This window comes from Plantactinospora sp. KLBMP9567 (assembly GCF_033446045.1).
Lineage (GTDB): Bacteria > Actinomycetota > Actinomycetes > Mycobacteriales > Micromonosporaceae > Plantactinospora.
In genome coordinates, this window is sequence record NZ_JAWQRR010000027.1 from 1 (window position 1) to 57671 (window position 57671).

The following is a 57671-nucleotide window of genomic DNA, read 5'->3' on the forward strand; positions in this document are numbered from 1 at the left end:
CCAGGGAGCGGCGGTAGAGTTTCCGGCACTGGCCACGGACGGGACAGCGCTGTCTACCCAAGACGGAGCGAGGAGTGTGTCAGTGGTGGACCGTGTCGATCCGCAGCCGAACCTCCCGCACCATCGCCTGCCCCGGGAACACCTCGACGCGCTCTGCACCGGCGACGGCGGGCCCGACCTGGTCCGGGCGCTCTGGCACACCCAGCGCAGCCGACGACTCCTGCTGCTGCACGCGGTGGTCGAGGCAGCCCGGGCCGAGCCACGGCTGCTCGGCCCGCTGCCTCCGGCCGACGCCGCCCGGGAGGTGCTGATCCGGGCCGAGCGGGCGGCACCGGCCGAGTTCACGGAATTGCTGCTGCATCCCCAGATCGGCAACTGGGCCGCGTACGCGCTGCGGCGCCATCGCGGCGGTACACAGGCGCGGGCCCCGATCTGGGTCGACTTCGGCGCTCTGCACGCGGTGGCGCTGGTGGCCGCCGCCCGGGCCGGCCTGTCCTGGCGTACCCGGCTGCCGGCGCGCTCCGGCCGGGTCATGCTGCCCTCGCTCGGGATGGCGGTACTCGCCGACTCGACCGGATGGCAGCAGGTGCCGGCGGAATGCGCCGACGGCGTACTCCGGATCGGTGCCCCCGGCGACGGGCCGACGGTCCGGCTCGGCTCGCCCGAGGAGGAGGTCCCGGGCTGGTGGAGCCTGCGGCGGCTGACGGTCGGCCCCGATCCCCGGCTACGCGTCCTGCTCGACGACGTCGACCCGTACCGCGAACTCGCCGACCCGGTCGAGCCGGACCGGCTCGACGCGGCGGCCGTGGCGCGCTGGACCGAGTTGCTGGCCGGGGCCTGGCAGCTGCTCCACGACCAGTGGCCGGACGGCGCCGAGGCGATCGCGGCGGCCGTGGTCTCCCTGGTGCCGTTGCCCAGCAGCGACGATTCGGAGACGCGCAGCGCGTCGACCGGCGAGGCGTTCGGCAGCGTGATGGTCTCGACGCCGCCGGACGAGGTGACCCTGGCGGTCGCGCTGGTGCACGAGTTCCAACACATCAAGCTCGGCGGCATGATGCACCTGGTGCCGCTCACCGCCGGCCCCGACGAGCAGGTGAGGTACGCGCCCTGGCGCGACGACCCACGCCCGGTGAGCGGCCTGGTGCAGGGGATCTACGCCTTCGTCGGCATCGCCGGGTTCTGGCGTGACTACCGGCTCAGCCGTACCGGGCCGCAACGGCGCAGCGCGGACCTGGAGTACGCGTACGCGCGGGCGCAGGTCCGCGAGGCGCTCCGGGACGTCCGGCAGCCGGGCTCCGGCCTGACCGGCTGGGGCGAGCGACTCGTCGCCGGGCTGACCGAGCGGGTCGAGCCCTGGCTGGCGGATCCGCTGCCCACCGGGGTGGTACGCGCCGCCGAACTGATCGCCGCCGGGCACCGTGCCGGATGGCGGATCCGGCACCTGCACCCGCCGCCGACGGACGTCCGCCGGCTCACCCGGGCCTGGGCCCGCGACCAGCGGGTGGAGTTCGACTCGTACCGGCCCGGGCTCATGGCGCACCCGCAGCGGCGCTGGTCACCCGGGATGCTGCTGCTCGTCCGCCGGCACATCGCCGGACACCCGCTCCCGCCCGGGCCCCGGATGCGCTCGCTCGACCTCACCGAGGCGGACGTCGCGCTGGTCCGGGACGATCTCGACGCCGCCCGGGCCGGCTACCGCGCGCGCCTCGGGGCGAACCCCCACGACCTGAACGCCTGGGTCGGGCTCGGCCTCAGCACGTTCGACCCCGACCCGCACTCCGGTTCCGCGCTGCTGCACCGCCCGGAACTCGTCCGCGCGGTGTACGTGCGCGCCGTCGAGGAGGGCTACCGCCCCGACCCGGTCCGGCTCACCGCCTGGCTGGACGAGGCGACCGCGGCGCTAACCGCCTGACCAGTGCCGCTCGACGATCCCGTTGATCCGCCGATAGTCCGGATCGTCCGCACCGAAGGTCAGCCGGAGCGCGTCGAGCAGGGCCTCCCGCCCGCCGGGATAGTGCTCGCAGGTCCGCACCAGCCCGACGACGTGCAACCTGCCGACCACGCTGTCCGGAACCGCCGTCCGGATGTGCTCGGGCAGCATGTTGATGACCGTCCGCCGCTGGTAGTCGTCCCGCATGGCGGGGACGCCCAGCAGCGCATCGACGATCACCTGGAGGCCGTTCGGCTGAAGGGTGTTCGGTTGGAGACCGTTCGCCTGGAGGCCCTTCGGCTGGAGTGCGTTCGACGCCGGTCCGGCCGGTCGCCCGTCCTCCGGCCCGAACGGCGCGGCCTCGGCCAGCAGCGCGCGGACGTACGCCGCCGCGACCAGTGCCGCGTACGGATGCCAGACGTCGCTCTTCGTCCGGTTGTCGCAGTAGTCCGCGACGCCACGGACCATGAACCACTGCCGCTCGTGCAGGTCGGCGGCGACCGCCACCCCGGAGCCTTCCATCTCGACGGCCCGGATCTGGTGGCGGCCCGCCAACGCGTCCCGGCGGGCCGCGTCGCGCAGCAACCGGTCCGCACTGCCGACCGCGGCGCGGTGTACCCGGGGCGAGCTGACCGGCCACTCCGGTCGGGTGTCCGGCCGGCCCTCGACGGGTCCCTGCGGAGCCGGCGGATCCGTCTCCTCGGCCGGCCGGCGGAACCACGCCGCCCTGGCCTGCGCCGTGCCGAGCAGCGCGTCCCAGGGCAGCTCGCCGGCGAGCTCCTTCATCTCCAGTTCCCGGTCCGCCCGGAGCAGCGCCTTCGACGGCTGTTGCACCGACCGGCGGAGCGTGTCGGTGCCGTCCACCGTCCAGACGTGGTCGTAGTCGACGACACCCTTCGTCGCCACCACGATGTCGCCGAGCCGTACGTGCCGGTCGGGCTGGTGCGGCGCGGGTACGCCGCCGGCTATCCCGCACATCACGAACGTCCCCAGCCCGGGAAAGCTGCGCGCCATGTCCGCACAGATCGCGGCGGCGTTACGGGTACCGTCCTCGGTCTGCACCGCGATGACGACCCGGTGCGGGCGGGCCGGATCCCGGCTCGGCAGTGTCCCGCCGCGGTAGTGATTGGGGTCGCCGGGAACTCGAAGGTCCTCCAGCTCGTCGACCATCATCCGCATCGCCACGCATTCCACCGGTAATGCGGTGACGATGCCGACTTTGACGTCGGAGGATGCACCAAAGGATCTCGACATTGGATGCCTCCAGACATTCAGCATCCCACCGGCCACCGCGAAAAAACAGAGATGAATCAGGACCGAGTTGCCCGAGGCGTGTGGGAAACTGGTGAAACCGCAGGGCCAACGGACCGGACACTCCCCCGCCACCGATGTCGGCCGGGTCAGTGCATGCTCGCGGGTGATGAGACGGCGTCCCCCAGAGGAAGGAACCGGCGAGTGGAAAACTCCTTCTCCCGAGACGTCGAGACGGAACTGGTCGACCTCAGCAACGACTCCCTCGCCACGCTGGCCGGATACGACCAGGACCTGCTGACGCGGCCACTCCGACGGGTTATGGCCCAGGTCGAGCGGCCACGCAGCAACATCGGCCAGACCGGGCCGCCGGGGCGGGTGGACTGAACCGGGCATCATCTCCGGATGTCACAACGGCATCGGATCCACGTCACAGTCCGCCCGGACACTCTGGATGGCGTTCAGGGTCGCCGGGTGTCGTTCGCCCAGCACCTTCCGAAGCCGCGCCATGGTGTCGGCCAGGATCTTGTCAGCCTCGTTGACCCGTCCCAAGGCCCGCAGATCGAGTGCGAGGTTCACGCTGACGGCCAGGGTCGACGGGTGCTCCACCCCGAGCACCCGCTCCGAGCGGGCCAGGGTGTCGGTGTCACGCTCGTACGCCGGCTGCGTCCTGGCGAGCGCGTACAGGTCGCTGGCGAGGTTCGTGGCACAGGCCAGCGTGACGGGATGATCGCTGCCCAGCGTGGCGTCGAGTAGTTCCAGCGCCTCACTGTTGTGTCGGTACGCAGCCTCGGTGCTGTTCAGGAGCCGAAGCACGATCGCCAGGTTCGTCCGCGCGGACAGCGTGTACGAGTGACGCGGGCCGAACATCCGACCGTAGCGCTGCAGTGTCGCTTCGCCGAGTTCGATCGCCCCGGTCAGATCACCCGCGTGCCGGAGATCGATCGCCACGTTCAGCGCGGTCGCGATCGTGTCGGGAAAGTCGTCGCCGTACCGGCGGCGGTACTTCTCCAGAGTCTCGTCCGCGAGGCTCCGCGCGCCGGAGTGATCTCCGGCCTTACGCCTGGCGACCGCAAGGGTACGGGCGGCCCGCAGCGTGGCCGGAGCGTCCGGACCGAACGCGGCCAGATGCCGGGCGTAGAGGTCCTCCTGCTGCCGGTGGGCCTCGACGTAGCCGCCCAACTCGCGGATGTCGATGAGAAGGCCGTTGAGGGTGTTGAGAGTTGCCTCGTCGTCGGGCCCCAGGATGACCGCCCTACGGTCTGCGGTTTCCCGGTCGAGTTCGGCGGCGCGTTTGAACTCGCCGGTGAGCCGCAGGCTTACCCCGAGGCCGTGCGCGCAGATCAGCGTCGCCGGATCGTCCTCGCCGAACTCGCGGCGGGCGGCACCGAGCGCACGCTCGTCGAGGTCGCGGGCGGCGACGAAATCCCCACTCGTCCGCAGGTCCATCGAGACCATGTACATCGCGTCGATAGTGCCCTCGTCGTTGTCGCCGAACGTCGCACGGTACAGCTCCAGGGTGCGCCGGTTCAGTTCCCGAGCCTCCGGGTACTTGCCGTTGACCCACCGCGTCCAGCCGAGCCACTTGGTCAGCCGGAGCGTCTCCGGATCCGTCTCGCCCCGGTTCCGCACCCACAGCGCGTACGCCTCCTCGGCCAGTTCCTCGCTGCCGGTGTGGTCGCCCCAGTGGTAGAGGAACCGCACCAGCCCGAAGACGAGTTCCTGGACCCGTGGATCGGTGGACTCGACTGCCCGGGACACCGTGATGTGCGGGCGGAGTGCCTGGTAGTTCTCCCACTGGTCGCGCCGGCTCGGATTGTTGGGGTTCCCGTTCGCCAGCAGCGTGTGCGCGCCCCGCCGCATCAGCAGTCGCTCGTCGTCGTCCATCTCGCCGACCAGCACGGCCTGGATCAGCCGGTGGATCTGCAGAGTGTTCCGCCGGTGGTCGATCCGGGCGAGTGCGTACCGCTGGATGTCGCGGATCGCGCGGCTGAGCCGGAACTTGTCGCTCAGGGTCGCATCCAGCTCAGGGGTGATCGGCGCCGTGGGCGAGCCTGCGAACAGATCACGCAAGATCGGCTCCGGTGCGAAGAACGAACAGATCTGCAGCAGTTGGAAGGCGGATTCGTTGACCTCCTTCAGCCGTTCGAGTGAGAGCTTCCACGCCGCCGCCACCGATCGCTTGTAATCCGGGGACGGGGAAGCGTCGAGCAACTCGATGCGCTTGTCCTCCAACAGCGCGAGGTATTCGTCCACCGGCATTCCGGTGGCCGCCCGCCAGGCCGCGGCCTGCTCGATGGCGAGCGGCAGATCACCCAACGCCTCGGCGAGCCGGTCGGTGTCGGCATCCGACAACTCCGGGTTGCGCTTCTGGAGGAAGGTCCGGCTCTCCTCACGGGTGAAGACGTCGACCTCGATCGACTGGCTGACCCGCGCCCAGTCCAGGTCGCGGGACGTGACCAGGATCTTCCCGGCGCCGCCGGTGGGAAAATACCGCTGTACCTCGTCCGGCGTCTCGGCGTTGTCGAATACGAGCAGCCAGCTCTCGTACGGCACCTGCCCGGTGCTCAACGCCTCCCGTACGGCGGGAACCGCACTGTTCGCCTCGGGGCTGACGTCCAGATCCAGTCGCTGGGCGAGTTTGGTGAGGGACGCGAGGATCTGACCGTCCTGTTCGGAGGGAACCCACCAGATCAGGTCGTAGTCGCCGCTGTGCTGGTGGACGTACTCGATGGCGACCTGCGACTTGCCGACACCACCCATTCCGTGCAGCGCCTGCGGAAGCACCGCGGTCTCCCGGGAGGTCTGTAGCTCGTTGTGCAGATGCTCGAGCAGCGCCTTGCGGCCCGTGAAGTTCGGATTTCGCTGTGGAACGTCGCCCCAGACCTGTGGCAGTTTGGCGGTGGACCGCTGGGTGGGTGCGACGGGAGGCATCGGTTCTCCTCGCAGTAGGCCCGCGTCGCTCTTGGGTAGCACCGGCGGGTCGGCGACGTCGGTCGGTCCAATCCGTACAAGCCCATCCGAGTCGTCTGGACCGCTCACGGCAATCGTACCAATTTGTCCTGGGTCGGCCGGGCTCTCGTTGTCGTTGTCGTTGTCGCCGGCCTCGATCGGTGGACCCTCCGTCTGGCGGGGGATCGACGGGCCGTCCCCGGCACCGGCCGCCGCCTCCGCCGCCGCCGCCGCATCGCCCACAGGATCTCCGGCGGGGCGACGAAGGGCCCGGAACTCCTCCAGCACCTCGAGGCGTTCGGCCTGACCCTCGGCCCAGTGCGCCAACTCGACCGCGATCGGGCCGTCGAGCTGGGCCGCGACATCGTTGAGCAGGACCAGGGCCGCCGGCAGCCGGTGTTGGCCGTGCGGTTGAGTGGCGAGATGGTCGAACGCCAGTGTCAGGTTCCTGACCGTGCTCGGCAGTTGCGGAACGCCAGCGCTCACCGCGGCACGCCACCAGCCCGGGTCGGACCGTCCGTCCTCCGCGCGACGGAGCAACTCGTGCACCCGCTTGACCTCACTGTCCGGGAGCAGGCTGAGCAACGCCGCCGACTCGATCAGTTGGGTCGCGCGTTTGGTGCCGGGCGCGTCCGGGGCCATCGTCGACAACGCGGCCACCAGCGCCCGCAGGCCGCCCGGGTTACCGAGACACGCCAACACGATGTCCACGACGTGCAAACGGGCTTCCGAGCGCTCCTGAACATCCGGGAAGTTGACGACATCCCGCCGGACGAGGTTTATGAGTAGGCGCCTGTCTGGAAGCGCATTCATAAATTGCACGTCGATCAGCGCAGAAATGAGCGCGTCCCGCAGCTCGGCAGCGGGGTCTTTCTTGATCGAACCCTGCGCCACGCTCTCCCCCACCACCTGCTCGATACGCCGGGACCGGTTAGCCCATGATGCACCGCCCGAAGAGCCGAGGGCAATTGACCGAGTGTTCGCATGCACAACCTGCGCCTATGGAGCCTATGGGCCGAGGCTCCGAAGGTCCAGACATCGACGTCGCGATCTCATATGCCGGAGCGATCACACACTTTGCCCACGCCGACTGTTCACATACCGCCAGGCCAAACCGCGGGCCAGCAGTCGGGCGCCTGACTTTCGCCCCGGGCCGCTCGCCGACCGGTCCCAGGCAGAGGATGAAGCCCTTGCGGAACCGCCGTCCGTCCTCGAAGAACGACGCCTCGGTCTCCGGGTGGGCCGCACACGCGGCATCGTTGTGGTCGGCCTCGGTCTTGCCCTCCAACCGGGCGAGCACCGTCCACTGGGCACCGCTGTCGGCACAGTCGACCGTACGCAGCTCGGAGACCGTCTGGCCCGCCATGCAGTCGCCCGCCTCGGCCTGGTTCGGCTCGTCCAGCCCGAGATAGATCGCGAACGGCGCCACCAGGACCGCGATGCCGAAGAGGACGACCCGGAACTTGCTGATCGGCCGAAGGCCACGGAACCAGGTGGCTATCGACCGTTTCGACCGCTGTTCCGGCCCCGTGGAGTTGGACATGGTCCCGTTGTTCCTTTACTCATGATCGGTTGGACCGGCAGAGAATAGCCAGCCCGACGGACCTTCGGAAGCCGTCGGGCAACGAATTCCGGGAGAAGTGCGGCAGCGATTTTCGGGCCGTTTCCGTTACACGGCTACCGGGGCGGCTCGTGCCGGTTGGCGAAGGCGATGTCCCGCCAGGTGGCGAACCGGCCGGCGGGGTCGCTGCCGCTGGAGTAGTACCACGGCCACTCGGTCACGTTCTCGCCGATCGCGTCGAAGACGGCGGCCGCCGCCGGATAGTCCTCGGCGAAGGAGAAGGCGAGCGCGAATGAGTTGAACGGACTGGGCCAGCCCGGCCGGCGACGGTACTCCGGGTGCCAGATCGACTGCTCGGCCGCCGCTCGCAGTTCGGCGCGTACCTGCGGACTCATGATGTACGGGTCCTTCTCCTCGCTGGGCAGGTCCAGCCAGTGCTCGATGTGCGCCACCACGACCAGCTCCGGCAGCAGGCTTCCGGCCGGCGCCCTGGCCGCCGCCGTACGCGCGAAGTCGAACATCTCCTCGGTGCTGCCGAACCACTTCCGGCAGAGGAACTGGAGCATCTGCTGGTGTGCCACGAGGTGCGTGGGATGCCGGCGGACCACCTGCGCGAAGCGGTGCATCGCCTCCTCCCGGCCGACCTGACGGCCTCGCGCGGCGGTCACCAGGAAGGTCCACGCGGTCGTGTCGTCGGGGTCGCGGTCCACCACCTCGTCGAGGCAGTTCTCGGCCATCCGCAACCGGTCGAAGAAGCCCGTGAACTGACTCTGGCTGGTGTGGTCGGCGGTGGCGCCGCCGCGTGCCTCCCAGGCCCAGTAGACGGCGTGGCAGCCGCGTACCAGCGCCGGGAGGGTGGAGTGCGGCTCGGCGGCGATCCACTCCTCGATCCAGTCCTGCACCCCGTCGACGTCCGCGCAGACGCCCAGATAGAACGCCCGGTCGTCGGGGTGCTCCACGGAGGTGAGGAAGTCTCGGGCGGCCATCCAGTTCCGCTGCTCCAGCGCGGCGCGCAGCCACGCCGCCCCCCGGTCGCCCTTGGCCTTGTCGACCGGCGGCGCGGCACTGGCCGGACGCCCCGGCGACACCGCGATCTCCTTCTTACGGAACGGCCACATCACCGTTTCCCCTTCCCCGTCGTCGACGCGCCTCCCGCGCCTTCCCCACCAGGTCCGGCCCGTACCGCGGGCGTCGCGGACGCCCCGGCGGTCCGTTGTCGAAACGCAGAGGCTACCGAGCGTCGTGCCGGGCGGTAGCCGGGGCCGCCCCGGAATTCACGGGACACGCTGCCGAGCGCGACCGGCGACGAACGCTCCGTCACCGTCGGGCGGGAACTCGGCGTCGCGGCCGCGGAACGAAGCCTTTCAACCTGAACCGCGGGGCGCTCACGCACCGCGTCTGACCTTACGGTCCACAGCACCGCAAGGGGGAGGTGGAAAGGTTCGATGGTCGGCGGCAGCGCCGGACGACGGAATCGCGTTACCGGGACGCACCGTGCCGGCGGGCGGAGATATCTCACTCGTTCCGGCACAGCCACGACTTGCCTACGGCGTCGGCCCGCACCTAGCGTGGGACGGCGATCACGTGGACGGGGGACGACCGGTGCGGATCGGGATCCGACGACAACGCACGGTACGACGAGACGCTGCGGAAAGCGCTCCGGTATCCCGTCATCACGTCCGGACGGCACCCCGGGCGGACGGGGCCGGGGCGACCCGTACCGGAGCTGAGCCGTGCCGGCCGAGCTGACCGCCCTGGTCCGGTCGGCACAGCAGGGCGACGAGTACGCGTTCCGGATGCTCTACCGGGAACTCCAGCCCGGACTGCTGCGGTACCTGGCGGTGCTGGTCGGGCCGGACGCCGAGGACGTGGCATCGGAGACCTGGTTGCAGATCGCCCGCGACCTGACGACGTTCGCCGGCGGGCCGGGCTTCCGGGCCTGGGCCATCCGGGTCGCCCGCAACCGGGCGCTGGACCACCTGCGCCACCAGCGCCGCCGGCCGACCCTGCCGGTACCGGTCGAGGCGCTCGCCGAGCTGCCCGGCGCCGAGGACACCGCCGCTAGTGCCGACGAAGGGCTGGGCACCCACACCGCCGTCGCACTCATCGCCACCCTCCCACGTACCGAGGCCGAAGCGGTGCTGCTGCGTACCGTCATCGGGCTGGACGCCGAGAGCACCGCGCGGGTGCTCGGCAAGAGACCGGGAGCCGTCCGCACCGCCGCCCACCGGGGGCTGCGCCGGCTGGCCCGCGTCCTGGCATCGCAGGACGGGCGGGACGGTGCCGAGAAGCCGGCCGGCGCCGGACCGGCGGACGGACAGGTCGCCGACGTACGGTCCGGCGAGGATGTCGAGGCTGGACAGGGAAGGCGCTGAGAGAGATGAGAATGGTGTTCCGTCGACGCGGTCGGCCCGATCCGGAAGCGGCGGAGCGGCTACTCGACGCCGTCGCGGCCGGCGCCACCGGGTCCCGGCAGGCGCACGGCGACGTCCCGGACCCGCTCGCCCACCTGCTCGCCGTCGCGGCGGCACCGGCCCGACCCGAAGAACTCCACGGCGAGGACGCCGCGGTGACGGCGTTCCGGGCGGCCCGCGACGGCCGGACCACGGCCTCGACGACACCCCGGACGACCGAGACCCGCGAGGCCCTGGCCGGTACCGCCACCGGTCCACCTGCCGAGCGGCGCCCGCTCACCGCCGGCGCCCTCGGCTGGATCGCCGTGACCGTCGCCACGCTCACCGCGGGCGTGGCGCTGGCGGCAGAGATCCCCGCACTGCGTCCCGCCGGGCCACCCAGCGGCACGCCGAGCGCCGATGCCGGCCCGTCGGTGGTGCGGACGTCAGCGCCGCCGACGACCGGACCGGCGCCGAGGCCCACCCCGACCGGCACCGAGCCGCCGCTCGCCGAGCCCGGCCGGCCGGGTCAGGCTCCCCCGCCGCAGTCGCTCGTGGCGCAGTGTCGGGCCTTCCTGGGCGGGGGTGGCCCGGACGGCTCCTCAGCCCGCCGGCCGCCCTCCGCCGTCCTGGTCCGGGCGGCCGGCGGTCGAGACGAGGTCGACGGCTACTGCCGACACCTGCTTGCCACCGACCCGGAACCGGGCGCCAACGAGCCGCGCCGGCCTCCGGACAAGAATGCACCGGCCGAGCCGCACCGGCCCCCGGGCAGGGATGCACCGACCGATCCGCCCGGTAGGACGCCCGGTCAGGAACACGGCGGCAAGGGTTCCCGCTGAGCCGCCACCGGCCGGACCCCTCGGACAACCGCCAGACCAGCAACCGCCAGACCAGCAACCGCCAGAACCGGTTATGGCCGGCCGGCGACAGGGCCGTCGGCCGAGGGCCGGTCGACCCAGCCGGGCAGCGCCTCCCGGGCGGCCAGCCAGGCCGCCGGCACGCCGGCCGTGTCGGGCCGGTCACCGGTCCCGGTGTACGCGGCCAGCACGCCGCCGACGATCGCCCCGGTGGTGTCGACGTCCCCACCGGCGGCCACACACGCGGTGATCGCGGCCGGATAGTTGCCGAGGTGGGTCGCGGCGACCCAGAGCGTGAACGGGACGGTGTCCTGGGCGGTCACCCGCGAGCCGTTGCCCAGTTCGTACGCCGCCTCCTCGACCGTCACCGCCGCGCCGGTGAGCAGTCGGCGGGCCCGCTCGACGCCCCGGCGTAGCTGCCCGTCGATCAGGTACGGCTCCAGCCGGTCGAGGAATTCGGGCGCGGACGGGCGTACTCCGGTGAGCCGGGCCGCTCCGGCGTGCGCGGCGGCGACCGCGACCAGCACGGCCCCGGCGATCCCCTCGGGGTGGGCATGGGTCACCTCGGCGGACCGGATCGCCTGCTCGGCCGCCCGACGCGGCCGGTCGGCGTGGTAGGCGCCGAGCGGAGCCACCCGCATCGCGGCGCCGTTGCCGCAGGAGCCCTCTCCACCGAACGCGTCCCGGGCCGCTTCCCGCCACGGCACCCCGTCCCGGATCCGGTGCAGGATCACCACCGCACCCGCCCCGTAGCCCCGGTACGGCTCGCAGCGCTCCGCGAACGCGGCGGCGAGCCGGTCCTGGCCGATCTCACCGTGCGCCGCGAGTTCGGCCACCACCGAGCAGGCCATCTCGGTGTCGTCGGTCCACTCCCAGGGGCCGGCCGGCGGTCGACCCACGACCAAATCGGCCGGCGACCGGCCAACCATGAAGAACTGCGCGCCGAGCGCGTCACCGACGGACAAGCCGTGCAGGCTGTCGTAGCAGAGGTCGAGCCGGGCCGGCTCGTACAGGACGAAGGACATCGCTCCGATCATGCCCCAGTCCGGTCCGGATCCGCCCGCCGGAAGGGGGCGCGACCCGGCCGGCGCGTGGGCGGCGGTGACCGCGGCCGTGGCGGCCGAGGTCGGCCGGAGAGTGCCGGGTCAGCGTTGGCAGGCCTTCAGCGGGGTGCTGGTCCGGGCGGTACGGGTCGAGCCGTCCTTGAACTTCGCCGCCGCCGTGATGGCGATGGTGCCGCCCGCCGAGTTCCGCGGCTCGGCCCGGAACGGCCCGAGGCTGGTCAGCCAGGTCCCCCGGTCGCTGCCGATGGTCCGGGCGGATCCGCTGCCGTCGAACGGGACCACGGTGTTCACCCGGTAGCGGAACGACACCGACGAGATGTTGCCGGCCGCGCCCACCCGGACCTGCACCAGCCCGAAACTCGGATTGCCACAGCCCTCCTGGTGCAGGCCGGTGAAGTTCTGCGCCTGGCCGAACCCGCCGGTCACCCTGACCGTCACCGTCGTCTGCTCGCCCATCGTGCGGGCCCGGCGGGGCGGCGCGCTGCTGGCCGGCGGCCGGGTGGTCCGGGCCGCCGTGGGCCTCGGCGTGGGGATCGGGCTCGGACTCGCGTCGGTCGGGGTGGGTACCGCCGACGAGGAGTCGGTGGCCGGTACGCCGTCGGACCACTGTGGACGCTGAGCCCCCTGGCCCGCGCAGGCCGTCGAGACCGACAGGGCCGCCGCGCACGTCACGGCGAGCAGGACGCCTGATCGGGTACGCCGAAAGTTGAGGACAGTCACCATGATCCCGTCGGTCGTGTTGGCCCCATTTCGCGGCATCAGCCGGCCTTGACCGTAGTCCTGTCCCTCGATGTCGCCAAATCCACATCGGAAAGTGGGACAAGTCAGCACTTCAGTGAGCTGGCGCCGCGCCGGCCACCCGGGACTACGGCCGCCACAGCACCAGCTCGACCTCCCGGGCGCGCTCGGCGAAGCGCCCGGCCGGTGCCGCCGTACGCAGCAGCCGTCGCAGGTCCCGTTCGAACTCCGGACGCCGTCCGGCGAAGAGGTGCGGCGCGGCGTACGACAGCGAGAAGACCGCCGCCACCACCTCGTCCTCGGTACGCTCCCGCACGATGCCGCCACCGACGGTCAGCCGGCGCGGGCCCCGGTAGCCGGCGGCGCGCATCACCCCCTCCTCACCGCCCGCCGTGCCGGCGGGCAGCACCCCCTGACCGGCCCGACGCACCGGACCGAGATAGCGGGTGACCAGCGCGTCGATCTCGTCGTGCGGCGGGCGGGGAAGCGGAAGTGGGTCGGTGCCGTCCACCCCCCGGTGGGTGGTGGCGCCCACGTGCACCCAGACCCCGTCGGCACCGAGCATCGGGCGTATCGCGCGGGCGACCCGGGGGCGGTCAAGCCAGTGGAACGACTGCGCGAACGTGACGACCCGGAACGTGCCGAGCCCGGTGGGCAACTCCTCGGCCCGCAACCGCTGCCACCGCACGTTGCCGACGCCGGCCTCGCGGGCCGCCCGCTCGGCCCGCCGCACCATGTCCCGGTCGGCGTCGATCCCCAACACCGACGAGAAGAGCGGTGCCAGCAGCAGGGTCAGCGAGCCGGGTCCGCAGCCCACGTCGAGCAGCCGGCCACGGCCGTCGAGCCGGAGTTCGGCGGCCAGGGCGTCGGCGACCGTCGCCGGGTACGGCATCCGGCCGACGGCGTAGTGGTCCGCACTGCCGGCGTAGAGCGTCTCGTCCCACTGCCCGACTGACCTGCTCAGCCGACTTCTCCGTCGGTGCCGACCGGAGCCGGTGGGCGGCGGGCGAACGGCGGCGCGTGCTCGGGGCGTACGCCGACGCCGATCAGGTAGGCCGGGCCGATGGACACGACCGGAAACCGCCGGAGCAGGGCCAGCACCGGCCGGGGCGGCCCGGCCCGGCGCCCGGCCAGGATCGGGGTGACCAGATTCCGGTGCAGGAACTGCTGCAACCGCTGCACCAGCATGGTCGGTAGCAGCCGCCGGGACCGGACGGCGGCCAGGTCGGCCTCGGTCACCGTGCCGCGCCGGAGCGGCTCGGCGAGCAGCGTGGCGGCGGCGACCGCGTCCTGTACGGCGAGGTTGATCCCGACCCCGCCGACCGGCGACATCGCGTGCGCCGCGTCCCCCAGGCAGAGCAGCCCGGGCACGTGCCAGCGGTCGAGCCGGTTCAGCCGTACGTCGAGATGCTTGACGTCGTCCATCGAGGTGATCGCGTCGACCCGGTCGGCGAAGCCGGGAGCCAGTTCCGCGATGTCGCGACGGAACTGTTCGACCCCCTGGGCCCTGATCCGCGCGTCGCTGCCCTTCTGGGCGATGTAGGCGATCTGGAGATAGCCCTCCCGGGGGATGACCACGGCGAACCGGCCGGGGCCGACCCGGGGGGTGAGCCCGGCCGGGTCGTCGTGCGGGTCGCGGGGCAACCGGAACCACCAGGCGTCGATCCCCACCGGAAACTCCCGGACCGGCAGGTTGGCCTGGTCCCGGGCGAGGGACCACCGGCCGTCGCAGGCGACGGTCAACTCGGCGCGCAGCTCACCGGTCTCGCCGTCCGGCCCCCGGTAGCGCACGCCCAGGACCCGGCCGTCCTGCTGGATCAGCTCGGTCACCTCGGTGCGCATCCGCAGCGTGAAGGAGGGCTCGGCCGCACCCGCCTCGGCGAGCAGGTTGAGCAGGTCCCACTGCGGCACCATCGCGACGTACCGGTACCGGGTCTTCAGCCGGCGGAAGTCGGCGATGACGACCTGCCGGCCCGGCGCCACCGGGAAGGCGACCTCGTCCAGCCGGCTCTGCGGCAGGGCGGCGAACCGCTCGCCGAGGCCCAGCTCGTCGAGGAGTTGCAGGGTGGACGGGTGCACCGTGTCGCCCCGGAAGTCGCGCAGGAAGTCGCCGTGCTTCTCCAGCACCGTCACGTCGACGCCGGCCCGGGCCAGCAGCAGCCCGAGCACCATCCCGGCCGGTCCACCGCCGACGACGACGCAGGTCGTACGCTCGTCCACCGCGATCACCTTATTCAACGAGCGATGAATTATGCGCCCACGGTACTCCCGGCGCAGCGAAGATCGCAACTGTCCACAGCCGATACGGCAGCTCGGCGCCGCACCCTGGACAGCTATCCGGTCCCGCCCACGGGTACGACGCACGTACGGTCGCCCCTCGGCCGAGGGTCTCCACCACGGCCGAGACTCCCGAGTTCGACGCACGTCGGCTGATCTTCTCCTGGGGCGGCAACCCGGGCGTCGGCTCGTTGCACCGGTTCCGGGACGCGGTGGCGCGCGGCCGGCCGGCACCGCTGGAGATCGACGAGCACAGCCACGCCGGGATGGCGAACCGGTTCGTCGGAATCGTGCGGCGCAGCCTGATAGAAACGATCGATGACCCGCAGCATCGCGACCAACGCCCGCGTCGACCGTGCCGAACTTCTCGACTTCCTCCGACCCCGGCACCGCGCCATCCTGATGACGACCCGCCCGGACGGCCGACCCCAGTCCTCGCCGGTGACCTGCGGGGTGGACACCGAGGGCCGGATCGTCGTCTCGACCTATCCGGAACGGGCGAAGGCGACCAACGCCCGCCGGGATCCCCGGGTCTCCGCCTGCGTCCTCTCCGACGACTGGAACGGGCCGTGGGTCCAGGTCGACGGCACCGCCGAGGTGCTCGACCTGCCGGAGGCGCTGGAGCCGCTGGTCGAGTACTTCCGGTGCATCTCCGGCGAGCACCCGGACTGGGACGAGTACCGCGAGGCCATGCGCCGGCAGGACAAGTCGCTGATCCGGGTCACCATCGACAGTTGGGGGCCGGTCGCCACCGGCGGCTTCCCCGCCCGCCTCGCCGACTGATCCGACCGGCCCCGGACCGACCGGGGAGCAGCACCGCAGGCCACCACCCCGACGATCTTCCCCGATCCAGCGGGGTGGATCAGCCGAGGTAGAGGCAGAACGGGTGGCCGGCGGGATCGAGGTGCACGAGGACATTCTGCTGCGGCTGGAAGTCCGCGCGGGTGGCGCCACACGCCACGGCGTGCGCGGCCGCGCTCTCCAGGTCGTCGACCCGGATCTCCAGGTGCATCATCATCTGCTGGTCACCGGGACCGGCCGGCCAGTTCGGCCGGGCGTACGGCGACTCGGTCTGGAAGGCCAGCCCGACTCCCCCGGCCGGGTCACGCATCAGTACCCAGTCCGACTCCTCCTCGGTGATCTCCCAACCGAGGAGGAGTCGGTAGAAACGGGCGAGTGCCACCGGGTCCGGTGCGCTCAGGTTGACGGTGGTCAACGTCAGACCGGTGCCGTCGAGCATGATGCGAAACCTCCGAACGCTGGTCAGAGCCTTGGCCGAACATCGATCCGGGCCCGGCCAGCACCGTGGCGCGGGCCCGGAAATCCTACCGGCGGGCCCCGACATTCCGGGTGGGTTCACCGGGCCGACTCAGCACGAAGCGGGGTCGGCCCGGAGCTACGACCCGAAGGCGGTGAGGAACCGGTCCCGGAAGTCGCTCATCCGCCAGACCGGAGTGTCCGGACCGGGCTTCAGCCCCTCCTGCCAGTTCCAGCCGGAGATCCGGTCCAGCACGGCCGGATCCTTGGCGACGATGGTGATCGGTACGTCGTGACTGGCGCTCTCCCCGGTCACCAGCGGGGCCGGCTGGTGGTCGCCGAGGTAGACGAAGACCAGTTCGTCGTCGCCGTACCGCTCCAGGTAGGAGACGACGGTGTTCAGCGAGTACTCGACAGCGCGGCGGTACTGGGTGCGCACCTTGTCGGTGTCCCGCCACCCGTCGTCCGACGACTCGTCCACCTCGGCCATCGGCCCGAAGATCGATCCGTCGCCGAGCTGGTCCCAGCCGATGAGTTCCGGGATCGGTGTCCAGGGTGCGTGGCTGGACACCAGTGGGATCGTCGCCATCACCGGCGGGTGGTCCGGCTTGGCGTGTTCGCGCTGCTCGAAGACGGACAGCGTGTACTGGTCCGGCATCTGCGCCCAGCTGAACTGCGGGCCACGGTAGCCGAGTTCCTTCGAGGCGTGCACCTCGTCGTAGCCGAAGAACGTCCCCTCCGGCCATTTCTGGGTGATGCCCGGCATCACGCCGACCGTCCGCCAGTCGGCCCGCTGGAAGGCCCGGTTCAGGGTCATCCGATCGCTGGCGACGAGGTGGGTGTAGCGCTGCTGGTTGTTGATCCAGAGACCGGAGAGCAGCGTGCCGTGCGCCAGCCAGCTTCCGCCGCCGTAGGTCGGCGAGGTGAGCCAGCCGCTGCGCGCCGCGTACCCGGCGGTGCGGAGTCGGGTGTAGCCGGTGTCGAGGGTGGCGCCGATCCCCGGGGCGAACGCCGGGTCCTCGACCGCCGAGCGACCGTAGCTCTCGACGAAGGCGAGGACCACGTCCTTGCCCCGCAACGCGGTGAGCAACTGGTCACCAGGGGTGTCGCCGAACGCGTCGACCCGGGCTTCGGCCGCGAATACCTCCTGGTCGCGCAGGGCCGCCCGCACCTGGAGCGCCCGGTCGTAGGTCAGGGTGCTGACCGGCACGTCCGGGACGATCTGCACGCCGAGCACGGCGCCAACCACACAGGTGGCCCCGAGGGCCGACACGATGTGCGTCGACGCCCGGCGGTGCCGGACCACCAGGCGGGTCAGCCGGAGCACCGAGAGCGTCATCAGGACGAGCAGGCCGACCGCGAGCAGTCCGGCGGCGACCACCGCGACGACGGCGCCGGTCCGGCCGTACGACTCCTCGACGTAGTCCGTGCCGGCCTCGAACGAGATCCAGTCGAAGACCGGGTTGAACGGCCGGGCCAGCACCGCGAAGAAGCCCATGTCGATGACCTTCACGATGGCCAGCAGTCCGAGGGCGATCCCGACCGGTACCGCCAGTACCCGGCGTCCCCAGGTCGGCAGGAGCAGCACCAGCGCGACCACCAGCAGGGCTTCCAGCGGCAGCCGCAGGAACGCAGCCGGGGTGAGGAGGGTTAGCTGGTTCGGCGCGAGCAGGACGAAGACGACCAGCAGCAGGGCCAGGACGCTGGTCAGGCCGGCCGCCACGGTCCGCAGCCAGCCACGCTTTCGAGCGGGAACGGTGGCGTCAGTCGCGGTGGCGTCAGTCGCGGTGGCGTCAGTCGCGGTGGCGTCAGTCGCGGTGGCGTCAGTCGCGGTGGCGTCAGTCGCGGTGGCGTCAGTCGCGGTGGCGTCAGTCGCGGTAGCCGCGGTCGGGCCGCCGACGGCGTCCGACGTGCGGTCGGCGTCCGGCGTACCGTGGTCGTCCGGTTCGGGTGACGGGTGGCCGTCGGCGGCCGGGACCTCCACCGGCTCCGGCGGCGCATCGGTCGGGGTTCGACGACGGCGCGTGAAAGCCGACAATCCAGAGGCCCTTTCCTGTGAAGCCTGGTGACGCCCGCTCGCCACTGGGAGTGACCGGCCCACACGGTCGCGCGAGGTCGGCGGCGCCGGCACCGCCTGGCCGGCCGGCACCGGTCGAGGCGGTGACCGGCCTGGTCTGCGTGCCGCCGTCGTGAGCCGGGCGCCACGTTAACATCCCGAGTTGACCGGACCCCGGCCGCCGGCTGCCGAGTCGGCGAACCGTCCCACCCGCCGCGACCGCGCCGTCACCCGGTGGCGAGTTCCTCGCTGTACGCGGCGATCGGGCTGCCGTCCGCACGGTAGGCGGTCAACCGGCCGTGCGAGAGGTTGGCCGAGCGGAACGAGAACAGCCACTGCCCCGGATAGACCTCCAGCAGGGGGATCGTCCGGGCGGCGCCCCCGGGCGCGGACTGGTATTCGAGCCGGGCCACGGTGGCGTCGACGACCCCGTTGACGCGTACCTTGGTCTTCTCGGCGGTGACTCCGAAGGTGATCGGCGCACCCGCGCGGAACGCGGCGCACTCGGCCGCGCTGCGGCACACGAAGAAGTAGCGCGGGTTGTGCACGTCGGACATCGAGTACGCCTTGAACGTCGGGTCCGCCCCGGCCGGCAGCGGCTGTACGGCGAAGAAGGCGACCCCGGCCAGGGCTGCGGCGCCCACCCGCAACCAGCTCCGGACCGTGGAGGTACGCCGACCAGCGGCGACCGCCGCGACCGCGACCCCGCCGAACCCGGCCAGGCACAGCGTGATGGTGGCGAGGGAGCGCGAGTTCTCGAAGAGGAACTGGAGTCCCGGCGTCATCGAGACCGAGCTGAGCAGCGCGCCCAGCGACAGCACCATCACGCACAGCACCGCGACGCCGGCCACCCGGCGTGCCACCCCGTACGACCCGACCAGGAACATCGCGGCCAGTACCGGCCAGATCTGGTGGTGGGTCCAGGAGACCGGCGAGGCTGCCACGGTGGCGCAGCCGACCAGCACGGCCGCCTGTGCGGACCGGCCGGACAGTTCGAGCTGGCGTGCCCGCAGCAGCGCCGTTCCGCAGACGACCAGCACCAGGCCGGCCCAGAGCAGCGGAAAGGTGTCGCCTTCCGCGCCCACCCGCAGCAGCATGCCGTGCAGGGACTGGTTGCCGAGCGAGGCGAGGTTGCCGACCCGCGAGGTGTTGAGGAACGTGCCGGTCCAGAAGGTCCAACTGTCCGCCGGGAGTACGACCGCGCCGATCAGGCCGCAGGCCAGGAAGGCGCCGGCCGCCCGACCGGCGTCGCGCCAGCGGCGGGAGACCAGGAAGAAGACCACGAACAGCAGCGGGGTCAGCTTGACGGCCGCAGCGATCCCGACCAGGACGCCCCGGTACCGGGCCGGGGTCAGCCCCGCACCGTCGACCAGGGCGAGCAACACGATGAAGACGCTGACCTGGCCGAAGCGCAGGTTGCTCTGGGCCGGCGCGGAGAGCATCAGCGCGCAGGCGATGGCCGCGACCACCAGCGGTCGGCGGTGCCGTCGCGAGGTGACCGCCCCACCCACCGCGATGGCGATGGCGGCGACCGCCGCGCAGGTCAGCACCAGCCAGCAGAGCTGGAGGACACCCTCGGGCAGCAGACCGATCGGCGAGAGGACCAGGGCGGCGAAGGGCGGGTACGTGAACGGCCCGCCGTTCTCTGCGACGAATTCGTAGAGCGGCTGGCCGGCGTGCAGGTGCCGGACGGCGCCGTGGTAGATGTGCAGATCCGAGAGGCGTTCCCAGTCGGGCCGGCGGAGCACGAGTGCCGACGAGACCACCGCGATGACGCCGAAGACTCCCCAGAGCGCGGTCGTCCCCCTGCGACTGCCCATCCGGCGAGTCTAGACAGCCGGCCCCGGCGGAAGATCGACCGATGCCGTACGGAGACCTTGCGGTGACCGAGACGGTATGGCAGTTTCTTTCTCAGCCCAAGCGATAGATGTAGGTATTTAACTACGCCCGGAGGTACGGCGCTTCGGCCTGACCGACGCGGCGGACCTGAACACGGCCCGGCTCTGCTTCGGCTCCGCCTCCCAGGACGCGCCGAATCGGCTGGCCAGCATCTACTACAAGGACCTGCTGGTCTGACGCGGACCGGCGGCGAGGAGGTACCGATGTCCTGGCGAGCGAGGACGGCCGGAATGCTGGTCGGTGGGCTGCTGGTCGGCCTGTCGGTGGCGCCGGCCGGTGGACCCGCGGCGGCCGCACCGGCCGCGCACAGCGAGCGGCTGCTCTTCGACGGCGGCGGCGAGTCCCTCAACGGCATCACCTACCACTCCTTCCGGATCCCGTCGCTGGTGCGGACGAAGGCGAACACCCTGATCGCGTTCGCCGAGGGCCGAGCGTCGAACAACCGGGACTGGGGCAACATCAACCTGGTCTACAAGCGTTCGACGGACAACGGCGCCACCTGGTCGGCACTGGACGAGGTGGTCGGGGCCGGACAGGGCACCTGGGGGAACCCCACCGCCGTCGTCGACTCCAGCAACGGCAGGATCTGGCTCTTCATGTCCTGGAACCCGGCGGGCTACAGCCAGAACGGCGACGGCGGCACCACCCGGATCACCGCCTGGGAACACCGCAAGGTGTACGTCAGCAGCAGCGCCGACGACGGCCGGAACTGGACCGATCCGGTGGACCTGACCGCCACGCTCAAGCCGAGGACGCTCGCCGGCGGCGGAACCTGGGCCTGGGACGCGATGGGACCGGGCGTCGGCGTGCAGACCTCCACCGGCCGGCTGGTGATCCCGGCGTTGCACCGCAACATCTACAGCGACGACCACGGGGCCACCTGGAAGGTGCAGCGCATCACCACCAGCAGCGGCGCCGCCCAGGAGGGCACCAGCGAGGGCACCGTACTGGAGCTGACCGACGGCCGGCTGATGCGCAACGACCGGGCCGTCGGCGCGGTCTGGGAGGGCGCGAAGCGCCGCTGGGTGGCGCGCGGGACGATCGAGGGCGGCTTCGGCACCTTCGCGCCGGACCAGACGTTGCTCGATCCGCGCGCCCAGGGCTCCGTCCTGCGGTACAACCTCGACTCGCCGACCCGGATCGTCTTCCTCAACTCGGCCAGCACCGAGACCCGGACCAGGATGACCGTGCGGATCAGCTACGACGAGGCCCGGACCTGGCCGGTCTACCGCCGGCTCGCCGACGCGCCGCTGCCGTCCTGGCCGGGGCTGGGCGGCGGCAGCGTCGCCGAGGGTGGCTACTCGAGCATGGCCAAGACCGCCGACTACTTCGTCGGGGCACTGGTGGAGGTGAACGAGAACACCGGCGCCAGCGACACCTCGCGGCGGTCGATCGTGTTCCGCAAGTTCAACCTGCCGTGGATGCTCAACGGCACACCCGAGTGACGGCGGGAGGGCCGCGGGGAGGACGGGGTACCTAGACTGGCCGGCGGAGAGGATGATCCGATGACTCTGGACGCCGCCGACCAGCACCGCCGGGCGGTCACCTTCCGCCGGCTGCACGAGGGGCCCACCTTCGTACTCCCCAATCCGTGGGACGCCGGCAGTGCCCGGATACTCGCCCAGCTCGGCTTTCCCGCGCTCGCCACCACCAGCGGCGGGCTGGCCTTCGCGCTCGGCCGGCGCGACGGCGCCAACCTGGTCAGCCGGGCGGAGACGCTGCGGAACGTCCGGCTGATCGCCGACGCGACCCCGCTGCCGGTGGCGGCCGACCTGGAGAGCGGATTCGGCGACAACCCGGCCGAGGTGGCCGAGACGATCCGGCTCGCCGCCGAGGCGGGCGCCGTCGGCGGCTCGATCGAGGACGCCACCGGCGACCCCGCCGATCCGATCCGCCCGCTGGAGGACGCGGTACGCCGGGTCGAGGCGGCGGTGACGGCGGCCCGGGCGCTCCCGTTTCCGTTCACCCTGGCCGCCCGGGCGGAGAACTTCCTCTACGGCCGGGCCGACCTGCCCGACACCATCCGCCGGCTCCGGGCCTATGCCGCAGCCGGCGCCGATGTGCTCTACGCACCGGGACTGCCGGACCTGGACGCCGTCCGGTCGGTCTGCGCGGCGGTGGACAAACCGGTCAACGCGCTGGCCGGCGGCGCCCCCGGGGTGACGGTCGCGATGCTCGCCGACTGCGGCGTACGCCGGGTCAGCGTCGGCTCGGCTCTGGCCCGGGTGGCGCTGACCGCCTTCGTGGACGCGGCCCGGGAGATCCGGGATACCGGCACCTTCGGCTTCGCCACGGAGGTGCTCAGCTACCCCCGGGTCAACGCACTCTGGCCGTAACGAATCGCAAATCCCTCGCCACGGGCGTCCGAGCTGACTTCTTGTCGGTGCCGCTCGGCATACTGGCCGGCGGACATCGACGGCGCACGTCCGATCGGAGGGATGACCATGACCGCCTTGTTGGCGATCGGCACCGGCAAGGGCCTCTTCCTCGCCACCAGCAGCGACGACCGCAAGAGTTGGCAGGTCAGCGGGCCGCACTTCGCGATGACCGGGGTCTACTCGGTCGCCGTGGACAAGCGGCGGGCCACCCCCCGGCTGCTCGCCGGGGTGACCAGTTCACACTTCGGCCCCAGCGTCGCGACCAGCGACGACCTCGGCGCCTCCTGGCAGGAGCCGGCAGAGCCGCCCGTCGCGTTCCCGGAGGGCGCCGGAGCCAGCCTGGAGCGGGTCTGGCAGCTCACCCCCGGCCCGACCGACCAGCCCGACGTGGTCTACGCCGGCACCCAGCCCTCGGCGCTGTTCCGGTCGGTCGACGGCGGCATCTCCTACGAGATGGTCCGCCCGCTCTGGGACCACCCGCACCGCGAGCAGTGGGACGCCGGGTTCGGCGGCCAGGCGATCCACACGGTGCTGCCGCACCCGGCCGATCCGGCGCAGGTCCTGGTCGCGATGTCGACCGGCGGCGTCTACCGCACCGGCGACGCGGGTGCGAGCTGGCGCCCGCAGAACACCGGCATCCGCGCCTACTTCATGCCGGACGAGTGGCCCGAGTTCGGGCAGTGCGTGCACAAGGTCGCCCGGGACGCGGTCGACCCCGAGAAGCTCTACGCACAGAACCACCACGGCGTCTACCGGTCCACCGACGGTGGGGTGAGCTGGCAGTCGATCGCCGACGGGCTGCCCAGCGACTTCGGCTTCCCGATGGTGGCCCATCCGCACCGTGGCGACACCATCTACACCTTCCCGCTGGTCGCGGACGGGGAACGCTTCCCCGTCGACCGGCGCTGTCGGGTCTTCCGCTCTACCGACGCGGGTGACACCTGGCAGCCGCTGACCGACGGGCTGCCGACCGGCCCCTACTACCCCGCCGTGCTGCGCGACGCCATGTGCGTCGACGACGCCGATCCGGCCGGGGTCTACTTCGGCACCCGCTCCGGCGAGGTCTACGCCAGCCGCGACGAGGGCGACTCGTGGTCGCTGGTCGCCGCCCACCTGCCCGACGTGCTCTGCGTCCGGGCCGCGGAGGTCTGAGCGATGGTCACCGTCGTCGTGCCCGCCGCACTGCGCGGGGAGACGGCCGGCGCGGGCCGGCTCGACGTCGCCGCGGCGGGCACCCTCCGCGCTGTGCTCGACGAAGTGGGCGCCGAGTGGCCGCGGCTGATCCGGCGGATCCGGGACGAGCAGGGCCAACTGCGCCGATACGTCAACGTGTACGTCGACGGCGAGGACTGCCGGCAGACCGGCGGCCTCGACACGGCGGTGCCGGACGGCGCGGAGATCCAGGTCATCCCCTCCGTCGCCGGGGGCTGACCCGGCCCCGCCCTGGTGGTCCCGGTCGGCAGTCGAGCGGGACCACCCGGCCGGCGTTGTCCACGACTCGGGGTGCGAAGGGTCGCGGCGCCGCCTACGGTGGGGTTGGTCAACATTCCGTGCTGTTGGCCGGCGGTTGGTCGTCCTCGGCCGGGGGCGGGCGTGGGATGGGACGGCGGCCCGGCGTGGGCCGTCGACCGGTTATGCGATCCACTCTTTCGTGGGGTCCCCGCACGTGTCGCTCGACGTCTTCGTTGTGGAGGCTGCCCATGTCCGACTGGCGTTCGCGCGCCCTCCGTCCCGCGAAGCGGGCCCTGCGCCGCTCGCAGGACCGATATCCGCAGTCGCCACCCGAGCTGTCGATGGATCCGCGGGCGGCCGAGGAGCGCAGCGAGCCGCCTCCGGCGGAGGAGAGTGTGGTCACCTCCGCGATCTACCGGGACGGTCACCGGGTCGACGGCTCGCCGAACCTCGCGGAGACCTGCCAGCGGCTGCGGGACCATCCCGGGACGATGGCGTGGATCGGCCTGTACCGGCCGACCGAGGGGCAGTTGCTCACCGTGGCCGAGGAGTTCGGGCTGCACGAGTTGGCCGTCGAGGACGCCATCGTCGCGCACCAGCGGCCGAAGCTCGAACGCTACGGCGACACCCTCTTCGTGGTGCTCCGGGCCGCCCGCTACCTCGACGAGCGCGAGGAGGTCGACTTCGGCGAGGTGCACATCTTCGTCGGGGCCAACTTCGTGTTGACCGTACGGCACGGGCAGGCACCCGACCTGACCGCCGTGCGTCGCCGGATGGAGAACGACCCCGACCTGCTGCGGCGCGGCCCGGAAGCGGTGCTGTACGCGATCCTGGACAGCGTGGTCGACGGGTACGCCCCGGTGGTCGGCGGGTTGCAGAACGACATCGACGAGATCGAGACCGAGGTCTTCGGCGGTGATCCCCGGGTGAGCCGGCGGATCTACGAGCTGTCCCGTGAGGTGATCGAGTTCCAGCGGGCCACCCGGCCGCTGCTGGACATCCTCCAGGGGCTCACCGCCGGCTTCGAGAAGTACGGCACCGACGAGGAGTTGCGGCGCTATCTGGGCGACGTGGCCGACCACGCCACCACCGCCTCGGAGCGGGTCAACGAGTTCCGGCAGATCCTGGCGGACATCCTCACCCTGAACGCCACGCTGGTGTCACAGTCGCAGAACGAGGAGGTCAAGAACCTGACCGTGGCCAGCTACACGCAGAACGAGGAGATCAAGCGGATCTCCGCCTGGGCCGCGATCCTGTTCGCGCCGACGGTGATCGGCACGGTGTACGGGATGAACTTCGACCACATCCCCGAGCTGCACTGGGTGCTCGGTTACCCGTTCGCGCTCTTCCTGATGCTGGTGGTCTGCACCACCCTCTTCGTGATCTTCAAGCGCCGCGACTGGCTCTGACCGGCCCGGGCCGCCGCGACGCCGTCTCGCTCACAGCCAGTTGTTGCGCCGGAAGCCCCGGTGCATCAACACCGCCAGCACCAGCATCACCACCAGCACCACCCAGAAGCCGTTCGCCGCCTTCAGCCCGGGGATGAACTCGAAGTTCATCCCGTAGATGCCGGCGATGAAGGTCTGCACCGCGAAGATCGCCGCCCACGCCGCGATCTTGCGCATGTCGTTGTTCTGGTCCACCGAGACCTGGGCCAGCCGGGCCTGGAGGACCGAGGTCAGCAGGTCGTCGTAGGCGGTCACCCGCTCCACCGTGCGGGACAGCACGCCGTGCACGTCCCGGAAGTAGCGGACCACGGACCGGGGCAGTTCCCGGTCGTCGAGCAGCGCGGCGAACGGCCGCTGCAACGGTGCGACCGCCCGCTTGAACTCCATCAGCTCCCGTTTGAGCTGGTAGATGTGTGCGATCCGGTCCCGGGCCGTACGCGGGGCGAAGACCTGCTCCTCCACGGCGTCGACGTCGGCCTCCACGGCGGTGGCCACCTGGACGTACGAGCCGACGAGCTGGTCGCAGACCGCGTAGGCGACCGCCCACGGGCCGAGCGCCAGCAGGGTGGGCCGGGCCTCCAGGTCGGCCCGGACCGGCCGGAGCGCACCCGGTGCGCCGTGCCGGACGGTGATCACGAACCGGGGACCGACGAACACCGTCACCGCGCCGGTCTCCACCACCTCGGAGGTCTCGGTCAGCTCGGTGTGCTCGACGTACCGGGTCGTGCGCAGCACGATCACCGTCACCTGGTCGTAGCGCTCCACCGCCGGCCGGTGCTCCCGGTTGAGCGCGTGCCCGGCGACCAGCTCGTCGAGGCCGAACGCCCCGGCGATCGGCGCGAAGTCCACCTCGTCCGGATCGTGCAGCCCCAGCCAGACGAATCCGCGGCCCCGGCGCGCCGCCGCCAACGCCGCCCGGTGGTCGGGCCGGCCCGGCAACCGGCGACCGTCGACGTACGCCGCGCAGTCCACGATCCGGTCGCTCTCCTGGCCGCGCTGCGCCGGGACGTACCCGGAGGAGAGGCCGTCGGGGTTGAGCATCCGGGCGATCGCCCGGCGGACCGGCGCCACCCACCTGGTCCGGGTACCGGCGGCAGCCGCGTCCCGTTCGTGCCCCGCCATCGGCGTATGCCCCTTCCCGCGTGCGGTCGCTGGCGTGCATCGAACCATCCGCCGGCCACCCGGCCGGGCCCGGGTGCCGCCCGCCGGTGAGGTTCCGCACCATCCGCCGGGTGCGGCGGTCCGCCGGGCTATTCTCGATCATCAGGTGGCGCCATCATGCGACCGCCCCGGACGAGAGCGCTGCCGTACCCGGCCCCGCAAAGACGGCGCGCAGAAACCCATGACCGCTGTTGACGTCATCGAAATCGTCGGTTCGCTGCTGATCCTGTCGGCCTTCGCCGCCGCACAGACCCGCCGACTCTCCCCGCACTCCACCCGCTATCTGCTGCTGAACATCGCCGGCTCGACCGTGCTGGCGGTGATCGCCCTGCTGCACCGGTCGTGGGGCTTCCTGCTCCTGGAGGCGAGCTGGGCGGTCATCTCCGCCGTCTCGCTGGCCCGGCTGCCTGGTCGGGACCGGCCCGGCGGGCAGCCGGCGGACCGGCCCGGCCTGCACCCCTGACGGTGCCGGCCCGGTTTGCACCCCGCAGGGTCGGGAAGAGGCACCCCGGGGTGCCGGTTCGCCGGGAGGAGGCGCGATGGCGAACGCCGTACCAGATCCGTCTGCCGGGTCGATCGGGCTCGACACCGCCGCGCACGTCGGGATATCCGTCTCCGACCTGGGCCGCTCGGTCGCCTTCTACCGGGCACTCACCGGGCTCGACCCGGTGGTCCGGGACGAGGGCATGCACGGCGCCGGGTTCGCCCGTTCCCAGGGGCTGCTCCGGACCGGGCTGCGGTACGCCACCTTCCGGCTGCGCAACCTCGGCATCGATCTGATCCAGTTCGAGGAGCCGGCCGGCGAGCCGGCCGAGGTGGCCGCGAACCGCCCCGGTTCGATGCACCTCTGTTTCGAGGTGGACGACCTGCCCGCGGTCTACGACCGGATGCGGGCGGCCGGGCTCGACTTCCTCGGCCCGGCGTACACGTTCAGCGCCGAAGAGGTGTCGCCGGCCGACGTGGCCGGCACCGAGGTCGCGTACTTCAACGACCCGGACAGCACCAACCTGGAAATCATCGCCCCGAGGGGCGGGTTCGCCCGGCCGGGCTGACCAGCGGCCCGACCGGACGGGCGAGGGCTCAGTTCTCGCCCCAGACCTCCTGGGCGGTCTCCACGATCAGCCGCAGCTTCGCCACCTGTTCCTCCTGGGTCAGCGCGTTCCCCTCCACCGTCGAGGAGAAGCCGCACTGCGGGGAGAGGCAGAGCTGCTCCAGCGGGACGTACCGGGCCGCCTCGTCGATCCGGCGCTTGAGGGCGTCCTTGCTCTCCAGCTCACCCCGCTTGGTGGTGACCAGGCCGAGCACCACCTTCTTGCCCGGCGGGACGAACCGCAGCGGCGCGAAGTCGCCGGAGCGCTCGTCGTCGTACTCCAGGAAGAAGCCGTCGACGTCGAGCTGGCTGAAGAGCGCCTCGGCGACGAAGTCGTAGCCGCCCTCGGCGGCCCAGGAGGACCGGAAGTTCCCCCGGCACATGTGGGTGGTCACCGACAGCCCGGCGGGCCGGCCGGCCAGCGAGGCGTTGATCTGCCGGATGTAGCGCTCGTGCTGGTGCTCCGGGTCGCCGCCCTGGGCGGCCACCATCTCCCGCTGCCGGGGGTCGTTCAGGTACGCCAGGCTGGTGTCGTCGAACTGGAGGTAGCTGCAGCCGAGGTCGGCCAGCCGGCGCACCTGCTCAGCGTAGGCGGCGCTCAGGTCGGCCCAGAACTGGTCCAGGTCCGGATAGACGGCGGTGTCGATGGCGGCCCGGCCGCCCCGGTAGTGCACCATGCTCGGCGACGGGATGGTCAGCTTCGGGGTGCCGGTGGTGACCTGCTGCTTCAGGAAGGTGAACGCATCGCCGAAGATGGTGTCGGTCAGCTTCACCCGGTCGTGCACGCGCAGCGCCGCCGACTGGAACTCCAGCTTCCCGGACTCGTTGAAGAACTGTACGGTCAGCTTCTCGTCCGCCGGGTCGATCCCGCCGAGCTGGTAGATGAAGTCCATGTGCCAGGACGTACGCCGGAACTCGCCATCGGTGGCGGTACGCAGCCCGATGCTCTCCTGGAGGCGTACCACCTCGCGGATCGCGTCGTCCTCGACGGCGCGCAACTGGGCGGCGGAGGTCTTCCCGGCGGCCCGGTCGGCCCGGGCGGTCAGCAGCCGCGCGGGTCGCAGCAGGCTGCCGACGTGGTCGGCGCGGAACGGCGGGCGGGATGGTGTGTCCATGGTGGTCCCCTCTGTTCCTGGTACGCGGGCTCTGGGTCGGCACACGCCGGCGCCACGTACCGCGACGGCGCGATCCGGCCAACCATAGTCCGCCGCGCCGGCATCGATGATCTACAGACCGTACCGCCGCGCGGACCCGCCCGCCGGCTGGCGGAAAACGTTTCAGGAGACGGGATCGGGCCCGGTCTGCGCCCAGATGGCGCTCATCTCCGTCATGGCCTGCTCCATGATCTGCACCATCGCGGTCTTGGCCCGTTCGCCGTCGTGCCGCTGGATCGCCTGGGCGACGTCGGCGTGCAGTTGCAACGCCTCCTCGTGCGGATAGTGCGGCATCAGGTCGTAGTGGTAGCGGCCGGCCAGCACCTCGGCGACCAGCTCGTGCAGCTTCACGAACATCTCGTTGCCGGAGTCGACCAGCACCTGCCGGTGGAACTCGATGTCGAGCCGGAGGAACTCGGCCTCGTCCCCGGCCTTGCCCGCCGCCCACATCTTCGCGGCGAGCCCGACCAGCTCGCTGGCCTCCTGCGGGGTCGCCCGCAGCGCGGCGAGCGAGGCGGCCTGCGGCTCGACGGCGGTACGCAGCTCGGTGATGGAGCGGAGCTGGGCGATCCGGCCGGCCGAGGCGAGCCGCCAGCGGATCACCTGGGGGTCGAAGACGTTCCAGTCGCGCGCGGCCCGGATCAGGGTGCCGACCCGGCGGCGGGACTCGACGAGCCCCATCGAGGCCAGCACCCGCAGTACCTCCCGGACCACCGACCGGGAGACGGCGTACTGCTCGACCAGGTCGTCGATGTAGAGCACGGAGCCGGGGGCGAGCTGGCCGGCACAGACGGCCGTGCCTAGTTGATCGAGCAGCCGGGCGTGCAGCCCGGGCTCGGCGGGGTCGAGCCGGACAGACGCGACCTCTGGTGACGGCGTGGCCATAAATAAAGCCTATCAGTGAGTACCCTGGTCTTGCTTAAGTCAGGTTTATCGGCCTAGCATCCGGCATTAGGCGGACGTAGAAGTCCGCGGGCGGCGTCCCAACGGCGGGTCGCCGCGAGGGAAGGGGAGATGGACGTGTTACGTCGCTCGGTAATCGGAACATCTCTGGCCGTGGTGGCTGCCCTCGGCCTGTCCGCCTGCGGAGGCGGCAGCGATGACAGTGGCGGGTCGAACACGCTGCGCGTGACGCTGGTGAACCACGTCTGGACAGAAAACATAAAGAAGGCCCTACCGGAGTTCGAGCAACAGTCCGGGCTGAAGGTCGAGGTCACCCAGCTCGGCGAGGACCAGCTCTCCGACCAGTACAACGTGAAGCTGAACGCCGGCTCCAGTGACATCGACGTGATGATGTACCGGCCCCTCCAGGAGGGGAAGCTCTTCGCCAAGAACGGCTACCTGACCGACCTGACCGACAAGGCCAAGGGGGACTCGGCGTTCGAATTCGCCGACTTCCAGGCCCCGCCGGTGCAGGCCACCACCTACGAGGAGAAGCTGGTCGGTATCCCGATCATCACCGAGCAGGAGGTCCTCTACTACCGCAAGGACCTGCTGCAGAAGTCCGGCTTCACCGCACCGCCGAAGACCCTGGACGAGCTGAAGACGATGGCCGCCAAGGTCGAGGCCGACAACCCCGGCACCGCCGGCTTCGTGGCCCGGACCGGCAAGGCCGCCGCGGTCACCCAGTTCTCCAGCTTCCTGTACAGCTTCGGCGGCGACTTCGTCGATGCCAGTGGCAAGGCCAGCGTCAACACCGAGCAGGCCAAGCAGGCGTACGCGTACTACGGCGGGCTGCTCAAGGACCATGGGCCGGCGAACATCAGCACCGACATGAGCTGGTCCGAGGCGATGGCAATCTTCACCCAGGGCAAGGCGGCCTTCTACACCGAGGCGAACTCGCTCTACAAGAACGCCACCGACCCGGCCAAGTCCAAGGTCTCCGACACCGTCGGCTTCGCGCCGTTCCCGGCCGGTCCGGCCGGCTCCAAGCCGTACAACATCCCGTCCTGGGCGCTCGGCATCAACGAGGGCTCGGAGAACCAGGCCAACGCCTGGAAGTTCATCCAGTGGGCGGCCGGCAAGGACCAGACGCTGGCGCAGCAGAAGGGCGGCGTGCCGGGGGCCCGTACCTCGGTCTGGGCCAACCCGGAGGGCATCGCGACCTACCCGACGGACCTGGCGGAGGCCATCAAGATCAGCACCGAGAACGGCGTCGGCCACGACCGGCCGCTGGTGGTGAAGGTGGCCGAGGCCCGCGAGCTGGTCGGCCAGCCGATCGTGGACGCGATCACCGGCAAGGACGTGGCCGGCTCGGCCGCCACGGCGAACGAGGCGTTCCAGAAGCTCCTCGACGACGAGAAGTAGGCCATCGCGCGGGGTGACGGAGCGATCCGTCACCCCGCGTACCTCTCCGCCGAACTGGAAGACCACCCCATGGCATCTCTGGCATCTCCCCAGCCGTCCGGCGAGCTGACCGGATGGACCCGCTGGGCGAACAACCACCGCAAGTGGCTCTTCGCGGCACCGGCCATGACGTTCGTCGGTGCGCTGATCATCTTTCCGCTGGCCTGGACGATCTACCTCAGCCTCACCGACGCCGAGGGATCGGTCCGGGCGGAGTCCGAGTTCATCGGGTTCGCGAACTACCTCGAGGTGCTCTCCGACACCGACCGGTTCTGGCCCGCCGTGCTGCGTACGGTCGGCTTCACCGGGGTCGCGCTGATCTTCGAGATCGTCCTCGGCATGGCGGTCGCGCTGCTGCTGTGGCGGCCGTTCCGCGGCGAGCGGTGGGTCCGGGTGGCGATCCTGCTGCCGCTGGTCGCCACCCCGGTCGCGGTCGGCATGATGTGGCGGCTCATCTTCGACCCCAACATCGGGATGGCCAACCAGATCCTCGGCTGGGTCGGGATCGGCCCGCAGCCCTGGCTGGCCGGCCAGCACAGCGCGCTGCCGACCACCATCTTCATCGACATCTGGCAGTGGACCCCGATGGTGGTGCTGATCCTGCTGGCCGGGCTGACCTCGCTGTCCAACGAGCCGGACGAGGCGGCCCGGGTCGACGGGGCGAGCGCCTGGCAGCGGTTCCGGCACGTCACCCTGCCGCTGCTGATGCCGACGGTGATCGTGGCGATCCTGCTGCGCGGCATCGACGCCCTGAAGACCTTCGACATCCTGTACGCCACCAAGGGGCGGGGCGGCGGCTCGTTCCACGAGGTCGAGACGCTGAACGTGTACGCGTACGGGCTGAGCTTCGACTACAACGAGTACGGCATCTCGTCGACCGTGCTCATCATCTTCTTCCTGATCATCATCGGTTCGATGTGGGCGCTGACGTCCCGTCGCAAGAAGGGCGCACTGTGATGGCCCGCCGCAAGCGTCGTACCCCGTACCAGGTCTTCCGGGCGCTGGCCCTGGCCGTGGTGGTGGTCTCGCTGATCGCCCCGCTGCTCTGGATGGTCGCCGCCTCCTTCAAGACCAACGTCGACATCTACGACTCCAGCAAGGCGTTCGCGTTCACGCCGGTGCTGGACAACTACTCCAAGGTCCTGGACCAGGCGAACTACCTCCAGTTCATCGGCAACAGCCTCTGGGTGGCCTTCGCGGCCACCGTGCTGTCGCTGATCCTGGGCGTGCCGGCCGCCTATTCCATGAGCCGGTTCAACATGCGCAAGTCGGCCCTGGTGGTGCTGATGGCCCGGGTCATCCCCGGCGTCTCGCTGCTGGTGCCGTGGTATTACGTCTTCTCCAACCTGCGGCTGGTCGGCGGCTTCACCGTGCTGATCCTCAGCCACATGTTCGTCTCGCTGCCGCTGGTGGTCTACATCCTGATGGGCTTCTTCGACGGTTTGCCGCTGGAGTTGGAGGAGTCGGCGCAGGTGGACGGGCTCACCCCGATCGGGGCGTTCCGGCGGATCACGCTACCGCTCTCCGCGCCGGGCATCGCTACCGCCGGCATCCTGTCCTTCATCTTCTCCTGGAACAACTTCATGTTCGCCCTGGTGCTCTCCGGCGCCGACACCAAGACCCTGCCGGTGGCGATCTTCGACTTCGTCGGCTACGCCAGCATCGACTGGGGCGGCCTGATGGCCGCGTCCACAGTGGTGACCCTGCCGATCATGCTGATCGCGCTCTTCGTGCAGAAGTACGTCGTCTCCGGCCTCACCGCCGGGGCGACCAAGGGCTGAGGACGGCGGGGAACATGGCAGAGAAGCTGAGGCGGGGAGCATGACAGAGAAGCTGAGGCGGGCGACGTGACGAAGATCGAGCGGGTGGAGACCTTCCTCGTCCCGCCCCGGTGGCTCTTCGTCCGCATCGAGACCGCCGACGGGACCGTCGGCTGGGGCGAGGCGACCTGCGAGGGCCGGTCCGAGACCGTACGCACCGCCGTGCACCAGCTCAGCGAGGTGCTGATCGGCCAGGACGCGCTGCGGATCGAGGACCACTGGCAGGTGATGACGAAAGGGTCGTTCTACCGGGGCGGCCCGATCCTGGCCAGCGCCGTCTCCGGGCTCGACCAGGCGCTCTGGGACATCGCCGGCAAGCACTTCGGCGCCCCGGTGCACCAGTTGCTCGGCGGCCCGGTCCGGGACCGGATCCGGGTGTACGGCTGGGTCGGCGGTGACGAGCCCGGCGAGGTCGCCGAGCACATCGCCGCGCAGGTGGCGGCGGGGCTGACCGCGGTCAAGATGAACGCCTCCGGCCGGATGAGCCCGGTCGCCTCGGTGGCCGAACTCGACGGGGTGGTCCGCCGGGTCGCCGCCGCCCGGGAGGTGCTCGGCGAGCACCGGGACGTCGCGGTCGACTTCCACGGCCGGTTCACCCTGGCCAACGCCCGCCGGGTCGCCCCGCTGCTGGAGCCGTTCCGGCCGCTCTTCCTGGAGGAGCCGGTCGTACCGGAGAACTCGCACCTGCTCGGCGAGTTCGTCCGGTCGACCAGCACCCCGGTCTCCACCGGGGAGCGGCTCTACAGCCGGCAGGAGTTCCTGCCGGCGCTCCAGGCCGGCATCGCGGTCGCCCAGCCGGACCTGTCGCACGCCGGCGGGATCACCGAGGTCCGTAAGATCGCCGCACTGGCCGAGGTGTACGACGTGCAGCTCGCCCCGCACTGCCCGCTCGGGCCGATCGCGCTGGCCGCCTGCCTCCAGGTCGGCTTCGCGACCCCGAACTACCTGATCCAGGAGCAGAGCATCGGGATCCACTACAACGCCGACGCCGAGGTGCTGGACTACCTGGTGGACCGGACGCCGTTCGGCTTCGCCGACGGGCACATCGCCCGGCTCACCGGTCCCGGTCTCGGCATCGAGATCGACGAGAATGCGGTACGCCGGGCGGACCAGCGCGGGCACAGCTGGCGCGGTCCCGTCTGGCGGCACCCCGACGGCTCCTTCGCGGAGTGGTGAGCCGACCCGTCGACCCGCCGCTCCCGTCCACCACCCCAGCGCAGAAAGGCATGTCGTGAAGATCGTCGCCGCGGACGTGATCGTCTCCAGCCCGGACCGCAACTTCGTCACCCTGAAGATCACCACCGACGAGGGGATCACCGGGCTCGGCGACGGCACCCTCAACGGGCGGGAGCTCTCCGTCGCCTCCTACCTGGCCGACCACGTCGTACCGCTGTTGATCGGGCGGGACCCGCACCGGATCGAGGACACCTGGCAGTTCCTCTACCGGTCGGCGTACTGGCGGCGCGGGCCGGTGACCATGGCCGCGATCGCCGCCGTCGACGTGGCGCTCTGGGACATCTTGGCGAAGGCGGCCGGGATGCCGCTCTACCAGCTCCTCGGCGGGGCATCCCGGACCGGCATCATGGCGTACGGGCACGCCTCCGGCCGGGACATCCCGGAGCTGTTCGACTCGATCCGGCGCCATCTGGAACTCGGCTTCAGGTCGATCCGGGTACAGACCGCGGTCCCCGGCATCAACGCGGTCTACGGGGTCGCCGCCCAGCCCAGCGTGGACGGCAAGCGCTACGACTACGAGCCGGCGCAGCGCATCCCGCTGCCGGCCGAGGAGGACTGGGACACCCGGGCCTACCTGCGGCACCTGCCGACGGTCTTCGAGGCGGTCCGCAACGAGTTCGGCCCGGAACTGCCGCTGCTGCACGACGGCCACCACCGGATGACCCCGATCCAGGCGGCAAAGCTGGGCAAGGCGCTGGAGCCGTACGACCTGTTCTGGCTGGAGGACTGCACCCCGGCGGAGAACCAGGAGGCGCTGCGGCTGGTCCGGCAGCACACCACCACCCCACTGGCGATCGGCGAGGTCTTCAACACGGTCTGGGACTACCAGACGCTGATCCGCGAGCAGTTGATCGACTATGTCCGGTCCGCCGTCACGCACACCGGCGGGATCACCGCGATGCGCAAGCTGCTCGACTTCGCCGCGCAGTACCAGATCAAGTCCGGGATTCACGGACCGACCGACATCTCCCCGGTCGGGATGGCCGCCGCGCTCCACCTGGACCTGGCGATCCACAACTTCGGCATCCAGGAGTACATGCGGCACGGCCCGTTGACCGACGAGGTGTTCCGGCAGTCGTTCACCTTCACCGACGGGTACCTGCACCCCGGCGAGCAGCCCGGCCTGGGGGTGGAACTCGACGAGGAGGCGGCGGCCCGCTTCCCGTACCAGCCGGCGTACCTGCCGTTCAACCGGCTCAAGGACGGCACCGTCCATGACTGGTGACGGCGGCTCCGGCCCGTCGCACGGCGGCGAGCCGGTCCGGTCCACCCGGCACGTGGTGGTGATGGGCGTTTCCGGGTCGGGCAAGACCACCGTGGCCGAGGGGATCAGCGCGCTGACCGGGCTGACCTTTGCCGAGGCGGACGAGTTCCATCCCGAGTCCAATGTGGAGCTGATGCGGGCCGGGGTACCGCTCGACGACGGGCACCGCTGGCCCTGGCTGCGCGAACTGGCCGGCTGGATGGCCCAACGCGCCGCCGAGGGTGTCTCCACGGTGCTGGCCTGCTCGGCGCTGCGGCGCTCCTACCGCGACGTACTCCGGCAGGGACCGCCGAGCGTCGACTTCGTCTTCCTGGACGGGTCGGCGGAGGTGATCCGGGAACGCATCTCCCGGCGGGCCGGGCACTACATGCCGGCCAGCCTGCTCGACTCGCAGATCGCCACGCTGGAACGGCCGGCACCGGACGAGCGGGTCCTCACCCTCGACGTCGCCGCGACGCCGGAGGACCTGGTCGAGGCCGCGGTCGAGGGCCTCGACCTGCCCCGCAGGGCCGGTCGCCCGAGCGCCTGAGCAACCACACCGGCCCCGGCCGGGGGCTAGCCCCAGGTGGAGCGCTGGTAGGGGTCGGGGTCGGTGACCCAGCCGGCGACCAGCACCAGGCCGCTGCCCCGGTGCACGGCGAGGAAGCCGAACGGCCGGTCGAAGGTTGCCCGTACCAGGCGCTTCCGGCTGGTCGGCTGCGGTGGCGCCGAGCCGGCCCTCATCCCGACGGCGGTGACGGCGGCCGCCTTGAAGCCCTGCGGACCGAACGTCGCCACCGCGCTCTGCTGGGCCGCCGAGACCGCCAGCGGCTTCGGGCTGATGCCCGGGAAGTGGCCCCGGCCGGAGTCCGTGGCGCTGCGCAGCCCGAACAACTCGGCGTGCTCCAGCAGGTCGTGGTCGCCCTGGACGGTGAACCGGACGGTGGAGACCCACAGCTCGGGCGCTTCGTCGAGGGCGGTCACCACCTCCTCGGTGACCCCCGGGCCGGCGGTGACGCCGAGCGACGGGCCCGACCGGAGCGCGGTGACCGCGGCCGGCAGCACCTGCGCCGCCGTCCGGTCCGGCCCGCCGAGCACCAGTACCACGTCGACGTCCTCGCTGCCGCGTACGGTCAGCAGCGTCACCGGCCCGGCCTCGGTGTCGACGACCCGCAGTACGGTCAGATCCCGGGTGCTCCGGTGCAGGCCGGTGAGGTCCCGGTCCTGCCAGGGGCCGACCTCCGGCCGGAACCAGCCCTCGTCGAACGGCTCCGCCCAGGTCGTAAGCACCAGCAGGGCGCTGGCGAGCAGGAGCAGGGTCTCCCCGCTGACCCGCACCGGCATCGCCGGGATCAGTCCGTCGGTGTGCCGGACCGCCCAGTCGTCCAGGACCGGCTGGTCGGTGCCGGGATCGCCGGTGAGCTGCCCGCGCATCGACTCCGGCACGGCGGCGAGCCACCGGTCGGTCAGCGGCAGGTCGTGACGGGACCAGACGGCCATCGCCAGCGAGGTGGTCGGCGAGCCGGTCAGCGCGTACCGGGTCGGGGTGCCGGCGACGGCGTGCAGCTCCGCCCGGGCCGGGCCGTCGGCGTACGGCGCGAGCAGGGCCAGCAGCGGATAGACGCCCGCGCCGGAGAAGACCGTCTGCCGGCCGTCCAGCCGGGCGGCCCAGCGCGCGGTGAGTGCGTTCGCCGCCTCGGTGCTCATCCCGGCACCCCGCCGCGCCCGCTCGTCGCCGTCCCTTCGGTGCGATGCCTCATCCGATCCGTCCTCCGGTCTTCGTGCCTGTGCCGTGCTGACGGGTTACGTCCAACCCGCCCGTCGATCGTTCGCATCGGTAGGAGAAGGTAGCAATCGGGGACGGCGGGGAGTGGGACGGCAGCTCGATGGCGAGCGACGAGACGCGCAGACTGCTGCGCCATCCCGAGGCGCCGAAGCGGGCGACCCTGCTGGAACTGCTGCTCGACGTGATCTACGTCGCGGCGCTCGCCCTGCTCTCGATGCGGCTGGCAGCGGAGGCGACCTGGACCGCGGCGGCAGAGGTGGTGGTGCTGCTGATGGCGGTCTGGTGGATCTGGTCGATCACCGCCCTGCTCACCGACTTCTACAACCCGGAGGAACCCAAGATCCAGGTGATCGTGGCTTGGGCGATGCTCGGCAGCGTCGTGATGACGGCGAGCATTCCGCTGGCGTTCTCGGCGCTCGGCTGGCTCTTCGCCGGGATGTACGTCGCGATCCACCTGGTCCGCGGCATCGTGCTGATAGCCGTGCTCCGCAGGCATCAGGCCCAGATCCGGGCGGCCCGGTTCCTCTGCTGGTTCGGGCTCTCCGGGACGCTCTGGCTGGCCGGCGCCTTCCTGCCGGCCTCGGCCCGTCTCGCGCTCTGGGGCATCGCCCTGGTGATCGACTACGTCGGCGGCGCGCTGCGCTACCCGACACCGTGGCTCGGCCGGGTCCCGCTCGACCAGTACGACAAGGCGAGCGAGCACCTCGGCGAGCGTTACCAGCAGTTCGTCATCCTGGCGCTCGGCGACATCATCCTGGTGCCGCTGCTGCTCAGCGGCCGGAGCGGGCCCAACGCCGGACGGATGGGCATCCTGCTGCTGGCGTTCGTCACCATGCTGCTGCTCTGGCAGATCTACGTCTACCGGGCGGGAGCGCTCCTCCAGGTGGCGATCAACAGACGGCCGCGCCGGGCCACCCGGTGGGCGCCGTACACCCACCTGTGCATGGTGGCCGGCATCGTCTCCACCGCCACCGGATTCGAGCTGCTGGCCGGCCAGTCCCGCGCCGAGGCCGGGCCCGGCCTGGTCGCCGTGGTCGTCGGCGGACCCACGCTGTTCCTGGTCGGCCGCACCGTCTTCGAGTACGAGCTGTTCGGCAAGTTCTCCTGGTCCCGGCTGGTCTGGTTGGTGGTGCTGGTCGGCACGGCACCGGCGTTCCTGCCGCTGACCCCGGTCGCGGTGGCCGGCTTCACCGGCGCGGTCCTGCTCGGGGTGGCCCTGTCCGACACCGCCCGGTCAAACGGCTGGCGCCGGCCGGGCCGCCGGCCCACCCCGTCCTGAGTCTGCGAGTGCGCCGGGCGCGCCAGGCTGCCGCGGCGATTGCGGCGACTGCGGTTGAGCCGGGGAGCTGAGGTCGGGGCCGCACCGGGATCCCGGCGCCGGTGCGGACCCGACCGGTCGGACGGGCCGGAGCGGCTCAGCCCACGCTGATCGCCCCGGTGCCGGAGCGGACGCAGGCCACGGCCCGGTTCGGGGTGGCCGCCGCACCGGCGAGGCACTGCCCGAGCACCGCGTGCCCGGCCGCGTTCGGGTGCCAGGACTCCTGGCAGGTCTGGAAGTACGTGACGCAGGCGTTGGCGATCCGCTGGATGGCGATCTTGTCGTAGCCGGAGAGGCTGGTCACCGGGACCCCGGTCGGGCCGTCCTGCAACCGGATCGGGGTGGCGAGCGCACCGGTCGGGCTGGACCCGGTCTCGCAGAGCCGGGCGCCGTCGAAGGCCCGCTGCACGTTCAGATAGACCAGGTCGTCACCGGGGAACTCGGCCCGCATGGTGCCGTGCACCGACTGGACCAGGGTGCCGAGGCCGGTCGAGAAGAGGTGCCCGGCGGCCAGGCTGGCCCGGTGCACGGGACAGCCGGCCGCGTACCGCTCGGCGCCCAGAGCCCGGAACTTGTCCCGGCTGTCGTCCCGGCTGTCCTCCTCGTGGAACCGCGACTCGAAGTCGAACGGCAGCGGGTTGGTGTAGTCCTGGAAGACGATCCGGTGCTGCCCGTCGGCGTCGACCTGGTCCAGGGTGGCCAGCAGTTGCCGGACCGCGTTGGTGGTCTCGGCGGTCGCCGCCGCGAACTCGGCCGGGGTGCCGAGGTCGTCGCCCGCACACGGCGCCTGCTCGACCGGCCCGCCGAGGTACGCCCAGAACTCCCACCAGCCGGTCCAGGCATCCGCGATGAACCGGTTGGCGCAGTCCGAGGCGACGTCGCCGAAGGTGAACGAGCTGTTGTTGGAGCCGAGGCCGAGCAGCACCAGGTCGATGTCGTGGGTCTGCGCCACCGCCCGGAGCTGGTCGAGCTGCGCCGCCACCGTACGCCCCTTGGTGCGGCCGGCGGAGGCGTTGGCGATGTCGTACGGCTGGCCGCCCGAGCAGGCGAGGTTGAACCGGGCCGAGATGCCGGGCAGGTTCGCCTGGTGCAGCGAGGCGTTCGCGGACCGGTGACAGAAGAAGGCGTTGCTGTTCGGCGCGGACCAGCCGGGGAAGCTCTGCGGGGTACCGTTCACGTCCACCACCGGCTGGTAGCCGCCGGCGCCCTCGCCGCTGACGAAACTGTCCCCGAGCGCGACCGCGGCCGTGGGCAGCGCCGCCGTGGCCGTACCCGGTGCGGTGGCGATGCCCGACAGCGTGCCGGTCGCGGCGAGGGTGAGCGCCAGCGCCGCGGCGAACGCGGGTCGACGGAACCCGAACATCTCCGACCCCCAAAGGTCTGATCGAAATATCGAAGCTTCTTCGCGTCCGGGCATCAGATCACGCACCCGGACAGGGGTCAACGAATGGCACGGATCCCGGCCGGCGAGCGCCGGACGGCTGCCCGGCAGGCGTGCAGGACGTCCGGCCGCAGTAGGTGACCGAAGCCGGCCCGGTCCAGGCGGAGTACCAACCCGGCCCGGTCGGTGCCGAGCGCGGCGGCGGTGGCGTCCAGCTCCCAGTCGTGCGCGGCGAGCCGGCCGAGCAGGTGCCCCCGGCGGGCCTGCGCGGCGGAGAGCCGGAAGGTCTTCAGGTACGCCAGCCGGCCGTCGGCGTCGGTGATGGTCTCGCCGACGTGGTTCTCCCGGTCGGGGTGGAACGGCGGCAGGAACCGGGACAGCGTGAACCCGCCCATCCGGTACACCGGCTCGACCGTGCGGTGCTGGGCGCCGAAGAGCCCGTCCGCCATCAGGTGGCGCATTTCCTCCCAGGCGGCCCGGCTACGCGCCAGCTCGGCCCGGAGATCGGCCACACTGTGCACCCGGGACTCGTCGATCCGGGCCGGGAACTCGGGTGCCGCCGGATAGAGCTGGGCGTACTGGTGGACCAGCTCGCCGTAGAGGTCGCCCAGCAGCGTGGGATGCAGGGCACGGTAGTCCTCGGGATGCGGCACCACCAGGGCGGCGGCGAGCGCGTCCGCGACGTAGAGCAGCATGCCGCACTGGTCGGGGTGGATCTCGAAGATCCGCAACGCGTCGCCGAGGCCGGGGATCCCGGTGCCGGCGTACGCGGCCTCGGCCCGGGGCGACAGTCCACGGGTGACGGCCCGGCGGGTCCACTCCTGCCAGGCGATCGGCGGTCCGCCGAACTGCAGCCCGAGATAGCCCTCCAGGGCGAGGTGCAGTGGCAGGAAGCGCAGCCGGTGCCTCGCCTCGCGCCGGGCCATCCGGCGGTGGAAGTGCAGCCCGATGCCCCGGGGCGGGCCGCCCGCCGCCGGGTCGGCCAACTGGGTGCCGTACGCGGCAGCCGGGCTGCCGTCGTCGGTCCAGGTCGCCACGAAGGCGTGCGGGATGTAGGCGACGTACCCGGTGCGCGGGCCCACGGCCACCACCGACGGTTCGTCCGGGTCGTGCAGCCGGGGGTGCAGCCGCAGCTCGGTGAGGGGTTCGGCGCGCAACAGCGGTTGCAGCCGGACCGCGCCCCAGACCTGGTCCGGGCCGGCGTGCAGGCCGGTCAGCTCCAGCTCGTGCCGCTCCGGCCGGACCGCGCGGGCACCGCCACCGGTCCCCTGTGCCGTGCTCACCCGCCGCCTCCCCTTCCGTCCACTGCGGTCATGTCGGCTGCCCGGCCTGCGCCGGCCCGGCGAGGAACCGGTCGACCCGGTCGTCGAGGTGCCGGCGCAGGTCGGCGAAGCTCGCCGTACCGGTGGCGAAGCGGGCGAGTTCGACCAGCGCGGCGGCGTCCTCGGCCTCGCGTACCCCGACGGTCGCCACCCCGGGCGCGAGCCGGCGCACGTCGAAGGCGTCGCTGTCGTACACCGGATTCAGGTGCACGACGGAGGTCCGCCGCTCCGGGTCGAGCCGGGTACGCCAGATCCGCAGCACCTCCGCCGCCTGCCCGGGTGGTGCGTTGTCCCAGCCGTCCGAGACCACCACCAGCCGGTCCGGTCGGTGCGCCAGCCCGTCCAGCAGCCGCTCCCCCAGCCCGGTCGGCCCGGTCGCCCGGACCAGCAACGGGTCGTCCCGATGGTGGAGCCAGAGTCCGGTGTAGTCGGCGGCGAGCACGTCGAGCAGGTAGTGGGTGGCCAGCGCCACCGCCAGCGGGCGGCGCCGCTTGACCCCGGAACCGGACGACGAGTAGCTGTCGTCCAGCACCGCCACCACCCGACCCCAGCTACCCGCCTGCCGGCCGGCGGCACGACGGGCGGCGGTCCGCAACGCCTCGGTCAGTTCGGCGCGCCGCGCGACCCGTTCGACCCGGGGCAGCGACAGCACGTAACCGGCGAGCCGGGTCAGCGGGGCCCGGGACAGCTCCATCCCGACCGCCTCGACGCCGAGCCGGCGGGCCGAGGACTGGAGCCGGAGCCGCTCGGCACCGGTCAGCTTCGGGGCGATGCCGGTCAGGAACCGGGCCCGCCCGATGCCGTGCAGCGTGGCCAGCCCCTCGGCGGCGGTGTACGGCAGCCCGTAGAGCGCCCGCTGCTCGTAGTGCGCCCGGCGCCAGGTCTCCAGGATCGGCGTCTCGTACCGCTTCGGACGGCGCCAGTCGAAGAGCACCGTGCCCAACTCCCCGGGCAGCGTCAGATGTGCGTGCCGGGCGGCGACGGCGAGTCCACGCCGGTACTTGACCGCGTCGAGCGCCGGATCGGGCCGGGCCACCAGCCAGTCCCGGACGATCGCCCGGGTACGCCGGTTGTTCACGCCCAGCCGGCGCAGCTCCCCGAACACCCGGTACGCCCGCTGCGGCGGCAACAGCCGCAACCGGGCCGCGATCAGCCGGCCCTCCACCGCCCGTCGGGCCGGGTCGGCGAGTCGTGCCGTGCGGAGCAGGTTCGTCACCACCAGCGCGGCGTTGAAGTCGTTGACGTCCAGCGCCAGGGTCGCGGCGTACAGGTCGCGGTAGTTGCCGAGCACGTAGTCGTGCAGGAACGACAGCGACATCCGCTGCTCGGCGGCACCCGAACGGAACTCGCGCTGCCCGGTCGAGGTGACCGCCGCGTTGACGAACATGACCACGTCCTCGCACGCGACCCGGTCCGACAGCGACAGCACGGCGACCTCCGTCCGGCGGGTAAGCGGAAGCCGGCCGGGGAATGAGGGCACGAACTGCGAATCGTCGCTGCAGAGGCGGGTTCCGGAAGTCGCACCTGAGTCCCGCGGCCGGCCGGGTCACCGTACCCGGTGCAGCGCTACGCGGGCGACACGATTAGCCCCCGCCCCGGCCGGCCCGGCGTACCGGTCAGCGGTGGTGTTTCGCACCCGCCCGGGCGGGAATGCGACCCTCGGCAGCGCCGTTACACCGCCCGGAGAGCCGGCCGCACGGATGCGACCGGCAACCGGTGAAGGAGGACGAGATGGCGACGGCCGTGGAATTCGGTCTGGACAGCTTCGGCGACGTGACCGCCGACGCCGAGGGCAACCCGGTGCCGTACGCCCAGGTGATCCGCAACGTGGTCGAGGAGGCGGTGCTGGCCGACCGGCTCGGCATCGACGCCTTCGGGCTCGGCGAGCACCACCGCGACGACTACGCGGTCTCGGCCCCCGAGATCGTGCTGGCCGCGATCGCCGCCCGGACCGAGCGGATCCGGCTCGGCACCGCGGTCACGGTGCTCAGCTCCGACGACCCGGTACGCGTCTACGAGCGGTTCGCCACCCTCGACGCGCTCGCCCGGGGCCGGGCGGAGATCACCCTCGGCCGTGGCTCGTTCACCGAGTCGTTCCCGCTCTTCGGATACGACCTGACCGACTACGACCGGCTCTTCGAGGAGAAGACCGAGCTGATGTCCCAGCTACTCACCGAGGACGCGGTGAGCTGGCAGGGCACCGTACGCGCCTCGCTTACGAAGCAGCACGTCTATCCGAAGACGGAGTCGGGCCGGATCCTCACCTGGATCGGTGTCGGCGGCAGCCCGGAGTCGGTGGTCCGGGCCGCCCGGTACGGCTTCCCGCTGGTACTGGCCGTGATCGGCGGCGAGCCGGCCCGGTTCGCCCCGTACGTGCAGCTCTACCACCGCGCGCTCGCCGAGTTCGGTAGGGAGCCGCTGCCGGTTGCGGTGCACGCGCCGGGCTTCGTCGGCGACACCGACCAGGAGGCGGCGGACCTGCTCTGGCCGCACGTCCGGGTGCTGTTCAACCGGATCGGTGCCGAACGCGGCTGGCCGCCGATGACCCGGAGCCGCTTCGACGCCGACATCGCCAACGGTGCCTGGCACGTCGGCTCGGCCGAGACGGTGGCACGCAAGATCGCCCGGACGGTGCGGGTCCTCGGGGTGCAGCGCTTCGACCTGAAGTACTCGGCCGGCACGCTGCCGCACGAGCGCCTGATGGAGACGATCGAACGGTACGGCAGCCAGGTGGTCCCCCGGGTCCGGGAACTCCTCGCCGCGGACGGCCGCCCGGCGTCCTGACCCGGGTGGCACGCCCGACCACCCACCCGCGCCGGCGGCGGACCGGATTCTCGCCTTCTTCGAGGGCCCCTACACCCCGTACGTGTACCGGCTGGCCAGCGGCGAGCGACCGGGTGCTCGCGTCCTTCGTCGGCGGAGACGACCAGTGCTGACCCTCCCCCGCTGACCGGCGGCCCAGGCGGTCCCGGCCGGGTCCCCTCCGAGCCGGTGGCCGCCTGGTCACCGGAGGTTATCCTGACCGGGTGACCAGCGGTTCCCGCCTGGTGGCGCTCGGTGACACGAACGGTCCGGTGACCCGCGAGCGTCTCCAGCCACCCCCGTGAACCCGCCCCAGCGAATCGGCCCCTACCGCGTCGAGCGATTGCTGGGCTTCGGTTCGTTCGCCACCGTCTGGCTGGGCCACGACCCGGCTCTCGACGCCCGGGTGGCGATCAAGATACTGGCCGAGAACTGGTGCCACGACCTGCGGGTCCGGGAACGCTTTCTGGACGAGGCCCGGCTGCTGTGGCGGCTGGACCACGAACGACTCGTCCGGGTCCACTCGGTCGGCGAGTTGGCGGACGGCCGGCCGTACCTGGTGATGGCCTGGGCGGCGGGCGGCAGCCTGCGGGACCGTCTCGCCGCCGGACCGATGCCGGTCGGGCCGGCGCTCCGGGTGCTGCGCGAGATCGCCGCCGGGGTGGGCGTCCTGCACGCGCACGGCATCGTGCACCGGGATCTGACCCCCGGTAACGTGCTGTTCCGGCCACGGCCCGGACGAGAACGCCGACCCGGCCCGTCCGCCGCCGGCCCCGACGACACCACAGTGGACTCCGGCGGTGCGGTGCGCGACGGCGGGCCGGATCGGAACGGGACCGGCGACTGCGTGCTGATCGCCGACCTCGGGCTCGCCAAGGCGCTCGCCGCCGCCTCCGGGCTGACCGCCCGGGCCGGCACCCCCGGATACATGGCTCCGGAGCAGGAATCCCCGGCGGCGCAGGTTGACGCCCGGGCCGACGTGTTCGGGCTCGGCCGCCTCGGCGTGACGCTGCTGGGCGCGTCCGGCCCCGACGACGACCCGGCGGAGGTTCCGGCGCTGCGTGCCGGAGTACTCCCGGGGGTCGCGGCCGTGCTCCGCCGGGCGACCGCGCGGAATCCGGCGGAACGCTATCCGGACGCGGCCGCCTTCGCCGACGCGCTCGACCGGGCCGTCGACGCCGGGCCGGCCACCCGGAAGCGACGGCCGTTCCGGGCCGGGTCCCGGCGGCACTGGACCGCCGCGCTACTCGGCGCCGCCGCGCTGGCGGCAACCGCGTTCGGCACGCTCGGCCCCGGCTGGCCGGACGGCGACAGCCGGATCGGTACGGACTCGACCGGCCGGATCTCGGTCGCCCTGCCGGAGGGCTGGCAGGCAACGGGCTCGGGCTGGATCGGCCAGCGCGCGCCGGACGGCGAACTGGAGCCGGCGCTGGTGATGTCACCGGATCCGGAACGCTGGCCGACCGACCCGGCCGTGCCGGGTGCGTTCGTCGGACTCTCCCGCAGCCTCGCCCAGCGGCACGACCCGGCCGGGTACGTCGCCGAGCACCCGCACGCCGAATGCGCCCCGATTCCGGCCCGCACCGTCCGGCGCGGCGACGTCGACTGGTACGTCGCCGCGTTCACCGCCTGCCGCAGCGGCAAACCGGCGATCGTGGAGGCGGCCGGGCTCGCCCCGCAGGCGCCCGGGCTGGTGTACGCGCAGATCGCGCCTCCGGCGGACGCCTCGGCCGACTTCGTGGACACGCTGCTGGCCGGAATCCGGGTACGGCGCTGATCCGCCGGCCGCCGACTCGCCCAGCTCCCGGACTCCCCCGTCGACCCGACTTCGCCGGTCACTCGACCACCAGCACCGTGATGGTGTGGCTGCCGCCCGTCTCGCTCGCGATCTCGACCGTGACGGTGCCCGGGCGCAACATCCGGCAGTCGAGCACGCCGGCTTCCCAGTGCCGGGCGACCTGCTCCGGCGGGGTCGCGGTGACGGCCTCCGGCCAGACGTTCTGGATCCGCAGTATCGCGGCCACGGTCAGGCAGAGCGCCTCGGGCATCGCCGCCGGATCCGAGCCGTCCACGGTGTAGATGACCGCCGGGAGGCAGGCCGGGGAGAGTTCGACGGTCGGCGAGGTCCGGGGCGGGGTACGGGTACGGGTGCGGGTGCGGGTGCGTCGGGGTGTACCGGCCGGCGGGGAGACCGCGGCCGAGGTGGCCGGGGTGCCCGCCGGACGGGACGGGACAGTTGAGGTCCGGCTTCCGGTGGCGGTGGCGGGCGGCGTCGGGGTGGGCCACTGTCCGGGCAGCGGCGCGACCGGTGCCGAACCGCATCCGGCCGCCAGTACCGGGGCGAGGATCAGGCCCGCGACCATCCGCCAGCGGCGCTGACCGGCCGGGGTGGCGGGAGGGGACCGCCTGCGGCGCACCGGATCAGACCCCGGCGTCGGTGAGCAGGTCCCGCAATCGCTGCCGCCCCTGGTGGATCCGGGACTTCACGGTGCCCTCCGGCACCCCCAACAGCCCGGAGATCTCCCGGTACGGCAGGCCGAGGACGTCCCGCAGCGCCACCGGCTCGGCGAGTCCGGGGCCGATCGCATCCAGCGCGTCGAGCAGGTCCAACCGGGTCCCCGCGACCACGCTGGTGCGGCGCGGGTCGGCTGGTTCCGGCATCGGCCCACCGCGTCCCTCCGCCTCGAACCGCCGACGCAGTGTCGCGTACGTCGAGCGGGCCCGGTTCGCCGCGACCCGGTGCAGCCAGGTCCGGAACGCCGACCGCCCGTCGAACCCGGTGATCCCCCGTGCCACCGCCAGCAGAGTGTCCTGGCACGCCTCCTCCGCGTCCTCCCGGTTGGGCAGGAAGCGCGCGGACATCCGCAACACGTCGGGGCGCACCGCGGCGAGAAGGCGGTCCAGGGCGTCCCGGTCGCCGTCGGCGGCGGCCCGGGCCAGCCCTTCGAGGTCGACGATGCCGGAGGGCACGGGCCGAGTCTAGGTAGCCGTGTCCAGCACCGCCGCCGCAAGCCGTAGCGGTGAGCCGTAGCGGTGAGCCGTAGCGGTGAGCCGACTTGACCGCCTTTTGCGACATCAACTTGATGGGCGCGCATCAACCTGGCGACCACCGCCCGGTGGCGCTGCAGCCGCGTGACCGGAAGGTGACGGTCGTGAACCGGGGTCTGGTGCCAGCTCGCCGAGTCCGGTACCCGTGCCGGCCCCGACGGTGTGGACCCGGCACCGCCCGGACTCGCCCCGGGAAGCCGGGCCGGTCAGCTCCGGCCGACCGCCCCGGTGGCGGCCAGGTAGTCGCCGATCGAGGCCGGCGGGACGAGAGCGACCCGGCACCAGTCGACGAGCAGCAGGTCGGCCTCGCGCATCGACCGCTCCAGCGCGGCTACCAGCTCCGGCTGTGGTTCCGCCGCCGGTCCCGGCTCGGTGTGCACGGCCAGTACGGCGAGCGAGTCGCCGTCGGCGAGCCCGTACAGCAGAACCCGCCCGACGGAGACCGCGAACGAGCTGGGCACGATCCCCGGCTGCCCGCGGAAGCCGATCCCGCCCCGGCTCCGGGCGCCGGGCGGCAGCAGGCTCAGCAGCCGGCTCCGGGACACCGTCCCGGAAAGCGGCCGGACCGGCTGGCTGCGGATGTGGATGCCCTGGAAGCCGTAGATCCGACCATGCTCGTCGCGGCGGACGTGCTGCTCGAAGCTCTGGCGTACCGCCCGCAATTCGGTCTGCACCTCGTCGCCCAGATCGGCGCTGACCAACTCCACCTGCCGCCAGTCGTCCTCGTGCAGTTCGAGGCGATCGGCACCGGCCGGTGCCCCGGCGACCGCCGGCAGGGTGGCGCAGAGCGTCGGCAGCGAATAGAGGACGTCGCCGGGCGGGGCCGTCTCGATCCGGCGCAGCGTCAGGGTGAGGGTCCCGGTCGCGCCGAACTGTGCCGAGGTCGGCGGCTCGGCCCGTTCGACCGACCAGGTGGCGCCGGCCAGTTCCAGCGTGGTCGCCGCCTGGAAGCTCTCCGGCAGTTGTCCGAGCGGCAGCTCGCTGTGACCGATCCGGGCTCCGGTGTCGGCATCGAGGAAGGCGACCCGCACCAGCTTTTTCGACATGGCGGGGACCCTATCCGTACGCCGATCATGCTCCGGCCGGTGGCCCTCGGCCCCCGCCCCGCCGGCGCCCCCGGACGGGGTGGATGCGGACGGCACGGTACGGCGCGCCGCGCCGATTGTCCGGTCCGTCCGCAGCGATCGCTCGCGCCGTCGTCGCGCAAAGCCGACCGAAACCGTTCGCGGACCACGGCGGAGACCTGCTCGTTGCCCCGTACCCAGCCACGTCTACCGTGCGTTGATGCGGATCAGCGAGGACGCGGAACCGTCAACCGACGAAGACACCCGCTCGCATAGCCGTGGAAACTCCTCGCTGGCCCAGGCGCGTGAAGTGCTGGAGCTGCGTGCGTTCCGCCGGCTGTGGGTCGTGACGGGACTGTGCAGTACCGCGGACTGGCTGGCTCTGGCCGGGCTCGCCGCGCTGGCCAGCACCCTGGCCACCAGCGCAGCCGGGCTGAACTTCGCGTTCAGCGGCGTCCTGTTCGCCAATCTGCTGCCCGGCCTGCTGTTCGCGCCGATCGCCGGGCTGATCGCGGACCGGTTCGATCGACGTACCGTGATGGCCGCCGCCGACCTCGCCCGCTGCGCACTACTGCTGTCGATCGCGGTCGTGAACACCTACTGGTGGATCCTCGCCGGCGGCTTTCTCGTCCAGATCGCCACGACCATGTGGATTCCGGCCAAGGACGCCGCACTGCCCCGACTGCTCCGTCGACCGGACCAGGTCGCGTCAGCGGCCCAACTGGGCCTGGTCATGACGTACGGCATCACCGTCGTGGTCGCCGGCGCCCTGTACACCCTGATCACCGGTGCCGGAACCGTCTTCGGCCTGCCCACCGAGGTAATCGCCATGAACGGCCTGACCCGGCTCGCGATCGCCCTCGCCGCACTGCTCGACCTGGCCAGCGCGGCATCGATCACCGCCCTCGTGCCTGAGCTCTCCGGGCGGTTCGCCCAGGCGACGCCGTCGACCCCCGACGCCTCCACCCCCATGGCCGCCACCGAACCCGGCCCGGGAGTGGCCGGGATGCTGCGCGACAGTGTCAGCTACCTGCGGCGCACCCCCCTCGTCCGTGGTTTGTTGGTTGGCATGGCGGGCGCGCTCACCGCCGGTGGCGCTGTCGTCGGCTCGGCTCAGCCGTACGCCCTGAGCCTGCTCGGCGGCCAGGCCGCCTTCGGGCTGTTGCTACTTTCCGCCTTTCTCGGGCTGGTCATCGGCATCGTCGCCACGCCCAGACTGGCCGGCCGGATGACGCACGAGCGACTGTTCGGCATCGCCGTCGTCGCCGCCGGAAGCATGCTCGTCCTGTTGGCGCTATCCCCGCACCTGGCCGTCTCGCTACCGACTGTGGTGGTAGTGGGTGCCTGCGCCGGCACCGCGTTCCTGGCTGGTGTCACGATCATCGGCTCCCGCGTCGATGACGCGCTACGCGGTCGGGTCAACGCGCTCTACCAGTCGCTGCTGAAGGTCGTCCTGGGCTGCTCCGTGGCCCTGTCACCGCTGCTGGTGACACTGATCGGGCAACGCCAGGTCCTCCTGTGGGGCAACGATCTCCTCATCGACGCCACCCGGCCGGTGATCCTCGGCGGCGGCCTACTGGCCGTGGTGGCCGGCACGATCGCCTGCCGCCACATGCGCGACGACGCCCGTCGACCCGTCGCGTGTCGTCCGGGTGTGAGCGACGCGGCGCGCCGGTAACGGCCGCGCGACGCGGGCAGGCGGAACAGCGGCAACCGCTCCTGATCACCATGCCCACGGCCGAGGGTGCGCCAGCCGCGGCCGGTGGCCGGAGATACTCCGACTGGTCGCACCGCTCGCCACCATCCTGTGCCGACGGCCGTTACCGGACTGGTCACCTCGATGCCATCGCGGCACCGTAGCGAGCCGTGACCCCAAGGCGAGGACACCGTATGCCGCCTAGCCCGGATTCGCGCCACCGCCCGTGCCGCCCAGCCCGGATTGTGCCAACCTCGCGCGGGCCGGACACCGGTGCCCGGCCCGGACGGTCCTGAATAGCGGACACCATTGCTCTCTCGTTGAACAAACGTGTCAGACTCGGTGGCTGCCACCAGCCTGCGGCATAGCATGGCGGCGGACGAGGACGGCGAAGGAGACCGGCAGATGGTTTCGATCGAGGCGAGCGACGGAGTCCCGGGCGGAGCGGACGACCGCGTGCACGCCCTGGTCGCCGAGTGTGGCCGGCGGGCCCGGGCCGGGTCGGCCGGGTTGGCCGAGGCGCCGGACTCGGTGATCGACTGCGCGCTGACGGCGATGGCCGACCGCCTGGTCGCGGCCGAGAGTGAGATCCTCGCTGCCAACCAGCGGGACGTCGAGGCGGCCAGGGCCGCCGGGATGAGTCCGGCGCTACAGGACCGGCTCCGGCTCGACGCCGCTCGGCTGAAGGGGATGGCTGACCAGTTGCGGCTGCTCGCCGAGGCGCCGTTCCCGGCCCGGGAGACGCCGTTGCGGTCGCTGCCGGGCGGGCTGCGGCTCTCCGAGCGCCGCCGGCCGGTCGGGGTGATCGGGGCGAACTTCGAGGCCCGGCCGAACGTGACCGTCGACGTGGCCTCCCAGTTGGTGAAGTCCCGCAACGCTGGCGTGCTGCGTACCGGGTCCGCCGCACTCACCTCGGCGAACGCGCTCCACCAGCACGTCATCGCCCCCGGGCTGCGCGACGTCGGCCTCGATCCGGACGCGATCCAACTGCTGCCGGACGCGAGCCGGGCGAGCGCGGTCGCCCTGGTCCGGCAGACCGACCTGATTCCGCTGGTGATCCTCCGGGGCAGTGGTGACGCCACCCGCTCGCTCGGCGCCGAGGCGGCCCGGCACGGCGTCCGTACGCTGGCGCACGCCGACGGCGGCGGGGTGCTCTACGTCGATGCGGCCGCCGACCTGGACCGGGCGACCGAGTTGCTGGTCGCCGGCCTGGACCGGCTGGGCGTCTGCAACCGGGTCAACCTGCTGCTGGTGCACCGGGACGTCGCCGGGGCGGCGCTGCCCCGCTTCGAGGCGGCCCTGACCGAGTTGGGCGTCCGCGCCTCGCTGCCGCCGTACGACCACCCGGTCGGCTACGAGTGGGCGCTGGACAGCGGCCGGGAGGCGACCGTGACCATCGCCGAGGTGGCCGACCTGGCCGAGGCGGTGACGGTCGCCAACACCGAGACCTCGGGGCTGGCCGCGACGATCGTGACCGAGGACCGGGCCGCCGCCGAGCGGTTCATCGCCTCCGCCGTCGGCACCGGAATCTTCTGGAACGCCTCGACCCGGCTGCTGGACGGCTTCAAGCTGCACGGCGTACCGGAGACCGGGATCAACGTGGACCACGTGCCGGGCCCGCGCGGCCCGGTCACCTTCCAGGATCTCTACCTGCGGCAGTACGTGGTCGTACCGGAGGACGCACCCGGCGTCCCCGGCTGACCCGGCGGCCCGGCGCGGGCCGTCTCGACAGCGCGGCCCGGGCCGTTTCCTCAGAGCAGTCCGTGCCGGACCGCCCAGACCACCGCGGAGATCGGCGCCGGCACGCCGAGGCGATCGCAGATCGCCCGGGTACGGCGCCGAACGGTCCGCTCCGACATCTCCAGCCGGCGGGCGACCGCGTCGACCGGAAGCCCCTGGGCGAGCAGTCGCAGCAGGGCCAGTTCCTCGTCGTCCAGTGGATGGCGTTGCACGATCGGTACGGTCACGGCGCCATTCCCTCCTCACCGCGCGGTGTTGTCCGTTCCTGCTCCGATCCGCGCTCCGGCCGGACGCCGCTCCGACCGGGTCGTCGCGGCTCCCGGCACCCGCGCCCCGGGCCCCTGGGCCGGACGCGGGTCCTGGCGACGGCCCGGCCCGGCCGGGGTGACCGGCGAGGTGTGGCTGCGCTGCCCGCACCCGGGTTACGGGCCGGACGCGGGTGCGGGCAGCGCACCCGGTTCCGCGACGCATGCGGGTCTCCGGCACCGCACACCCCGGGGTTCCGGTGGCGCCGAAGCCCGGCACCGCCACCGGACCGGTCGACGGTGGACCCGCCGGTGGCCGACGGCGGCGCCGGGACGGTGCGGCTAGAAGTCGAACTGGTCGATGTTGGTGGCGTCGAAGACGGTCGGCGGGCCGAGCACCACGACGCCCTGGGCGCCGACGGTGTACTCACCCAGCTTGCCGGCGGTGAACTTGTCACCCTCCTTGCCGGTGATCATCCCGGAGGCGAGGGCCGCACCGGCGTACGCGGCCAGGTAGCCGAGGTCGGCCGGGTTCCACAGCGCGAAGCTCTTCACCGTGCCGTTCTTGACGAACTCGCGCATCTGGTTCGGGGTACCCAGCCCGGTCAGCGCCACCTTGCCCTTGTACTGCGAGCCGGAGAGGTAGCGGGCGGCCGCCGCCACGCCGACGGTGGTCGGCGAGATGATGCCCTTCAGGTCGGGGTGGGCGGAGAGCAGGCCCTGGGTCTCCTGGAACGACTTCTCGTCCTTGTCGTCGCCGTAGACCGTGGTCACCAACTGGATCCCGCTGTACTCCGGCTTGCGCAGCTCGGTCTTCATCAGCTCGATCCAGGCGTTCTGGTTGGTGGCGTTCGCGGTCGCCGAGAGGATCGCGATCTTGCCCTGGCCGCCGATCGCGTCCGAGATCAGCTTCACCTGGTTCTCCGCGATACCCTGCCCGGTCACCTGGTTGACGAAGATGTCCCGGCAGTCAGGGTTGGTGTCGGAGTCGAAGGTGACCACCTTCGCGCCGCCCTGCCGGGCCTGGTTGACCGCCCCGCAGATCGCGTTCGGGTCGTTCGCCGACACGACGATCACGTCGCTGCCCTGCTGGGTCAGGGTGTTGAGGTAGCTGACCTGCGAGGACGCGCTCGCCTCGGAGGGACCGACCTCCTTGTACTCGCCCTTGAACTCCTCCACCGCCGCCTTGCCACCGTTGTCCGACACGGTGAAGTACGGGTTGTTCACCTGCTTCGGCAGAAAGGCGACGCTCAGCCCCTCCTTGATGGAGCCGCCGCCACCGGCGGAGGAACCGCCGGACGGGGTGCCCTCGTCGTCGCTCGCGCAGCCGGCACTGAGCAGCAACGCCGCCAGGGTGGCTACGGCGGCGCCCATCCGTACGCCTCTGGATCGCATGACGGTCATGTCCGGTCCTTCCTTGGATACAACTGCCCATCTCTCGGGCCGGTGGAAATCGGAGGTGGTTACAGAAAAAGGTTCAGCGGTCAGGCGCCCTCGGCGCCCGCCACCGGCGGTGCGGCAGGTCGTCGCCGACGCATCCGCGCCCGGAGCATGCCGGCCGCGTTCGGCCCGACGACGGAGATGATGAGCAGGGTGCCGGTGACCACCGTCAGGGTGTCGGCCGGCACGTCGGCGAGTTGCAGTGCGTTGCGCAGGGTCATCAACAGCAGTACCCCGGCCAGGACGCCGACCAGGGTGCCCCGGCCGCCGAAGATGGAGACGCCGCCGAGCAGCACCGCCGCCACCACCGACAGTTCCAGCCCGGCCCCGTTGTCGGCGCGGGCGCTGGCGTACCGCATCGTCCAGAAGACTCCGGCGAGGGCGGCGACCGCGCCGGTGACGACGTAGAGCCAGAACTTGGTCCGGGCCACCGCGATGCCGGCGAAGGTGGCGGCCTGGTCGTTGTTGCCCATCGCGTAGAGGCCGCGACCGATCGGGGTGGCGTGCAGCAGTACCCCGAACCCGATCGCCAGGACGGCGAGCGGCACCACCACCCACGGTACCGTCGTGCCGGGCAGCGCCTCGATCGAGTTGCCGGTCCAGCCGAGCGGGAAGTCCGCGACCGCCCGGTCACCGAGCACCACGTAGGCCAGTCCCCGGTACAGCGCGAGGGTGCCGATCGTCACCGCCAGGGAGGGCAGGCCGAACCCGGCGATGAAGAGCCCGTTCACCGCGCCCAGCACGGCACCGAGCAGCACCACCAGCGGTACGGCCAGCACCAGCGGCAGCCCGGTCACCCAGAGCTGGCCGAGTACCGCGCTGGACAGTCCGAGCATGCTCGCCACCGACAGGTCGATCTCACCGGTGATCACGATCAGCGTCATCGGCAGCGCGATCAGCGCGATCGGGACGATGTCCAGCAGCAGGAAACCCCAGAACCGGGCGGTGGCGAAGCCCTCGACCAGGACCGACGCGCCGACCACCACCAGAGCCAGGACGACGATCACCAGCACGTCCCAGGTGCCGAAGGTGGAAACCCAGCGGGCCGGCCGGCCCGTCCTGTCAGGCGCCACGGGCCTTCCTTCCTCGAAGCCGGTGGGCCACCCGCGCGGCGAGCGCCCGGTCCAATCCGATCGCGGCCAGGATCAGCGCCCCGACCACCGCCTGCTGCCAGAACGGGTTCACCTTCAGCACCGGCAGGGCGCTGCCGATGGTGCTCAGCAGTACGGCGCCGAGCGCCGCCCCGTACACCGAGCCGCTGCCGCCGAAGATGGCGACGCCGCCGACCACCACCGCCGCGACCACGTTCAGCTCGATCCCGCTGCCGGCCGCCGCGTCGAGGGTGCCGAACCGGGCCGCGTAGAGCACCCCGGCCAGGCCGGCGAGTCCACCACTGACGACCAGTGCTCCGAAGACCCGCCGGCCGACCGGGATCCCGGAGAGCCGGGCGGCCGCCGGGTCGGAGCCGACGGCGTACAGCTCCCGGCCGCTGCGGTACGACTTCAGGTAGAAGCCGGCGACCAGCAGCACCGCCACCGCGAAGAGGGCCAGCAGGGGAATTCCGAGCAGGTCGGCGGTGCCCATGCTCTTGAAGCCGGCGGGCATGTCGGCGGCGTTGATCTGCTGTCCCGCCGCCCACGAGTAGTCGACGCCCCGGAACACGTAGAGGGTGCCGAGGGTGACCACCAGGGCCGGTACCCGGGCCACCGCGATCAGTGCCCCGTTCAGCACGCCGCAGAGCACGCCGAGGCCGACCCCGACCAGCAGGGCGAGCACGATCGGTGCGTCCGGCATCGCCAGGAACAGCTTTCCGGTCGCGAACGCGGCCAGGCCGAGTACCGAGCCGACCGAGAGGTCGACGTTGCGGGTGATGATGACGATCGCCTGGCCGACCGCGAGTACCACCAGGATGGTCGCGCCGAGCATCAGGTCCCGCCGGCCCTGTCCGGAGAGGAACCTCGGGTTCACCGCCGTGGTCACCGCGATCAGCACGACCAGCGCGAGTCCGATGCCGACCTCGCGGGCCACGAAGAGGCGGTGGCCGAGCCGGATGCCGATGGCCGCGCCGCGGGCCCGGGCCTCGGCGGCGTCCGGCGCCGACTCCGGGCGGGTCGTGGTCGTCACGCCCTACCTCCCCGGTCGGCCGCCGCTCGCTGCCCGGCCGCGGATGCCTGCCGGACCGCCGTCCGTCGCTGCCCGGTCACGGCTTTCCTCCCTGTCCGGTGGCGGCCAGCATCACCGACTCCTCGGTCGCCGCGTCCCGGGCTATCTCGCTGACCAGCCGGCCCTCGTGCATCACCAGCACCCGGTCGGCCATGCCCAGCACCTCGGGCAGTTCGCTGGAGACCATCAGCACCCCGACCCCTTCGCTCGCGAGCTGCGACATCAACCGGTGCACCTCCGCCTTGGTGCCGACGTCGATCCCCCGGGTCGGCTCGTCGACGATCAGCACCTTCGGCGTGGTGGAGAGCCACTTCGCCAGCACCACCTTCTGCTGGTTGCCACCGGAGAGTGTGGAGACCGGATCGTCGAGCCGGCCCGCCTTCACCTGCAACCGCTGGGTCCAGGTCTGCGCGGCCGTCCGCTCCGCGCTCCGGCGGAGCAGGCCGAACCGGGCCAGCGGCCAGCGTCGGGTCAGCGTGGCGTTGCGTTCGATCGACAGCTCCATCACCAGTCCCTGCTGCCGGCGGTCCTCCGGCACCAGCGCCATTCCGGCGGCCATCGCCGCCGCCGGCCGGCTCCGGGGCAGCCGTACGCCGTCGACCAGAACCTCGCCCGCGTCGTACGGGTCGACGCCGAAGACCGCCCGGACCACCTCGCTGCGGCCCGCGCCGACCAGGCCGGCGAGCGCCACGATCTCACCCCGGCGTACCTCGAAGCCGACGTCGGCGAAGACGCCGCGCCGGGTCAGGCCGCGCACCTGGAGGATGACCCCGCCGGCCTCGGTCTGCTGCTTCGGATAGAGCTGCGAGACCTCCCGGCCGACCATCCGGCGCACCACCTGGGCCACGTCGAGGTCATCGGCCGGATCGGTGGAGACCCACCGCCCGTCCCGCATCACCGTGATCCGCTGGCTGAGCGCGAAGACCTCGTCGAAGCGGTGCGAGATGAACAGGATCGCGGCGCCGGCCTCCCGCAACGACCGGACGACCGCGAACAGCCGCTCCACCTCGATCCCCGACAGCGCCGCTGTCGGCTCGTCCATCACCAGCACCCGGGCCTCGAAGGAGAGCGCCTTGGCGATCTCTACGAGCTGCTGGTCGGCGATGGAGAGCCCGCGCGCCGGCCGGTCCGGATCCAGCGGTACGCCGAGCCGCGCGAACAGCTCCGTGGCGCGCCGGCGCATCGTCGCGGTGTCGATCCGGCGCAGGCCGCGCAGCGGTTGCCGGCCCATGAAGATGTTCTCCGCGACCGACAGGTCCGGAAAGAGCGTCGGCTCCTGGTAGATCACCGCGATTCCGGCCGCCCGGGCGTCGGCCGGACCGGTCAGGATCAGCGGCGCACCGTCCATAGTCAACTCTCCGGCGTCCGGGGCGTGCACCCCGGCCAGGATCTTCACCAGGGTCGACTTACCGGCACCGTTCTCCCCGACCAGCGCGTGCACCTCACCGGCCCGCAGTTCGAGGCGTACGTCGGCGAGCGCGTGCACCGCGCCGAACGACTTCCGTACGCCGGACAGGGCCAGCCGCGCCGTACCCGGATCTGCACGCTCGGGCATCCGGCCCTCCAGCCATGAAACGTTTCAGCCCAATGTGATGAAGACGCTAGAGGCCGGCTTCCCGGCCGGTCAAGCATTTCGGGCCGGTTACCGAATCGTTACTCTAGGGTAAGCCCTTTCCTCATCCCAGATTCGGGCGTTGGGCAGGGCCGATGCCAAGATTGCCGACCACGGCCCGACCGTCGTCGCCGTCAACCGCTGCCGCGCTGGCCACATCCGGTCAGGTGCCCCCCGCCGCCCGAGCCGCCAGGCATCCTTGACACGATTCAGTTCAGGGCCGACGCGGAGGAGGGACAGCATGCGGGAGACCTCCGTGGCGAGCATCCGCGACGTCGCCAGTCACGCGGGAGTCTCGATGGGCACGGTCTCCAACGTGCTCAACCAACCCGACCTGGTGTCGAGCGCGACCCGGGCCCGGGTCCTCGCGGCGATCGACGAACTCGGCTTCGTGCCCAACCACGCCGCCCGGCAACTGCGCCGGGGTCGGAGCCGGACCCTCGGTCTCGTCGTGCTGGACGTGGCCAACCCGTTCTTCACCGACCTCGCCA

Annotated in this window: 51 protein-coding genes and 1 riboswitch (1 of these 52 running past the window's edge); of the genes, 25 read left to right on the forward strand and 26 right to left on the reverse strand. The window is 71.9% G+C overall.

From position 1 onward, the window contains the following. Positions 1–82 precede the first annotated feature (82 nt). Positions 83–1912 carry an HEXXH motif domain-containing protein gene (locus R6Y94_RS21950; protein ID WP_318397767.1) on the forward strand — a complete coding sequence of 610 codons (1830 nt, stop codon included), beginning with the start codon at positions 83–85 and terminating at the stop codon, positions 1910–1912. Here R6Y94_RS21950 and R6Y94_RS21955 read toward each other — a convergent pair. Beyond that, a complete protein-coding gene (locus R6Y94_RS21955) occupies positions 1901–3184 on the reverse strand; it encodes an effector-associated domain 2-containing protein (RefSeq protein WP_318397768.1) in 1284 nt (427 codons plus the stop codon). The two genes, R6Y94_RS21950 and R6Y94_RS21955, sit on opposite strands and share 12 nt — an antisense overlap. 201 nt (positions 3185–3385) lie before the next feature. Here R6Y94_RS21955 and R6Y94_RS21960 point away from each other — a divergent pair, with 201 nt between their 5' ends. Next, positions 3386–3568: a hypothetical protein gene (locus R6Y94_RS21960; RefSeq protein WP_318397769.1), complete on the forward strand. Its 183-nt coding sequence runs from the start codon at positions 3386–3388 to the stop codon at positions 3566–3568. 21 nt (positions 3569–3589) lie between these two features. Here the strand turns inward: R6Y94_RS21960 and fxsT are convergent, their stop codons facing one another. From fxsT to R6Y94_RS21975, 3 genes are all read right to left on the reverse strand, one after another. Continuing rightward, positions 3590–7123: an FxSxx-COOH system tetratricopeptide repeat protein gene (fxsT, locus tag R6Y94_RS21965; protein ID WP_318397770.1), complete on the reverse strand. Its 3534-nt coding sequence runs from the start codon at positions 7121–7123 to the stop codon at positions 3590–3592. Further along, positions 7065–7562, reverse strand: coding sequence for a hypothetical protein (locus R6Y94_RS21970; RefSeq protein WP_318397771.1), 498 nt, complete (start codon positions 7560–7562; stop codon positions 7065–7067). Before R6Y94_RS21970 ends, fxsT begins: the two co-directional genes overlap by 59 nt. A 248-nt stretch (positions 7563–7810) precedes the next feature. Beyond that, entirely contained in the window at positions 7811–8812 is a 1002-nt protein-coding gene (locus R6Y94_RS21975; protein ID WP_318397772.1) for a DUF4034 domain-containing protein, read from the reverse strand. 615 nt (positions 8813–9427) lie between these two features. Between R6Y94_RS21975 and R6Y94_RS21980 the strand changes: the two genes are divergently transcribed. Continuing rightward, positions 9428–10069, forward strand: coding sequence for an RNA polymerase sigma factor (locus R6Y94_RS21980; protein WP_318397773.1), 642 nt, complete (start codon positions 9428–9430; stop codon positions 10067–10069). Between the two features lie 5 nt (positions 10070–10074). After that, on the forward strand, positions 10075–10926 hold the full coding sequence (locus tag R6Y94_RS21985; protein WP_318397774.1) for a hypothetical protein: 852 nt from the start codon (positions 10075–10077) through the stop codon (positions 10924–10926). 71 nt (positions 10927–10997) lie between these two features. Here the strand turns inward: R6Y94_RS21985 and R6Y94_RS21990 are convergent, their stop codons facing one another. Both R6Y94_RS21990 and R6Y94_RS21995 read right to left on the reverse strand, forming a co-directional pair. Then, positions 10998–11969: an ADP-ribosylglycohydrolase family protein gene (locus tag R6Y94_RS21990; RefSeq protein WP_318397775.1), complete on the reverse strand. Its 972-nt coding sequence runs from the start codon at positions 11967–11969 to the stop codon at positions 10998–11000. A 120-nt stretch (positions 11970–12089) separates the two neighbouring features. Then, positions 12090–12446, reverse strand: coding sequence for a hypothetical protein (locus R6Y94_RS21995; RefSeq protein WP_318397776.1), 357 nt, complete (start codon positions 12444–12446; stop codon positions 12090–12092). A 19-nt stretch (positions 12447–12465) separates the two neighbouring features. Here R6Y94_RS21995 and R6Y94_RS22000 point away from each other — a divergent pair, with 19 nt between their 5' ends. Next, positions 12466–12627, forward strand: coding sequence for a hypothetical protein (locus tag R6Y94_RS22000; RefSeq protein WP_318397777.1), 162 nt, complete (start codon positions 12466–12468; stop codon positions 12625–12627). A gap of 246 nt (positions 12628–12873) precedes the next feature. On the opposite strand, the gene R6Y94_RS22005 is transcribed toward R6Y94_RS22000, so the two are convergent. Together R6Y94_RS22005 and R6Y94_RS22010 are read right to left on the reverse strand one after the other, a co-directional pair. Further along, on the reverse strand, positions 12874–13638 hold the full coding sequence (locus R6Y94_RS22005; protein ID WP_318397778.1) for a class I SAM-dependent methyltransferase: 765 nt from the start codon (positions 13636–13638) through the stop codon (positions 12874–12876). Between the two features lie 68 nt (positions 13639–13706). After that, positions 13707–14966, reverse strand: a complete 1260-nt coding sequence (locus R6Y94_RS22010; protein ID WP_318397779.1) for an FAD-dependent oxidoreductase — start codon at positions 14964–14966, stop codon at positions 13707–13709. A 375-nt stretch (positions 14967–15341) separates the two neighbouring features. On the opposite strand from R6Y94_RS22010, the gene R6Y94_RS22015 reads away from it, so the two are divergent. Next, positions 15342–15806 carry a PPOX class F420-dependent oxidoreductase gene (locus tag R6Y94_RS22015; RefSeq protein WP_318397780.1) on the forward strand — a complete coding sequence of 155 codons (465 nt, stop codon included), beginning with the start codon at positions 15342–15344 and terminating at the stop codon, positions 15804–15806. Positions 15807–15885: 79 nt separating this feature from the next. Here R6Y94_RS22015 and R6Y94_RS22020 read toward each other — a convergent pair whose 3' ends face one another. The 3 genes from R6Y94_RS22020 to R6Y94_RS22030 form a co-directional block, all read right to left on the reverse strand. Next, positions 15886–16263, reverse strand: a complete 378-nt coding sequence (locus R6Y94_RS22020; protein WP_318397781.1) for a VOC family protein — start codon at positions 16261–16263, stop codon at positions 15886–15888. 156 nt (positions 16264–16419) lie between these two features. Beyond that, positions 16420–18003 (reverse strand): sulfatase, encoded by a 1584-nt coding sequence (locus tag R6Y94_RS22025; protein ID WP_318397782.1) that lies wholly within the window; start codon positions 18001–18003, stop codon positions 16420–16422. Positions 18004–18563: 560 nt separating this feature from the next. After that, positions 18564–20156, reverse strand: a complete 1593-nt coding sequence (locus R6Y94_RS22030) for a glycosyltransferase 87 family protein (RefSeq protein WP_318397783.1) — start codon at positions 20154–20156, stop codon at positions 18564–18566. A gap of 282 nt (positions 20157–20438) precedes the next feature. Between R6Y94_RS22030 and R6Y94_RS22035 the strand changes: the two genes are divergently transcribed. From R6Y94_RS22035 to R6Y94_RS22055, 5 genes are all read left to right on the forward strand, one after another. After that, entirely contained in the window at positions 20439–21680 is a 1242-nt protein-coding gene (locus tag R6Y94_RS22035; protein ID WP_318397784.1) for a sialidase family protein, read from the forward strand. A 60-nt stretch (positions 21681–21740) separates the two neighbouring features. Then, positions 21741–22571, forward strand: coding sequence for an isocitrate lyase/phosphoenolpyruvate mutase family protein (locus R6Y94_RS22040; protein ID WP_318397785.1), 831 nt, complete (start codon positions 21741–21743; stop codon positions 22569–22571). A 108-nt stretch (positions 22572–22679) separates the two neighbouring features. Continuing rightward, on the forward strand, positions 22680–23765 hold the full coding sequence (locus tag R6Y94_RS22045; RefSeq protein ID WP_318397786.1) for an exo-alpha-sialidase: 1086 nt from the start codon (positions 22680–22682) through the stop codon (positions 23763–23765). 3 nt (positions 23766–23768) lie between these two features. Further along, a complete protein-coding gene (locus R6Y94_RS22050; protein ID WP_318397787.1) occupies positions 23769–24044 on the forward strand; it encodes a ubiquitin-like small modifier protein 1 in 276 nt (91 codons plus the stop codon). Between the two features lie 269 nt (positions 24045–24313). Next, entirely contained in the window at positions 24314–25474 is a 1161-nt protein-coding gene (locus tag R6Y94_RS22055; RefSeq protein WP_318397788.1) for a magnesium and cobalt transport protein CorA, read from the forward strand. Positions 25475–25504: 30 nt separating this feature from the next. On the opposite strand, the gene R6Y94_RS22060 is transcribed toward R6Y94_RS22055, so the two are convergent. Further along, positions 25505–26635 (reverse strand): magnesium and cobalt transport protein CorA, encoded by a 1131-nt coding sequence (locus R6Y94_RS22060; RefSeq protein WP_318397789.1) that lies wholly within the window; start codon positions 26633–26635, stop codon positions 25505–25507. Between the two features lie 145 nt (positions 26636–26780). After that, positions 26781–26848, forward strand: a riboswitch (guanidine-III (ykkC-III) riboswitch). 7 nt (positions 26849–26855) lie between these two features. Here R6Y94_RS22060 and R6Y94_RS22065 point away from each other — a divergent pair. Both R6Y94_RS22065 and R6Y94_RS22070 read left to right on the forward strand, forming a co-directional pair. Continuing rightward, on the forward strand, positions 26856–27137 hold the full coding sequence (locus R6Y94_RS22065; RefSeq protein WP_318397790.1) for a CBU_0592 family membrane protein: 282 nt from the start codon (positions 26856–26858) through the stop codon (positions 27135–27137). A gap of 76 nt (positions 27138–27213) precedes the next feature. After that, positions 27214–27726 carry a VOC family protein gene (locus R6Y94_RS22070; protein ID WP_318397791.1) on the forward strand — a complete coding sequence of 171 codons (513 nt, stop codon included), beginning with the start codon at positions 27214–27216 and terminating at the stop codon, positions 27724–27726. 28 nt (positions 27727–27754) lie between these two features. Here the strand turns inward: R6Y94_RS22070 and R6Y94_RS22075 are convergent, their stop codons facing one another. After that, positions 27755–28879, reverse strand: a complete 1125-nt coding sequence (locus R6Y94_RS22075; RefSeq protein WP_318397792.1) for a 5-methyltetrahydropteroyltriglutamate--homocysteine S-methyltransferase — start codon at positions 28877–28879, stop codon at positions 27755–27757. A gap of 162 nt (positions 28880–29041) precedes the next feature. Continuing rightward, positions 29042–29803, reverse strand: coding sequence for a FadR/GntR family transcriptional regulator (locus R6Y94_RS22080; protein ID WP_318397793.1), 762 nt, complete (start codon positions 29801–29803; stop codon positions 29042–29044). Between the two features lie 243 nt (positions 29804–30046). On the opposite strand from R6Y94_RS22080, the gene R6Y94_RS22085 reads away from it, so the two are divergent. From R6Y94_RS22085 to R6Y94_RS22110, 6 genes are all read left to right on the forward strand, one after another. Then, positions 30047–31225, forward strand: a complete 1179-nt coding sequence (locus R6Y94_RS22085) for a sugar ABC transporter substrate-binding protein (RefSeq protein WP_318397794.1) — start codon at positions 30047–30049, stop codon at positions 31223–31225. Positions 31226–31294: 69 nt separating this feature from the next. Further along, complete coding sequence (locus tag R6Y94_RS22090; protein WP_318397795.1) at positions 31295–32221, forward strand: sugar ABC transporter permease; 927 nt, start codon at positions 31295–31297, stop codon at positions 32219–32221. Further along, positions 32221–33045 (forward strand): carbohydrate ABC transporter permease, encoded by an 825-nt coding sequence (locus R6Y94_RS22095; protein WP_318397796.1) that lies wholly within the window; start codon positions 32221–32223, stop codon positions 33043–33045. The genes R6Y94_RS22090 and R6Y94_RS22095 overlap by 1 nt, the downstream gene beginning before the upstream one ends. 66 nt (positions 33046–33111) lie before the next feature. Beyond that, entirely contained in the window at positions 33112–34260 is a 1149-nt protein-coding gene (gene dgoD / locus R6Y94_RS22100) for a galactonate dehydratase (RefSeq protein WP_318397797.1), read from the forward strand. 55 nt (positions 34261–34315) lie between these two features. Continuing rightward, on the forward strand, positions 34316–35545 hold the full coding sequence (gene manD / locus R6Y94_RS22105; protein ID WP_318397798.1) for a D-mannonate dehydratase ManD: 1230 nt from the start codon (positions 34316–34318) through the stop codon (positions 35543–35545). Next, positions 35535–36113: a gluconokinase gene (locus tag R6Y94_RS22110; RefSeq protein ID WP_318397799.1), complete on the forward strand. Its 579-nt coding sequence runs from the start codon at positions 35535–35537 to the stop codon at positions 36111–36113. The genes manD and R6Y94_RS22110 overlap by 11 nt, the downstream gene beginning before the upstream one ends. A 26-nt stretch (positions 36114–36139) precedes the next feature. On the opposite strand, the gene R6Y94_RS22115 is transcribed toward R6Y94_RS22110, so the two are convergent. Continuing rightward, a complete protein-coding gene (locus tag R6Y94_RS22115) occupies positions 36140–37270 on the reverse strand; it encodes a serpin family protein (protein ID WP_318397800.1) in 1131 nt (376 codons plus the stop codon). A 179-nt stretch (positions 37271–37449) separates the two neighbouring features. Here R6Y94_RS22115 and R6Y94_RS22120 point away from each other — a divergent pair, with 179 nt between their 5' ends. Further along, on the forward strand, positions 37450–38628 hold the full coding sequence (locus tag R6Y94_RS22120) for a low temperature requirement protein A (RefSeq protein WP_318397801.1): 1179 nt from the start codon (positions 37450–37452) through the stop codon (positions 38626–38628). A gap of 136 nt (positions 38629–38764) precedes the next feature. Here the strand turns inward: R6Y94_RS22120 and R6Y94_RS22125 are convergent, their stop codons facing one another. The 3 genes from R6Y94_RS22125 to R6Y94_RS22135 all read right to left on the reverse strand — a co-directional run bounded on the left by R6Y94_RS22125 (position 38765) and on the right by R6Y94_RS22135 (position 42799). Then, a complete protein-coding gene (locus R6Y94_RS22125; RefSeq protein ID WP_318397802.1) occupies positions 38765–40030 on the reverse strand; it encodes a hypothetical protein in 1266 nt (421 codons plus the stop codon). 77 nt (positions 40031–40107) lie between these two features. Then, positions 40108–41331, reverse strand: coding sequence for an ARPP-2 domain-containing protein (locus tag R6Y94_RS22130; protein WP_318397803.1), 1224 nt, complete (start codon positions 41329–41331; stop codon positions 40108–40110). Between the two features lie 28 nt (positions 41332–41359). Then, positions 41360–42799 (reverse strand): hypothetical protein, encoded by a 1440-nt coding sequence (locus R6Y94_RS22135; RefSeq protein ID WP_318397804.1) that lies wholly within the window; start codon positions 42797–42799, stop codon positions 41360–41362. 302 nt (positions 42800–43101) lie between these two features. On the opposite strand from R6Y94_RS22135, the gene R6Y94_RS22140 reads away from it, so the two are divergent. Both R6Y94_RS22140 and R6Y94_RS22145 read left to right on the forward strand, forming a co-directional pair. Continuing rightward, positions 43102–44154, forward strand: coding sequence for an LLM class flavin-dependent oxidoreductase (locus R6Y94_RS22140; RefSeq protein WP_318397805.1), 1053 nt, complete (start codon positions 43102–43104; stop codon positions 44152–44154). Positions 44155–44473: 319 nt separating this feature from the next. Then, complete coding sequence (locus R6Y94_RS22145; protein WP_318397806.1) at positions 44474–45949, forward strand: serine/threonine-protein kinase; 1476 nt, start codon at positions 44474–44476, stop codon at positions 45947–45949. Between the two features lie 58 nt (positions 45950–46007). Here the strand turns inward: R6Y94_RS22145 and R6Y94_RS22150 are convergent, their stop codons facing one another. The 3 genes from R6Y94_RS22150 to R6Y94_RS22160 form a co-directional block, all read right to left on the reverse strand. Continuing rightward, positions 46008–46589 carry a hypothetical protein gene (locus R6Y94_RS22150; protein ID WP_318397807.1) on the reverse strand — a complete coding sequence of 194 codons (582 nt, stop codon included), beginning with the start codon at positions 46587–46589 and terminating at the stop codon, positions 46008–46010. Between the two features lie 4 nt (positions 46590–46593). Next, a complete protein-coding gene (locus tag R6Y94_RS22155) occupies positions 46594–47142 on the reverse strand; it encodes an RNA polymerase sigma factor (protein WP_318397808.1) in 549 nt (182 codons plus the stop codon). A 284-nt stretch (positions 47143–47426) separates the two neighbouring features. Next, complete coding sequence (locus R6Y94_RS22160) at positions 47427–48266, reverse strand: hypothetical protein (protein ID WP_318397809.1); 840 nt, start codon at positions 48264–48266, stop codon at positions 47427–47429. Between the two features lie 238 nt (positions 48267–48504). Between R6Y94_RS22160 and R6Y94_RS22165 the strand changes: the two genes are divergently transcribed. Continuing rightward, positions 48505–49962, forward strand: a complete 1458-nt coding sequence (locus R6Y94_RS22165; protein ID WP_318397810.1) for an MFS transporter — start codon at positions 48505–48507, stop codon at positions 49960–49962. Between the two features lie 423 nt (positions 49963–50385). Beyond that, complete coding sequence (locus R6Y94_RS22170; RefSeq protein WP_318397811.1) at positions 50386–51681, forward strand: aldehyde dehydrogenase family protein; 1296 nt, start codon at positions 50386–50388, stop codon at positions 51679–51681. A 50-nt stretch (positions 51682–51731) separates the two neighbouring features. Here the strand turns inward: R6Y94_RS22170 and R6Y94_RS22175 are convergent, their stop codons facing one another. The 5 genes from R6Y94_RS22175 to R6Y94_RS22195 form a co-directional block, all read right to left on the reverse strand. Further along, positions 51732–51947 carry a helix-turn-helix domain-containing protein gene (locus tag R6Y94_RS22175; protein ID WP_199853049.1) on the reverse strand — a complete coding sequence of 72 codons (216 nt, stop codon included), beginning with the start codon at positions 51945–51947 and terminating at the stop codon, positions 51732–51734. Positions 51948–52307: 360 nt separating this feature from the next. After that, positions 52308–53369 (reverse strand): rhamnose ABC transporter substrate-binding protein, encoded by a 1062-nt coding sequence (gene rhaS, locus R6Y94_RS22180; RefSeq protein ID WP_318397812.1) that lies wholly within the window; start codon positions 53367–53369, stop codon positions 52308–52310. An 80-nt stretch (positions 53370–53449) separates the two neighbouring features. Next, on the reverse strand, positions 53450–54478 hold the full coding sequence (locus R6Y94_RS22185; RefSeq protein WP_318397813.1) for an ABC transporter permease: 1029 nt from the start codon (positions 54476–54478) through the stop codon (positions 53450–53452). Next, positions 54468–55529 carry an ABC transporter permease gene (locus R6Y94_RS22190; protein ID WP_318397814.1) on the reverse strand — a complete coding sequence of 354 codons (1062 nt, stop codon included), beginning with the start codon at positions 55527–55529 and terminating at the stop codon, positions 54468–54470. Before R6Y94_RS22190 ends, R6Y94_RS22185 begins: the two co-directional genes overlap by 11 nt. A 76-nt stretch (positions 55530–55605) precedes the next feature. Beyond that, positions 55606–57123 carry a sugar ABC transporter ATP-binding protein gene (locus R6Y94_RS22195; protein WP_318397815.1) on the reverse strand — a complete coding sequence of 506 codons (1518 nt, stop codon included), beginning with the start codon at positions 57121–57123 and terminating at the stop codon, positions 55606–55608. 298 nt (positions 57124–57421) lie between these two features. On the opposite strand from R6Y94_RS22195, the gene R6Y94_RS22200 reads away from it, so the two are divergent. After that, positions 57422–57671 carry the 5' end (the start) of a LacI family DNA-binding transcriptional regulator gene (locus R6Y94_RS22200; protein WP_318397816.1) on the forward strand. 794 nt of this gene lie beyond the right edge of the window, so 250 of the gene's 1044 nt are visible here — the first part of the coding sequence; its start codon is at positions 57422–57424; its stop codon lies beyond the right edge, outside the window.

Bases quoted from the DNA above. Each gene is read 5' to 3' on its own strand.
- R6Y94_RS22125 (WP_318397802.1), bottom strand. From the start codon at position 40,030: ATGTTCGGGTTCCGTCGACCCGCGTTCGCCGCGGCGCTGGCGCTCACC.
- R6Y94_RS22050 (WP_318397787.1), top strand. From the start codon at position 23,769: ATGGTCACCGTCGTCGTGCCCGCCGCACTGCGCGGGGAGACGGCCGGC.
- R6Y94_RS22170 (WP_318397811.1), top strand. From the start codon at position 50,386: ATGGTTTCGATCGAGGCGAGCGACGGAGTCCCGGGCGGAGCGGACGAC.
- R6Y94_RS22075 (WP_318397792.1), bottom strand. From the start codon at position 28,879: ATGGACACACCATCCCGCCCGCCGTTCCGCGCCGACCACGTCGGCAGC.
- R6Y94_RS22065 (WP_318397790.1), top strand. From the start codon at position 26,856: ATGACCGCTGTTGACGTCATCGAAATCGTCGGTTCGCTGCTGATCCTG.
- R6Y94_RS22040 (WP_318397785.1), top strand. From the start codon at position 21,741: ATGACTCTGGACGCCGCCGACCAGCACCGCCGGGCGGTCACCTTCCGC.
- R6Y94_RS22080 (WP_318397793.1), bottom strand. From the start codon at position 29,803: ATGGCCACGCCGTCACCAGAGGTCGCGTCTGTCCGGCTCGACCCCGCC.
- R6Y94_RS22055 (WP_318397788.1), top strand. From the start codon at position 24,314: ATGTCCGACTGGCGTTCGCGCGCCCTCCGTCCCGCGAAGCGGGCCCTG.
- R6Y94_RS22120 (WP_318397801.1), top strand. From the start codon at position 37,450: ATGGCGAGCGACGAGACGCGCAGACTGCTGCGCCATCCCGAGGCGCCG.
- R6Y94_RS22195 (WP_318397815.1), bottom strand. From the start codon at position 57,123: ATGCCCGAGCGTGCAGATCCGGGTACGGCGCGGCTGGCCCTGTCCGGC.
- R6Y94_RS22030 (WP_318397783.1), bottom strand. From the start codon at position 20,156: ATGGGCAGTCGCAGGGGGACGACCGCGCTCTGGGGAGTCTTCGGCGTC.
- R6Y94_RS22165 (WP_318397810.1), top strand. From the start codon at position 48,505: ATGCGGATCAGCGAGGACGCGGAACCGTCAACCGACGAAGACACCCGC.
- R6Y94_RS22095 (WP_318397796.1), top strand. From the start codon at position 32,221: ATGGCCCGCCGCAAGCGTCGTACCCCGTACCAGGTCTTCCGGGCGCTG.
- R6Y94_RS22005 (WP_318397778.1), bottom strand. From the start codon at position 13,638: ATGCCGTACCCGGCGACGGTCGCCGACGCCCTGGCCGCCGAACTCCGG.
- R6Y94_RS21955 (WP_318397768.1), bottom strand. From the start codon at position 3,184: ATGTCGAGATCCTTTGGTGCATCCTCCGACGTCAAAGTCGGCATCGTC.
- R6Y94_RS22140 (WP_318397805.1), top strand. From the start codon at position 43,102: ATGGCGACGGCCGTGGAATTCGGTCTGGACAGCTTCGGCGACGTGACC.
- R6Y94_RS21975 (WP_318397772.1), bottom strand. From the start codon at position 8,812: ATGTGGCCGTTCCGTAAGAAGGAGATCGCGGTGTCGCCGGGGCGTCCG.
- R6Y94_RS22160 (WP_318397809.1), bottom strand. From the start codon at position 48,266: ATGTCGAAAAAGCTGGTGCGGGTCGCCTTCCTCGATGCCGACACCGGA.
- R6Y94_RS22115 (WP_318397800.1), bottom strand. From the start codon at position 37,270: ATGAGCACCGAGGCGGCGAACGCACTCACCGCGCGCTGGGCCGCCCGG.
- R6Y94_RS22020 (WP_318397781.1), bottom strand. From the start codon at position 16,263: ATGCTCGACGGCACCGGTCTGACGTTGACCACCGTCAACCTGAGCGCA.
- R6Y94_RS22015 (WP_318397780.1), top strand. From the start codon at position 15,342: ATGACCCGCAGCATCGCGACCAACGCCCGCGTCGACCGTGCCGAACTT.
- rhaS (WP_318397812.1), bottom strand. From the start codon at position 53,369: ATGACCGTCATGCGATCCAGAGGCGTACGGATGGGCGCCGCCGTAGCC.
- R6Y94_RS22070 (WP_318397791.1), top strand. From the start codon at position 27,214: ATGGCGAACGCCGTACCAGATCCGTCTGCCGGGTCGATCGGGCTCGAC.
- R6Y94_RS22060 (WP_318397789.1), bottom strand. From the start codon at position 26,635: ATGGCGGGGCACGAACGGGACGCGGCTGCCGCCGGTACCCGGACCAGG.
- R6Y94_RS22090 (WP_318397795.1), top strand. From the start codon at position 31,295: ATGGCATCTCTGGCATCTCCCCAGCCGTCCGGCGAGCTGACCGGATGG.
- R6Y94_RS21985 (WP_318397774.1), top strand. From the start codon at position 10,075: ATGAGAATGGTGTTCCGTCGACGCGGTCGGCCCGATCCGGAAGCGGCG.
- R6Y94_RS22045 (WP_318397786.1), top strand. From the start codon at position 22,680: ATGACCGCCTTGTTGGCGATCGGCACCGGCAAGGGCCTCTTCCTCGCC.
- R6Y94_RS22035 (WP_318397784.1), top strand. From the start codon at position 20,439: ATGTCCTGGCGAGCGAGGACGGCCGGAATGCTGGTCGGTGGGCTGCTG.
- R6Y94_RS22110 (WP_318397799.1), top strand. From the start codon at position 35,535: ATGACTGGTGACGGCGGCTCCGGCCCGTCGCACGGCGGCGAGCCGGTC.
- R6Y94_RS21990 (WP_318397775.1), bottom strand. From the start codon at position 11,969: ATGTCCTTCGTCCTGTACGAGCCGGCCCGGCTCGACCTCTGCTACGAC.